This window comes from Williamsia muralis, assembly GCF_051487485.1.
Classification (GTDB): domain Bacteria; phylum Actinomycetota; class Actinomycetes; order Mycobacteriales; family Mycobacteriaceae; genus Williamsia; species Williamsia muralis_B.
This window is the reverse complement of the sequence record NZ_JAHVCV010000004.1, coordinates 1-56,579: the sequence shown is the minus strand read 5'-3', so window position 1 is coordinate 56,579 and position 56,579 is coordinate 1. Positions and strand designations below refer to the sequence as shown.

Here is a 56,579-nt window from a genome sequence, read left to right as displayed (position 1 = left end):
AGTGCCTCTCGGCAGGTACACCGCGGCACTGCTGATCTCGCTGCGACTCTCGGCCGCGGTGGTCCAGTACGTGAAGCGGTCGGCGCTGCCGGCGCCGGTGACCCAGCGGTCGTCTGGCAGACCGATGTTGGCGTGGACGGTGCCCGCTGTGGCGGTCGGCGCGGCGGCTGCGACGCCGGTTCCGATCGCGGCGGCCACGGTCGCGGCCAGGGCGGCAACGGTCAGACCGCTGACACCCATCCGTCGCAGTGCTTGTGTGTGAACACTTTTCATGACTTCTCCTACAAGAAAACGCTGATACCGAGCTACGCCTGGGTGATCCCGATCATCGGGAAGAAGAAGCAGCTGCGGTTTCCGTTCTGGACGGTGCCGAAGACTGCGGACAACACTGTGCCGTTGCCCGTCTCCACCGGTGCCAGGCGGGCACCCTTGACGCTGACGTTGTTCACCACAGCCGAGATGCGGTCGGCGATCGCGGTACGGATTGCGGCCGGGAAGGAGGCGGGGACGTTCTTCATCAGCAGGTCGACGATTGTTGTGCCCACCGGCGCCATGTCCGCGAAGCCGCCCTTGAGTGTGTTCACGTTGAACCAGGCGACCTGCATTCCGGTGGCTGCGCCGTCGGCAGTGATGCCGGCCGGGAAGAAGCCGAACAGCGTCTCACCGTCTTTGATCAGGTTGGCGTCGAGTCCTTCGGGAAGCTTCAGCCCGGGCAGGAAGTAGGGGCCCGGAATCGCTCCACCTACCGCGGGGACCAATCCGAGGGGATTAGATTCGGTCGGGGCTGTGCAGTTGAAGGCCGCCGACGGGTTGATGAAGCTCTGGATGCCGAGCTTGCGCAGACTCTCGTTGGCCTCGGCGAGAAGGCCGAACATGTCGGCGGAGTCAGCCGCCGGCGTGGCCGCAGGGCCGGCGACCTCGGTCGGCACCTGACCTGTTCCGCCCAAGAGCGCTTTCGCCGCGGCCAGGGCGGTCGGATCACCCGAGGTCTTCTTCAGCGTTCCGATCGCCGATGTGAGCTCGGCGTCGCTGGGGGTGTCCTTCGGAGCGGTGAGGGTCGTGTCGATCGGTGCCGCAGGCTCAGCCGAAGCCAGGGCAGGCATCAGCAGCGCTCCGGACGCTGCGATCGCAAGTGCGGCGACGCCTCGGCGAAGCATTGGTGAGCTGGGCATGGTTCCCCCTTGAAGAGAAGATGATGGGCCACCTGTTACCCGTGTGACAGATGTGGCCAATGGTGCGCTTGTTACACACAACCATGTGATTCAAGGAGAAGGCAAGCTGCGACGCTGACCTGTGATGCAACTGCTACCGTTCCGGTTTCCCTGCGGGTCAACGGATCTCGGCGGGACTGTTCGCAATGGTAAAAGAAACAGGCGCCGACCAGATGGTCGGCGCCTGTTGCTGTGCGGGGGAAGGCTAGATGTTCACCAAGCCCACGGTCGGGATGATGGTGCAGCTGACCACCTTGCCCTCGGTCTTGGTGGTGACATTGCCGTAGATGGCCGAGATGACCCGGCCCTTACCGGTTTTCGCGATCGTGGTGAAAGTTCCGGGGCCTTCGGCGACGTTGATCTTCTCGTTGCGCTGCAGGCTCTGCTGGCCGGTCTTGCCGGTGTCGATGTTGACCCAGGCCACAGTCAGCGGTGCTTCTTTGTTGTTCAGTGCAGGCCCGGTGCCGAGGCTGGTGTAGACGAAGCCGGCTTCGCCGCGGGCGGGACCGGGAGCGGGTGCCTGCTGCGGTCCTGCGGTCGCGAGCGCGGTGCCCACGGAGTTGCCTCCGGGAATGCACCCGTTACCCAGGGTCGGGTAGAGGAATTGCTGGATCACCGGTGCGCCGGGGCCGGTGGGAATGGCGGGACCGCCACCGCCGGTGCCCTCGAGGAAGCTGATGACACGATCCCAGATCTTCGCGAGGTCTGGCGGCAGTCCGGAGTCGGCTGCCAGGGTCTTGGCGTTTGCCATCAGATCGGCATTGACCTTGCCGTCGGGGCCCGGGGTCGCGGCCGAACCGATGATCGCCGGGACGAACGCGCCCAGCGACTGCAGTGTGGCCTCGCTGACCTTGGGTGTCGGCGCCGGCGCCGGTGCGGCAGAGGCCGTGGCCGGAAGTGCGAGCGCAGCGCTGGCGGCAATCGCGACGGCCGTGACGACCCGGCGGGCGGAAAGGTTGGGCAACGGCTTGCGTGAACGCTTGCTGCTGCGACCTGTCGGCTCACTGAATAGCACTGTGTGGTGTCCCATCTTGCGTTGATTGCCCGCGATCTGACGGCTGGTGTGTAAATCGCCGTGCTGACGGTAACCGTTCCGTGACCATCCCGCCAACAGGGGGACGCGCCGCGAGAATCGATTTCTGTCGCCAGGGGACCATAGCGTGTTACTGGAGTGACTCATGGGACTGGAGACACAATTGTTATGTGTCATTCGGGCCACGACCTCGCGTACTGGGCGAGAGGGCCGCGTCGAGTGCCTGGTTAGATCATTGATGACCAGCACCACCGCACCTCTGGAGGCTCGATGCGTCGACGACATCAATTCGTAGCAGCGCTGCTCGCTGCCGCGATCGCCGCAACCGCCTTGAGCGCCTGTGGCGACTCGGACACAAGCGACGAGGTGGTGTTGCTCACCCACGACTCGTTTGTGCTGCCGGACGAACTCCTGGCCACCTTCGAGGACCAGACCGGATTGACCCTGAAGGTGGTCAAGGAAGCCGATGCGGGTCAGCTGTCCTCCTCGGTCGCCCTCACGGCCGGATCGCCTCGCGGCGACGCCGTGTACGGCATCGACAACACCTTCGCGTCCCGGGTCATCGACGCCGGTGCCCTGGTGGAGTACACCAGCCCCGACAACGCGCTCGGCCCCGCCGACGACGCGTTGCCGCCCCCAAACCTGCTCACCGCCGTCGACCGGGGAGACGTCTGCGTGAACGTGGACAACACCTGGTTCGCCGACCGCAACCTGCCCGTACCCCGGAACCTGGCCGACCTCACCGACCCGCAGTATCGCGGGCTCACGGTCGCCATGGATCCCGCCACGTCATCACCGGGAATGGCGTTCCTGCTCGCGACCATCGCCGCCTACCCGGATGGGGCGGACGGCGGATGGCAGGGCTACTGGCAGCGACTGCGCGACAACGAGGTGGCCATCGCGCCCGGATGGACCGAGGCGTACAACCAGGAGTTCACCGCGGGTGAGGGCAAGGGCTCCAAGCCGATCGTCGTCTCCTACGCATCGTCCCCCGCATTCCTCCCCACCACCACCGCATTGCTCGACACGTGCTTCGAGCAGGTCGAGTACGCCGGCGTGCTGCGCGGCGCGTCGAACGAAGACGGCGCCAAGAAGGTCATCGACTACTTGATCAGTGAGCCCGTTCAAGCGGCGCTACCCGAGTCGATGTACGTCTACCCGGTCCGTGAAGGAACGCCCCTGCCGGCCGACTGGGCTCAGCACGCTCCCGAGCCCCAGTCCGCCGCAACCATGCCCGCCGACGAGATCGCAACGAACCGCGAAGCGTGGCAACAGGAGTGGCGCACCGTGATGGGCCGCTGATCGAGGTGCCGACGGCTCGGCCGGCACATTCGGCCCTTACCGGCCGAGTGGCGGTGACGGCTCTGGGCGCCGCCCCGCTGGTGTTCGTGGCGGTGATGTTCGGCTGGCCACTCGTGGCCTTGGCGGAGCGGGCGTTCGCCGACGGCTCCGCGTCGAACCTGTGGCAGCTCCTCGATGGCGCCAACGCCGCTCATCTGCTGTGGTTCACCGTCGCGCAGGCCGCGGCGTCCACTGCACTCACCCTGCTGGTCGGCCTTCCGCTCGCGTGGGTGCTGTCCACCTATGAACTCCGAGGTGCCCTGCTGCTGAGGGTGCTCGTCACCATCCCTTTTGTCCTGCCCACTGTTGTTGTCGGCGTGGCGTTCTCGGCTCTATTGGGTGATCGCGGCCCGCTCGCCGGTTTGGATCTCACCGCATCGGTCTGGGCGATCCTGTTGGCGCACATGTTCTTCAACGTCGCCGTGGTGGTGCGCACGGTCGGGTCGGTGTGGTCCGGAATCGATCCTCGCTCCGAGCAGGCCGCCCGGACGCTCGGAGCCGGACCCGTCAGGGTGTTCCGCACGATCACCTTGCCCGCGTTGGCCCCGGCCATCGCCTCTGCGGCATCGGTGGTGTTCCTGTTCTGCGCGACCAGCTTCGGGGTCATCCTGATACTCGGTGGCGGCAGGTTCAACACGCTGGAGACCGAGATCTACCGGCAAGCAATCGGTTTCTTCCAGCTACCTGCTGCGGTTGCGCTCTCGATGGTCCAGATCGTCGTGGTCGCCGTGGTGGTTGCGATCAGCGCGATCCTCGGTCGCCGGGCCCGCGCGACAGCTGCTCCGCGATACCGCAGGCGACCACGCGGCCGTGAGTGGCCGGTGATCGGCTCGATTCTCGGGGTGTCGGGGGTGATCTTGCTGGCCCCACCGGCAATCCTGGTGCTGCGCTCGGTGCGACCCACCGTGGGTGGAACCTGGAATCTGGACGGTTACCGGGCGCTGTCGGAGTCGGTGAACGGTCAGACGCCGCTGGACACCATGCGGTACTCGCTGCTCAGTGCGACGTGGGCCACGGTCATCGCGATGGTTCTCGGTCTTGCCGGCGCCGTTGCCATCTCCCGGGCGAGGGGGTGGTCGGGCAGTGCCGCCACGGTGATGACGATGCTCCCGCTGGGCGTCAGCGCAGTGACAGTCGGCCTCGGGTACCTCGTTGTCCTCACCACGATGCCGCGGGAGGTGAGCACCTCGCCGGCCATCGTGCCCGCGGTGCAGGCCCTGATCGCATGCCCACTGGTCATCCGGATTCTCGTGCCCGCAATGGGTCTGATCGACCAGCGGCTGCGCCAGGCGACGGCCACCCTGGGAGCCGGTCCATGGCGGGTGTGGTGGACCGTCGACTTCCCGGTCATCAGGCGAGCACTGTGCGCCGCAGCGGGTTTCGCTTTTGTCATCGCGCTCGGGGAGTTCGGGGCAACCAGTTTTGTCGCGCGTCCCGACACCACAACGGTGCCGGTACTGATCGGTTCGTCCCTTGCCCGGCCCGGGTCGGGCAACTTCGCGACCGCAATGGCGTGCTCGGTGATGATGCTGGTGGTGACCGCCGTGGTGGTCACCCTGATCGAGGTCGTCCGTCGCGAAGAACGGGGAGGCGAGTTCTGAGATGCTCCAATTGTCCTCTGTGACAGTCGGTTATCGGTCCGAAATCGTCCTCGACGACCTCAGCTTGTCGATCGGCACCGAGGGATCGGCGATCACGGCTCTGTTGGGTCCGTCGGGATGCGGCAAATCCACCCTCATCCGTGCCATCGCCGGCCTGGAACCACTGACCGGCGGCACGATCACATTCGACGGGGCAGACCTGGCGCCGATCGCGACACATCGGCGCGACTTCGGGGTGGTGTTCCAGGACGGCCAGCTGCTGCCCGGACGCAGCGTCGCAGACAACATCGGATACGGATTGCGTGCCCGGCGCTGGCGTAGAGATGCCACCGCCGCCCGAGTGGCCGAGATGCTGGACCTGGTTGATCTCTCCGGCTACGGGAACCGGCAGGTCGCCGAGTTGTCGGGTGGGCAGCAGCAGCGGGTGGCCCTGGCCCGCGCTCTTGCCCCTCGTCCTCGGCTGTTGTTGCTCGACGAACCCCTTTCGGCCCTCGACCGGCAACTTCGTGAACGGCTCGCCGTCGAGATCGCCGAGATCATCGACGCCACAGGCACTCCCACCATCGTGGTGACCCACGACCACACCGAGGCTGCATTGATGGCCGACCACATCGCCGTCATGGACCGGGGCCGGATCATCCAGCACGACGACCCGGCGTCGTTGTGGCGCGCACCGCGAAACGAACGGGTGGCTCGGTTCATCGGGTGCACAACCATCTGCCAAGGGACCGTTCGCGCCGGTGTGTTCGACAGCGAGCTCGGCGCGGTTGCGCTGGATGTTCCCGATGGAAACGTGCAAATAGGGCTACGGCCGGATGCTGTCACGGCCGTACCGCTTGCAGATGCCGGGCGGTCGGCGCCCGTCGGAACGGTGCGGCATGTGGCGTCGCTGCCGGAGGGGACACGGGTGCGGCTGTCGGTGGCGGGGATTGATGTCGACGCCGTGAGCAGCGCGGCGGTGTCGTTGGGTGATCGGATGGCAATTGCGCTCGACGCACACCGGCTTGCGGTCATCACCGAACACAGCGCGGAGGAGAGCGGTGCGTGAAGTCGTCGCCGGTGCAGTGATCGGGGATGGTCGGCTGCTGCTCGCCCAACGGACCTATCCCACGGAGGTCGCCGGGTTGTGGGAACTGCCGGGCGGAAAGGTCGAGGCGGGGGAGACCCGTGAACAAGCTCTCCGCCGCGAACTCGGCGAGGAACTCGGCATCGAGGTACGAGTCGGTCGGCAACTCGGGAACCCCGTACCGCTGCGCGCCGACCTCGTCCTGGTGGCGCTGGCCGCTGATCTGCTCAAGGGGTCGCCCCGGCCGGCGGAACACTCAGCCGTGCGGTGGGTCGAGACCCCGGAACTCGAGTCGATGGCGGCGCGGGGTGAACTCGTGCCTGCGGACGCTGCCTGGCTAGATGACCTGATCGAACTGCTGGCCGTCAGGCAGCGCGGGAACGGACCTTCTTGAGGGCCTTGGTGAGTTCCTTGTTGGACATGCCCTGATCAGCGAACTTCTGCATCTTGTGGATCACCACGGGGCAGCGAAGGCACCGGGTGGACGATCGACAGCACTTCTTCTTCGCCTTCATGCTGCAGACGTCTACCGCCTTCTTCTTGCCCACTGCTGACCTCTTCGCGTCGGTGCCTACCCGGGAAAAGTTAGGTTAGCACCACCTTAATTTTGGGGTCGATGTGTCCTGTGACGGCGCTCTCACCGGGGTACCGGATACCCTGTATTGGTCTGAGCACCTCGCTCGACCTTTTTGACATGCCCACTTCACGTCCGGAGAACTTCAGTGACTGCTGCCCCCAATTTCCGCAACGTCGCGATCGTTGCGCACGTCGACCACGGGAAAACCACCCTGGTTGATGCGATGCTGCGGCAATCGGGCGTTTTCGAGGAACGCGCCGAACTCGTCGATCGTGTGATGGATTCCGGCGACCTCGAGCGGGAAAAGGGCATCACGATCCTCGCCAAGAACACCGCGGTGCACCGTCGTCAGCCCGACGGCACCGAAGTGGTCATCAACGTCATCGACACCCCCGGCCACGCCGACTTCGGTGGTGAGGTCGAGCGCGGCCTGTCCATGGTCGACGGTGTTGTGCTCCTGGTCGACGCGTCCGAGGGTCCGCTACCGCAGACCCGGTTCGTGCTGCGCAAGGCCCTTGCCGCCTCGCTGCCCGTGATCCTGTTGGTCAACAAGACCGACCGACCCGACGCCCGCATCGCCGAGGTTGTCGAGGAAAGCCACGATCTGTTGCTCGACCTCGCTTCGGACGTCGATGACGAAGCTGCCGAGGCCGCCGAACTGGCCCTCGATCTGCCCGTCCTCTACGCCTCGGGCCGCGCCGGTATCGCCAGCACGAAGGCGCCCGAGAACGGCAACGTCCCCGAAGGCGAGAACCTCGACGCCCTCTTCGACGTTCTGCTCTCGTACGTTCCCGCCCCCAAGGGCGATCTCGATGCGCCTCTGCAGGCCCACGTCACCAACCTCGACGCGTCGGCCTTCCTCGGTCGCCTCGCGCTGGTCCGTCTGTACGCCGGCACCTTGAAGAAGGGCCAGACCGTCGCCTGGCTGCGTGAGGTCAACGGTGAGCCCGTCACCGAACGCGCCAAGATCACCGAGCTCCTGATCACCGTCGGTGTCGAGCGGACACCCGGCGAGGTCGCCGTCGCCGGCGACATCGTGGCTGTCGCCGGCATGCCGGACATCATGATCGGCGACACCCTCGCCGACATCGATCACCCGATCGCACTGCCACGGATCACAGTCGACGAGCCGGCGATCTCGGTGACCATCGGCACCAACACCTCGCCGCTCGTCGGTCGGGTCAAGGGCCACAAGCTCACCTCGCGCATGGTCAAAGACCGCCTCGACAGCGAACTGATCGGTAACGTCTCGCTGCGCGTCCTGGACATCGGCCGCCCCGATGCCTGGGAGGTCCAGGGTCGTGGCGAGCTCGCGCTGGCCATCCTCGTCGAGCAGATGCGCCGCGAAGGCTTCGAGCTGACCGTCGGCAAGCCGCAGGTGGTCACCAAGCAGGTTGACGGCAAGCTCCACGAGCCGTTCGAGCACCTGACCATCGACGTCCCCGAGGAGTACCTCGGTGCGGTCACTCAGCTGCTGGCCGCCCGCAAGGGTCGGATGGGCGACATGACCAACCACGGCAGTGGCTGGGTTCGGATGGAGTTCATCGTTCCCTCCCGCGGATTGATCGGTTTCCGGACCGACTTCCTGACCGAGACCCGCGGCACCGGTATCGCCAACGCGGTGTTCGACGGCTACGCGCCGTGGGCCGGCGAGATCCGCGCCCGCCACACCGGCTCGCTGGTCTCCGACCGCGCGGGAACGGTGACCCCGTTCGCGATGATCCAGCTCGCCGATCGCGGAACGTTCTTCGTCGAGCCGGGTGCCGACACGTACGAGGGCATGGTCGTGGGCATCAACCCGCGCATGGAGGACCTCGACATCAACGTCACCAAGGAGAAGAAGCTGACCAACATGCGTCAGTCCTCCGCCGACGTGATGGAGACCCTCGCCAAGCCCATCAAGCTCGAGCTCGAGGCCGCGATGGAGTTCTGTACCGACGACGAGTGCGTCGAGGTCACCCCGGAGGTCGTCCGGGTGCGCAAGGTCAACCTCGACTCGAACACCCGCGCACGCGAGCGGTCGAAGACCAAGGCCCGCAACCAGAGCGTCAGCTGACTCGCTGTGTGAGCTGACATCGGGCGAAGGATCGACGACGGGGAGTTGATGACGGGCGACGCTGCCGGACAATCGCGGTTGAACACCGAGGCGCTCCGCGCGCTGAGGTGCTTGGGGCTCGTCGCGGCGTGTCTCATGCTCGTCACGGCGTGCGTCGCCGACCCGCCGCCCCCTGTGCAGCAGACCAATTCGGTTCCGCCCGAGCCCACCGAGCCGTCGGGTCAGGTGCTGTACGTCGCCACCGACTCGATCGGTATCGGGTTCAACCCGCACCTGGCCGCGGACCAGTCGGCGGTGACCACGGCGGTCGCGGCGATGACGTTGCCCAGTTCATTCCGGCCGGTTGCCGACGGCCCACGGGTGGGATGGGTGATGGACCCGGCTCTGCTCACCAGCGCGGAGGTGACCGGCACCGCGCCGTTCACGATCACCTACCGCATCCACGAGGACGCGCAATGGTCCGACGGGCTGCCCATCACCGCAGAGGATTTCATCTACCTCTGGCAGCAGATGTCGCGGCAACCCAACGTCACCGCGCCGGCCGGATACCGGCTGATCACCGATGTCCGCAGTGGCGGCGGTGGCAAAGAGGTCACCGCGACCTTCGCGGCGCCGTACCCGGCATGGCGGGAGCTGTTCAACGACCTCCTGCCGTCGCATGTTCTCAAGGGCGCACCCGGTGGCTTCCAGTCGGGCATGGACAGCGGGTTCCCGGCGTCCGGAGGCCCCTTCACGATCAGCGGCATCGACCACAGCCGCGACGAGGTGCGGATGATCCGCAACGATCGGTTCTGGCTCAAGCCGGCAATCGTCGACCGGTTGACCCTCCGGCGCGCCGGCACCATCAGCCAGGTGGCGGACTCGATGCGCTCAGGCGACACGCGCGTCGCCGCGATCAGCGGCGGGCCGGCCCTGGGCGCCAACCTCGGCAGCATCGGCGGCGTGCAGACCGGGAAAGTGGCCCAGTCCCGCACACTCGGGATCACGGTGAACACCCGGACCGACTCGATGGCCGATCTGGATCTGCGGCGGGCGGTGCTCGGTTCCATCGACACCCAGCTCGTCACCTACGCCGGAGCGGACGACACCGAGGTGCTGCCGGCCATGAACTCGGTGTACGCACCGTCGGACCCGGGTTACTACCCGGTTCCGCGCACGGTGGCCACACCTCAGCAGATCGATGGGTGGATATCGGCCGCCGGATATCGCCGGGGACTGGCCGAACCGCCGCCGACCCCGTCGGACGAATCGATCCCGTCGGATGCGCCGGTCTCGACGACAACGGAGACCACGACCACTGCACCCGGTTCGTCTGACGTGTCGGGCACATCGACCCCGCAGACCCCATCCGGCGATCTGCCCCGCCTGCCCGTGGGCGTCCAGCAGGTGGAGCGGGACGGTGAACCCCTCATCGTGCGGGTCGCCTCGGTCAGCGGCGATCCACGGACCGGTGCTGCGGCCGCGAACATCGTGGACCAGCTGGGCCGCTCGGGAATTCGCGCCGAGACCGTCAGTCTGTCCACCGCCGACCTCTACAGCTCGGCTCTGACCGGCCGACAGGTCGACATCGTCGTGGGCTGGAGCCGCGCGGGCGAGTCGCCCGCCACCGCACTCGCATCGAACACCGAATGCCTCAGCACCGAGGCGACCACGGAGACACCGGCCTCGGGTGAACCCGGTCCGAGCCCGTCGACGACACCCTCTGCCGGCCCCACCGAGTCGGCGTCGAGCTCGTCGCAAGCACCCGAGGAGCGCACCGAACCGCGGTACACCAGCAACGTGTCCGGTCTGTGCGACCCGGCACTGCAGGCTCTGTCGGCGCGGGCCATCTCGGCCGACGACCCGACCGAAGATCTCCGCGGCGCCCAGCGGCTCCTCGACGACCAGTCGGTCTATCTGCCCGTCTATCAGGACGTCCTCACCACGGCGGTATCGCCGTTGGTGACCGGCGCACCTGTCACCGGGCCGGTTCAGACGGGTATCTTCGGTGGGTCCGCGGGCTGGCAGCAGCAGACCGGAAATTGAAAAGAGAACTCTCACCTTGAACCGTTTGCTGTTCGTGCACGCCCATCCCGACGACGAGACCATCACCACCGGCGGCACAATCGCGAAGTACCTGGCCGACGGAGCCGAGGTCACCGTCGTCACCTGCACGCTGGGTGAGGAGGGCGAGGTGATCGGTGAACAGTGGAGCGGTCTGGCCGCAGACGGCGGTGCCGATCAGCTCGGGGGCTACCGGATCAGCGAACTGACCCGAGCCCTGGCGGAGTTGAGCGCCCCTGCGACCGAATCCCTCGCGCCGGTGTTCCTCGGCGGTGCCGGCCGGTGGCGTGACTCGGGTATGGCCGGGGCGCCGTCGAACGATCACCCGCGGGCTTTCATCGGAGCCGGTACCGTGCCGGCCGAGGTCTTGGCCGAGCTGATCTGTCAGACGCGTCCGCAGGTGCTTGTCGGTTACGACCCGGTGGGCAGCTACGGGCATCCCGACCACATCCAGGTGCATGCGATCTGCGGCCGAGCCATCGAGCTCGCGGCGGCGTCGGAGACCCGGCCGTGGACGGTGAGCAAGCACTATTGGACGGTGACCGAGGAATCGGCGCTTTCCGACGGGCTGGCCTCTGCGCAGACCCGGGTGCCTTCGGGCTGGCGGATGCCGCTGGCAGGAGAGCTGCCCAGCCATCCCGATGCCGAGGTCACGACGGCCATCGACGTGCGAGAGGTGTACGACCACAAGGTCCGGGCACTTGCCGCACATGCCACTCAGGTCACGGTGTCAGCATCGGGTACCGAGTACGCGTTGTCCAACAACATCATTCAGCCCATCTTCGCCGAGGAACACTACATCTTGGTGTCCGGGGTCCAGGGGCCTTCGGGGCCGGGAGGCCGTGAGTCGGACCTGTTCGGGGGGCTGTGATGCGCAGGGCTCTGCTGGTTCTCCTCTGGCTGGACGGATTCCTCGTCGGGATCGCCTCGGTGGCGTTCCTACAGCTGACCATCGGCACCGTGCAGATTCCGATCAGCGCAGTGGTGGCGGCCGCTGCGAACTGTGTGCTGCTGTGGTGTTGCGCGACGCTCACCGAGGGCACGGCCCGATTCGGCGCTCTCATCGCGTTCGGCCTCGCCTTCTTCGTGGCCACCGCAAGTGGCCCCGGGGGTGATGCGCTGATGCCTCAGGACTGGCGAGCATTCGCGCTGCTGGGGCTGGGTGTGGGAGTTCCCGCCTTCGTGTCGTACGCCGGACTGTTGCCCAGGGCTGACACCGCCAAGACCACCGCGGCCGCGGGGGCCAGGGAATGATCGGGCAGCCGGGGAGCATTATCTGATGGTGACCCCAGACCAGCTGACCTCAGAGGCGCAGACGGACGGGCCGGTGTCTGCAGCGGTACAAAACGCGTTGAAGCAAGCTCGCGAAGGCGCCCTCAGCCCGGAGCAGGCCACCACGTTGCTCGCAGTGCGCGGCAATGAGCTCCAAGAGTTGTGTCGCATCGCAGCTGACCTACGTGACGTCGGGCTCGCAGAAGAAGGCCGCGACCGCCAGATCACGTACTCGCGCAAGGTTTTCATCCCGCTGACACGCCTGTGCCGCGATCGCTGCCACTACTGCACCTTCGTCACGGTGCCGGGCAAACTCAGCCGAGCGGGCCACGGCATGTTCCTCGAACTCGACCAGGTTGTCGATATCGCCCGGCAGGGCGCTGAATTGGGTTGCAAGGAAGCATTGTTCACCTTGGGGGACCGGCCTGAAGACAGGTGGCCCGAAGCGCAGCAGTGGCTCGACGAACACGGCTACAGCTCCACCCTCGACTATGTCCGTGCCGCTGCGATCCGGGTTCTGGAAGAGACCGGCCTGCTGCCCCACCTCAATCCCGGGGTGATGAGTGCCGAAGAGATGTCGCGGCTCAAACCGGTTGCCCCATCGATGGGCATGATGCTCGAGACCACGGCACGCCGTCTCTTCACGGACCGGGGTAACTGTCACTACGGCAGTCCGGACAAGGACCCAGAGATCCGTAAGCGAGTACTTGTCGACGCCGGACGGATGTCCATACCGTTCACCACGGGGATCCTCGTCGGAATCGGGGAGAGTTTCGCCGAGCGTGCCGACTCTTTGATCGAGATCGGCAAGATTCACAACATCTTCGGCAACATCCAAGAAGTCATCGTCCAGAACTTCCGGGCCAAGCCCGACACCGCGATGCGCGGAGTAGCCGACGCCGAGTTCGAGGAGTTCCTGGCGGCAGTCGCGGTGGCGCGCATCGTGCTCGGGCCGCGGATGCGAATCCAGGCCCCGCCGAATCTGGTCTCTCCTGCCGAGTGTGCAGCTCTCGTCTCGGCGGGCGTCGACGATTGGGGTGGTGTGTCGCCGTTGACGCCCGACCACGTCAATCCCGAACGGCCCTGGCCCAATCTGGAATCCCTGGCCGAGATCACCTCCGCCACGGGCTACACCCTCACCGAGCGCGTCACCGCGCAGCCGCGTTACGTCCTGCAAGGCGCGCCGTGGATCGATCCGGCTGTCGCGGACCACTTGCAGGCGGTGGCGGATCCAGCAACCGGCCTGGCCGCCGACATCCGTCCGAGCGGTCGGCCTTGGGGGCCGGTTCGCGAGGCGGGCCGAGCCCCGGCTCGGGGTATGCCGGACTTCGGCGCAGCGTTGGACCGCGCACATGCCGACCCGGCCGGCTGCAGTCCCGACGACTACCTGACCTTGGCGCACGCCGACGGCGAGGAGCTCGATGCTCTTGTCGCGCTGGCAGATTCGCTACGTCGACAGACCGTCGGCGATGACGTCACCTACGTGTCCAGCCGCATCATCAACACCGCGTCCGTGTGCGAACCCGGCTGCCGATACTGCGCGACCTCCACCCACTCGGCTCTGTCGGCCGAGGAGGTCGCCGACCGGGCCTGGGAAGCATCGATCGCCGGGGTGGATGAGGTCTCCATTCGAACCGACTCCAACGCCACCGCCGCAGAGTGCTGCGAGTACATCCGCGCCATCAAGGCCCGGGTGCCGTTCATGCACGTGAGCCTCCTGCTTCCCGCGACGATCGACGTCGCGGTCCGTGCGGGTGGGCCGGTGGCCCACACCCTCCTGGCCGAACTGCGTGACGCGGGCCTCGACCACATCGGTGGCGCAGCGGGACTCCGCATGGCGACAAACGCGCTCTCGGTGGCCCACGAGCTGGGGCTGCGTTCCACCGCGACCCTGGTGTACGGCCACGGGGACGGCCCGTCGGATTGGGTGCGTGAGTTGGGCCTGGTGCGCGAGATGTTCGACCGCACCGAGGGATTCACCGACTTCGTGCCGCTTCCGTTCTCGCATGCCGGAGCCCCTGCCCTGTCTGTGGCCGCCACGAAACCGACGATCCGCGACAGTCGGGCAGTGCACGCTCTGTCGCGTGTGATGTTGCATGGTCGGATTGCGACGATCGGAATCAGTCTGCGCGGTCTCGGGGTCGCGGATGCGCAGTTGATGTTGCAGAGTGGCGCAAGCGATCTGGGACGGACCGCAATCGAGGAAACCATCGCGCGATCAACCGGGTCGCATCATGGCCTCGCGTGGACACCCGCAGAGATGCGGTCCGTGGCTGGAGCAATCGGCCGACCCGCTCGTGAGCGAATCGTCGCCGGCGTCCGAAAAGAGAGTGCCGCATGAAGTTACCGTTGCCACCGGCAAAGCACCTGAGTGATCACGAGGTCGCCCGGTTGCTGTACACGGCCACCGGATTGATTGATCCCGCCCTCGGTGCGGTGGAGCACCTCGATCCCCTGGGGATCAAGCACAGAACGTTTCGGGGACCCGAACAGCAGGCTCTGTCCGCGTCCGAGGTGCCCGCCGAGGGAATCGCGAAATTAATTGCGGCGCTGGACGACTCGCTCGTCAAGGTCACCGATGCTTCCGGCTTCCCGGGGACGGCGAAATGGGAGAGCTGGACCGCTGATCAGCGCCGCGATTGGTGGGTCGGCCGCATGGGAACGGTGACCACGGCCCTGGTGGCCTATCCCGGGGTGTTCGGCGTGATCGCCAATCGGCTGCCGATCCAGGTGATCGCCGGATTCGTGCAGCAGGCGGTTGTGCTGTGCGCGGTCGCCCGGGCATACGGCATCGACGACCGTCATGCGCAGACCGACTTGCTCGCCCACGTGCTCTGCCGCCGGAAACTGGATTCGCGTGCTTTGCTGCACAATCGGTCCGCAGACGAAGGTCACGCCTCGGTGTGGGACAGGCTGGCCACATCACGTGCCATCGTCGGTGAATTGGCTCGTCGTCCGTCGCCGCGTCAACCGTGGCGGATGCTGGGTGCCCTACCGGTCATCGGCGCCGTGGCCGATTTCATCGGCGAGCACTCCGCCCTTCGTCGGGCCACGGACTCCGCGGTGGAGAAGATCCAGCACAACAGCTGACTGGGGGTCAGCGGGCGGGCTCGGCCAGCCCGGCTTCGACGAGTGCCTCGAATCCTCCGACCACGTCGGTGGCCCGGTGGAGGCCGAGTTCCTGCAGCGACGCGGCGGCCAGGCTCGACGTGTATCCCTGCGAGCACAGCACAATCCACTGGACGTCATGGTCGACCGCTTGGGTGATGCGGGCGTCGGAAGTGGGATCGAGTCGCCATTCGAGAACGTTGCGTTCGATGATGACGGCACCGTCCACTTCGCCCTCGGCGGCGCGTTGGGCTGCGGGCCGGATGTCGACGAGCACTCCACCGTGCTCGACGGCGATCGGCACGTCCGCCGCTTCCAGGCGCACCAGGCCCTCCCGCGCACGGGCCAGCACCTCATCGATCGTCAGACGTGTTGCCACAGAACTCATGCTGCCCCACCGTCGGTGAGAACGGTCTTGGTCCTGCGTAAAGACTGCGAGTCGGTGACTTCGTAGTAGGATATCGCGGTCAGCGGTGGCGAATACGCGTGCACGCTGAGCGTCGGCTCGCTGGTCACCTCGCGGGTGGGGCTGCGGACCACGTCGTGGACCCAGCCCAGCGGGAACGAGGCCTGGTCGCCTTCGTCGAGAGTGCGTGCCCGAAGAGTGGATCCGGTCCACCGGTATTCGGTCAGTGCGCCCGACAGCACGGTGAGCGCGCCCAGCGAACCGGCATGGTCGTGCAGGTCGGTTGATTCGTCGGGAGTCCAGCTGATCAGCCAGATGTCGACGTCGTCGTCGTAGTGCAGACGTGTTGCCCACCGGTTTTCCCGGTCCCAGTACTTGGGGAGCAGGTCGTCGTGGCGGCCGTCGAGGACGTCGCTCGCGCTCTGGTCGGTCAGCCGCAGCAGATCGGCCGGCCGCAACCGTGTCGGGAGGTGGTGGGTGGGCACTGCGGCGGTGGAGAGCGGGCGGTTCAGTGTGGAGGTCATGACAAGTGCTCCTGGGGAAAGGTCGAATGGTGCGTGGTCGCTGGGTCAGCGACAACACATTCGGTTCCACAGGGGCATCTGGCGCACGATCACGTCACCCAGGATGGATCGCGCCCGCCGGAGTGCACAGGGTTAGGACCGTTGTGATTTCAATCGAGGCCCAACTGATCGGGAGAAAGGGCACCTTGCCTCACCCGGTTTTGACTTGATATGTGCAACGCGGATACTAGGAGGCGACAAGCGGGCAGTCTGCCGTCCTTTTTGTGGTGGAGGGCGTGCCCGCTTTTGAGCGCGTGCAGCCCACGCGCGAGTAGCGAAGACGAGGAGGGTGGTCGGTGACCTATATCATCGCTGAGCCTTGCGTTGATGTGTTGGACAAGGCATGCGTCGAGGAATGCCCTGTCGACTGCATCTATGAGGGCGAACGGATGCTCTACATCCAGCCCGACGAATGTGTCGACTGTGGTGCCTGTGAGCCGGTGTGCCCGGTGGAGGCCATCTTCTACGAAGACGATGTGCCGGACGAGTGGGAACCGTATGTCAACGCCAACGTCGACTTCTTCGATGATCTCGGTTCGCCTGGCGGTGCCAGCAAGGTGGGCAAGGTCGCGCACGACTCGCCGTTTGTCAAAGCGCTGCCTCCGATGAACACCGAGGACTGACTGCCCGATGACAGTGGTGCGTGGCCGCGAACCGGTTTCCAGGCGGCTTCCGGATTTCCCCTGGGACACCCTCGCGGTCGCGAAGGCTCGGGCGACGGAGCATCGCGACGGCATCGTCGATCTCTCCGTGGGAACTCCGGTGGACCCGGTTGATCCGCTGATCCGGTCGGCACTGGCCGAGGCGTCGGGTTTCCCCGGTTACCCGGTGACCATCGGGACACTCGAGGTCCGCAGCGCCGCGGCGGCCGCTCTTGCGCGCAGGCACGCGGTACCCGGCCTCGACGAGACCATGATCCTGCCGGTGATCGGAACCAAAGAGGTCATCGCCGGTCTGCCGTCGACTCTGGGTATCGGACCGGGCGATCAAGTGGTGATTCCCGAAATCGCTTATCCCACCTACGAAGTCGGTGCCCTGCTCGCCGGTGCCGAGCCGGTTCGCGCTGATTCGCTCACGCAGCTCGGACCGAGTTCGCCTGCCCTCCTGTATCTGAACTCTCCGTCGAACCCCACCGGGAAGGTTCTCGGGCTCGAGCACCTCCGCAAGGTGGTCCAGTGGGCGCGCGAGCGCGGGACGATCGTGGTGTCGGACGAGTGCTACCTGGGCCTGGCGTGGGACGACGAACCGCTGTCGATCCTCGACCCACGGGTCACCGACGGTGATATGACCGGTCTGCTGGCAGTCCATTCGCTGTCCAAGACGTCGAACCTGGCGAGCTACCGCGCTGGTTTCCTTGCCGGCGACCCAGCGTTGATCGGGGAGCTGCTGGCCGTGCGCAAACACGCGGGGCTGATGGTCCCGTACGCGATGCAGGCGGCGATGGCCGCTGCGCTCGGCGACGACCATCACGTGGGCGCCCAGCGGGAGCGTTACCGCGCCCGCCGCGAGACTCTTTCGGCGGCCGTTCGCAGCGCTGGGCTGCGGATCGATGAATCGGCCGCAGGTCTGTATCTGTGGGCAACCCGGGACGAGCCGTGCCGAGACACCGTCGACTGGCTTGCCGAACGGGGCATCCTCGTGGCCCCAGGCGATTTCTACGGCCCGCGTGGTGTGCGCCATGTACGGTTCGCGCTGACCGCCACAGACGAACGGATTACCGCTGCGGCCACTCGCCTGGCGTCCTGACCTGCAGATACATCACCTGTAGCCAATCTGAGACCGTTCCGTTACCCCATTTCGGTGAGTTTGGGCGAAGCTGTGTTCAACCAGCTGGATCGTTCGTCGAAACAGCTACCGCTACAAGGGATTCGAATGGCCGGCGCCGTCCACTCGTGAACCGGGTGAGGGAGGCGTGATGAGCACAGAGCTGACCGGATCTTCCATCGCGTGGCGTGCCCCGATCTCCGACCTGCTGGGCGATCTCGCGGATGCGGGGTCCCTACGCTTCACCGAGGTGGTCGCCGAGAACATGACGCCCGGCGCGTTGCCGGACGGGGTGATCGATCTGCGCGCCCGAGGAGTGACGATCGTGGCGCACGGCGTCAGCCTCGGGCTTGCCGGGGCAGATGTACCCGACCCGGGGCGCTTGCGCCGACTGGCCGAACTCGCACGTGAACTCGAGTCGCCGGTGGTCAGCGAGCACATTGCGTTCGTGAGGGCCGCCGACTCGCCTGATCCGCTTCATGGCGACGTCCTGGAGGCTGGTCACCTGTTGCCGCCTCCCCGAACACGCGCGGCGTTGACAGTCTTGTGCGACAACATCTCTCGCGCCCAGGACGCAGTGGGTGTGCCGCTGGCACTAGAGAACATCGCGGCGCTGATCGCCTGGCCGGAGGATGAGTTCGACGAACCCGACTATCTCGCCGAGATCGTCCGGCGCACAGGGGCACAGCTGGTTCTGGATGTGGCCAACCTCTTCTCGAGCGCCGTCGCGCAGGGGACTGATCCGCTCCAACAGTTACTGCGATTCCCCTTGTCGCACATTGCCTACGTGCACACCGCAGGCGGGCGTTACCGCCAAGGGCGATATGTGGACACCCATGGCGATCCGATGGTGGATGATGTGACGACGTTGCTCACGCAGTTCGTGGCGGGATGCCACCGGGTTCGGGTTCGGGTTCCCGGGATCATGCTCGAACGGGATACGGACATCAGACCCGAGACGGTTTTGCCAGGCTTGCGCGCGATCGACGCCGCGATCGAGGAAGGCCGGGTCCGTGAAGTCGACCACTGCGCTTGACCGAGAACGCGCGGCGCTCGCCGCCCGTCAACGCGAGGTGGTGGGTGACCTCCTGGCAGGCCGGGTCCCCGCCGGCTTCGACCGCGTCGGATCGATGCTGACAAGCGACATCCTGGTCGGGAAACGCGCTTCGGCGGCGCTGCGTGCCGGCCCTCAACTCGAAGCCCTTCCGCGCTGGCGTTCGCGGTTCAACCAGTTCGGCAGAGAGAACACGCTTCGGGGGTGCGCGCATGACGACGTGGCCGCTTTCACGGCGTGGCTCGAGCGTCGCGAAGATCTCGACCCCGAGGCAGCGGATTGGCTCGCGGTCGAAAAGGTGTACGCAGGTGTCCGCCGGATAACTTGGGTGCGCTACCGCGGACGTCGGGAACTGGTGATCGGAATGGGTTCGGCGACCTGGCATCTGTCGGGGTCGCGTCCAGGAGTTGTCGACGAGGAGGGGTTGTCATGAACGCACTGTTCATAGCTCTGGCGGTGGGGATACCGGCACTACTGTTTGTCTTGCTGACCCGATCGGTGCGACCGGAGCGCCGCCGCAGGCGTCGGGGAGGCTGGTCCGGCGACGGCGGCGGGTGGATCGGCGGATCCGATGGGGGAGGTCACGGCGATGGCGGGTTCGGCGGTGGTTCGTGTGGAAGCAGTTGCGGCGGCGGCGGATCGTCGAGTGGTGGCGGTGGCTGCGGGAGCAGCGGTTAGAAAGGCGAGGCGATGACAATTCTGATCGTGATCGGCGCGTGTTTGGCCGGCGGGGCGCTGATCGCCCTCATCGCCGTGGTCGGTTCCCGCTCGTCCAGATCAGCCGATCGGTATCGGGCTCCTGGCCGGGGGCGTGGGTACAGCAACAGCTGCGGCTCGGGCCACCAGCACAACTGCAGCTCGAGCAGCTCGTGCAGCAGTTCAGGATCGTGCAGTTCGGGGAGTTCCTGTGGCTCAGGGTGTGGTGGTGGCGGAGGCGACTGACCGTCGACTCCGCCCCACCGCCACCTCGAGCGTCAGTTCGCGTGGAGTGCCGCGTTCAGTTCGATCCCGTCGCCCTTCCAAGGGGCAACCTCCACGGCGCCGGTGGTGCTGTTGCGACGGAACAAGATGTTGCTCTTGCCCGACAGCTCCCGCGCCTTGACCACGGTGCCGTCAGGTCCGGTGACCTTCGTGCCCGCAGTCACGTAGAGGCCCGCTTCGATCACGCAGTCGTCTCCGAGCGCGATACCGCACCCGGAGTTCGCCCCGAGCAGGCAACGCTTGCCGAGAGAGATGATCTCTTTGCCGCCGCCGGACAGGGTGCCCATCGTCGACGCGCCACCCCCGACGTCCGACCCGTCGCCGACGATGACCCCGGCCGAGATGCGACCTTCGATCATCGACTGCCCGAGTGTTCCGGCGTTGAAGTTCACAAAACCCTCATGCATCACCGTTGTGCCCTCGGCAAGGTGCGCGCCGAGCCGTACGCGGCCCGCGTCTGCGATCCGGACGCCGCTCGGCACAACGTAATCGACCATTCTGGGAAACTTGTCGATGCCGTAGACGGTGACCTGGCCACGAGCCCTGAGCTTGGCGCGGGTCAGCTCGAAGCCCTCGACGGCACACGGGCCGAAGTTGGTCCACACCACATTCGACAGCTTCCCGAAGACCCCGTCCATGTTCGCGCCGTGGGGCACGACGAGCCGATGTGAGAGGAGGTGCAGTCGCAGGTATGCGTCGTGGGCGTCGGAAGGTGCATCGGCCAGCACGATCGACGTGCGGACCGCCACGGTGCGCACACCGCGGGCGGTGTCGCTGCCCACGAGAGAGGCGAGGTCGGCGGGTACGTCGTCGCCTTCGAGGTGAGCTGTACCGGATTCGGTCACCTCGGTGAGTTCGGGCGAGGGATACCAGGTGTCGAGGACCGCCCCGTCATCGGTGATGGTGGCGATGCCGATGGCTGAGGCTCCAGATGCGTTGGTCACGGGTCAGGAGTTTACGCGGAGCGACTTCACGCAGGACAATCCAGAGCATGTCCGAAGCCGTCACCTACCGCGAACATCGCTCGTCGCTGGTGCCCGCGACGATCTGGTGGCGCAACGGCCCGGCAGGGCCCAGCGAGATACTGCCGGATGGGTGCATGGACCTGATCTGGACGGGAACAGATCTCATGATCGCCGGACCGGATACCGGCCCCGTCTGGGTGGAGGGATCGCGAGCAGCAGACATGACCGCTTTGCGATTCGAGCCGGGCATGGCCCCGGTCGTCTTCGATTGTGCCGCAGATGAACTGATCAACAGTAGGGTCGCGCTCGCCGATGTATGGCCGGCCCGGGCGGCACGCCTGCTCACCGAACAGGTGGCGACCGCCGCGGATCCGGCAGCAGTACTACAGAAGTGCGCCGCCGACAGCCTTGCCCAGAGGCCGCCACCGCGATGGCTCCGTCCGGCGACGGCACTGTTGGCGCAGGGTCAGCCGGTGAGCCGGGTCGCCGACGAGGTGAGCGTGAGCCCTCGTCAGCTCCAGCGATGGTCACGGCACCACTACGGATACGGCGCCAAGGCGCTCGCCCGGATCCTCCGGGTGGGCTCGGCACTGGAGGGTCTACGGGCCGGCGCCCCGCTCACACAGGTCGCCCACTCGACCGGATACGCCGACTACGCGCACATGTTCAGAGAGGTCCGAGCGATCACCGGGAAGCCTCCGGCCCATTTTGTGCGTGGTCAGGTCGAGGGGGCGTAGAAGTCGACGCCGTTCCCATCGGGATCGACGACGGTCGCGTAGCGCTGGCCCCAGAACGCGTCGAACGGTTCGAGCCGGCCGGTGTGTCCGGCTCCGGTCAGTTCCGCGTATCGAGAATCCACCTCGGCCGGGTCAGCGCATTCGAATGCCAAAGAGATCCGCCCACCCTTCGCGGGCGCCGACCATGCGGGGTCGAACTCGGCGATGTTGCGGGCAGTGTCGAGCAGGATCCGGAATCCCCCGAATGCAGTCGACTCGGTATGAGGGGCATCGACCCCGTCGTCTGCGAACTCGAGACCGCACGCTCGGTAGAACGCGACGGAGGCGGCCATGTCTTCGACCACGATGGACAGCGCGTTGAGGATCGGTTTCGGCGATTTCATGAGCGTCAACGTATCTGCGATGGCCGGGCATCGGTCATGAACGTTTCGGACAACGTGGACAACTCGTGCGGGGGAGCGGTGGGCGACTACGGTGAACCACGTGAGTATCCCGGCCCTTGACCTGCGCGCCGACCCGATCGACCTGACGGCGGCGCTCGTCGACATCCCCAGTGTGAGTCACGACGAGGCAGCGATCGCTGATGCTGTGGAGATAGCGATACGCGAGCAGACTTCCGGTTTCGAGGTGGTGCGCCACGGCAACCGGGTGCTCGCTCGCACCGATCGCGGTAAGCCCCGCCGAGTGGTGCTGGCCGGTCACCTCGACACCGTCCCCATCGCCGACAACGTCCCGAGTCGCCGTGAGAACACAGGCAGTGACGGCGACGTGCTCCACGGTTGCGGCACCGTCGACATGAAGTCCGGCGACGCAGTCTTCCTGCACCTCGCCGCCACGCTCGACGACCCGAACTGCGATCTGACCCTGATCTTCTACGACTGCGAAGAGATCGCTGCGAAATACAACGGCCTCGGTGTCATCGAGCGTGAGTTGCCACAGTGGCTCGCCGGTGACGTCGCCATCCTGGGTGAACCGACCGCCGGTCAGATCGAGGCGGGTTGCCAGGGCACCCTACGGGTGAGGTTGAGCACCGCAGGTGTGCGCGCCCATTCGGCTCGCTCCTGGCTGGGCGACAACGCGATCCACAAGCTGGGCTCGGTGCTCGAGACCCTGGCCGCCTACAAGGCGCGCCGAGTGGACATCGACGGGTGCGAATACCGGGAAGGGCTCTCGGCCGTGCGGATCGAGGGCGGTGTCGCGGGAAACGTCGTGCCCGACGTGGCGAGCGTCGACGTGAACTTCCGGTTCGCACCGGACCGGTCGGTGGAGCAGGCGACCGACCACGTCCGCCAGCTGTTCGCGGATGAAATCGCCTCGGGCGCAGTGACCTTCGAAGTGACGGACTCGGCGGCGGGAGCGCTGCCCGGGCTGGGGCACCCGGCGGCCGCGGCCCTTGTCGACGCAGCAGGTGGGCAGTTCCGGGCCAAGTACGGGTGGACCGATGTGTCCCGGTTCTCAGCGCTCGGGATCCCGGCGGTCAATTTCGGGCCGGGTGACCCGAATCTCGCGCACAAACGCGATGAACGGGTGCCCACCGCGCAGATCACCGAGGTGGCCGACGTTCTTCGGCGGTATCTCACCGCCTGACCGCCTGGTCGGGGGCCGACATCTGCTGACCGTTGCTAGCGTCGTGGCATGTCAACACCCGACCGAGACACCCGACTCAGCTATCGCGGGGCGGCCCGGATCCGCGAGGATCACGACAAGCCTGTTCAGACCACGGACCAGCGACTGCTGCGATCACCCGATTCGGCACGTGACCCGTGGAGGGTGCTGCGCATCCAGTCAGAGTTCGTCGAGGGTTTCGACACCCTCTCGACGGTCTCGTCCGCGGTGACCGTGTTCGGTTCGGCCCGCGTGCAACCAGGTTCCCCGTTCTACGAATTGGGCCGCGAGCTGGGTGCGGCGCTGGCCGACGCGGGGTATCCGGTGATCACCGGTGGCGGACCCGGCCTGATGGAAGCGGTCAATCGCGGCGCCTGCGAGAACGGTGGCTACTCCATCGGGCTCGGCATCGAGCTGCCGTTCGAGCAGAATCTGAACGAGTGGGTCGACCTCGGAATCAATTTCCGGTACTTCTTCGTCCGCAAGACGATGTTCGTGAAGTATGCGCAGGCCTTCATCTGTCTGCCCGGGGGCTTCGGAACGCTCGACGAACTCTTCGAGGCTCTCACGTTGGTGCAGACCCGCAAGGTGGTCCAGTTCCCGATCGTCTTGCTGGGCAAGGACTTCTGGGAACCTCTCCTGGACTGGGTTCGCACGACGATGGCCGGTGAGGGCCTGGTGTCCGAAGCGGACATCGAACTGTTGCAAGTGACCGATTCGGTGACCGAAGCAGTCGCGATCGTGAACGAATCGCGCCAGCGGCAGGGCAAATCATGAGTGCGATCTGTGTGTACTGCGCGTCCGGATCGGTGCCCGCCGAGTACCTGCAGCTGGCGGCCGAGCTCGGCACCGCCATCGGCAGCACCGGGAACACGCTGGTGTCCGGGGGTGGCAACGTGTCCATGATGGGTGCGGTGGCACAGGCGACCCGCGATGCCGGTGGCCACACCGTAGGGATCATCCCCAAAGCGCTGGTGCACCGCGAAGTCGCGGACACCGACGCCGATGAACTCGTTGTCACCGACACCATGCGCGAGCGCAAGCAGCAGATGGACGACCGGGCCGATGCGTTCATCACCCTGCCCGGAGGTATCGGGACACTCGAAGAACTCTTCGAGACCTGGACCGCCGGTTACCTCGGTATGCACGACAAGCCTGTGGTCCTGCTCGATCCCGGAGGACATTACGACCCGCTTGTTCGGTGGCTGCGCGATCTGACGGCAACCGGGTTCGTCTCCATGCATGCACTCGACCGGCTTGTCGTCACCAAGTCGGTCCGCGACGCTTTGGCAGCGTGCAATATTTATCTGTGAATATCGGTAACCTCATCGCGAACGTGCCGTGCGGAGCTCTACGGAGCTCGTTTGGGGGCACAACGGACAAGCATCGGAGCTCAGGTGGCAAGTGAATCCCGGACAAGTGTTGGACTTCTCGACGTTGCGAAGGGCGCGCTTGCGATGGTGCCGGACGTACCCGGCATCGTCAGGCACGCACCGGGGCTGATCCTTCGCAGGCCGTCGGCGGAGTCGACGATCGGGTCGGTGTTCAACTCGCTGGTGGCCAAACACCCCGAGCGGCCTTTCATCCGGTTCGAGGGCAATTCCATCACCTACGGTGAGGCCAATCGCCGGATCAACCGCTATGCCGATTTCTTCAGCAAGAACGGTGTGGGACAGGGCGACGTCGTAGGCGTACTCGCGAAGAACCATCCACAGACGCTCCTGGTGATGATCGCCGCGGTGAAGCTCGGCGCGGTGGCGGGGATGCTGAACTACAACCAGCGTGGGAAGGTGCTCACCCACAGCCTCGGGATCCTCGAGGCCACCGTTCTCGTGGTCGACCCGGAGGTTCGCGAGGCCCTCGAATCGATCGACGACGACCACGTGCTGCCTTCGGTCACAGTTGATTTCGATGAACTCAACGAGGCCACCGAAGGCCTGAGCGACGAGAACCCTGCGGTCACTGCCGGCCTTCCCGCAAAGACCAAGGCGTTCTACATCTTCACCTCCGGAACCACGGGGATGCCGAAGGCCAGCATCATGTCGCACTACCGCTGGATGGCCAGCATGGACGGCATCGGCGGCATGGGGGTGCGGCTTCGCCACAGCGACACCATGTATTCGGCGCTGCCGCTCTACCACAACAATGCACTGACAGTTGCGCTGTCGTCGGTGCTGGCGTCGGGCGCATGCCTCGCGATCGGTAAGTCGTTCTCGGCGTCCCGCTTCTGGGACGACGTGATCCAGAACCGGGCCACTGCGTTCTGCTACATCGGCGAACTCTGCCGGTACCTGATGGCCCAGCCAGAGAAGCCGACCGACCGCAGCCATGGCGTGAAGGTGATCGTCGGCAACGGCATGCGGGCCGAGATCTGGGAAAAGTTCACCCAGCGCTTCGGCATCGAGAGGGTTGTCGAGTTCTACGGCGCCTCCGAGCTCAACCTGGCGTTCATCAACGTGTTCAACCTGACCCGCACCGCGGGCTTCTGCCCGCTGCCGTACAAGGTCGTCGAGTACGACCACGAGACGGGCGACCCGAAACGCAATGGCGACGGCCGCCTGACGAAGGTCTCGAAAGGCGAAGCGGGACTGCTCATCTCAGAGATCTCGGACCGGGTGCCCTTCGATGGGTACACCGATGAAGAGGCGTCCAACAAGAAGATCATCTCCGACGCGTTCAAGGACGGTGACCGGTGGTTCAACTCCGGTGACCTCGTGCGCGATCTCGGTATGTCGCACATCGCCTTTGTCGACCGGCTCGGTGACACCTTCCGCTGGAAAGGCGAGAACGTCGCGACCACCGAGGTCGAAGGTGCTCTGGCGGGCGTCGACACCCTCGATCAGGCCGTGGTCTACGGCGTGGAGGTGCCGGGCAGTGACGGCAAGGCCGGAATGGCTTCGGTGACCGTCCGCGAGGGCGCGGACCTGGATCCGAAGGCGCTCGCGAAACACCTCTACGACGAGCTGCCCCCGTACGCGGTCCCGCTGTTCCTCCGGGTCGTGGATCAGCTCGAGCAGACATCGACGTTCAAGAACCGGAAGGTCGAGCTGCGCGATCAGGGTTACTCGGACGTCGGCGACGATGCACTCTATGTTTTGACCGGTAGCGAGGACGGGTACATCGAGTTCTACGATGAGTACCCCGATGACGTTGCCGGAGCCAAAGTCCCCCGCGGATAAGCCGATCCCGAGCGCGCAGACCGTGAGGCCTGATGCGTGGTCGGCGCACGCGCCGGTGTCGCCGACCCTCTGTGGCCGTGCGGTCGCCACGGATCGTGCGTTGGTCATGGCGATCGTCAATCGGACACCTGATTCGTTCTACGACCGCGGGTCCAGCTTCACCGACGTTGGCGCGAAGTCCCGAGTCGAGCAGGTCGTCGCCGAGGGCGCCGACATCGTCGACATCGGTGGGGTGAAGGCTGGTCCCGGTGCCGAGGTGGACGCCGCAGAGGAAATCGACCGGGTGTTGCCGATGGTCGAGTGGATCCGCAATCGGCACCCGGATCTCATCATCAGCGTCGACACCTGGCGGGCCGATGTGGCCCGCAAAGCGGTGGATGCCGGGGCGGATCTGATCAACGACACGTGGGCGGGGGCCGATCCAGACCTGGTCTCGGTGGCCGCCGAGATGTCGGCGGGCATCGTTTGTTCGCACACCGGGGGAGCGGTACCGCGTACCCGCCCCCACCGGGTCCGGTACCCGGACGTGGTGGCCGACGTGCTCGCCGAGGTGACGAAGGCTGCCGACCGCGCGGTTGCCGCAGGTGTGCGCCGTGATTCGATTGTCATCGATCCGACGCATGACTTCGGGAAGAACACCCATCACGGGTTGGCTTTGTTACGCCAGGTGAACGTTCTGGTTAATACCGGCTGGCCAGTGCTGATGGCACTGAGCAACAAGGATTTTGTAGGGGAGACTCTAGGGGTAGGCCTGGAAGATCGGCTGGAGGGGACACTGGCCGCGACAGCACTTGCCGCTTCATCGGGAGCACGAGTGTTTCGCGTTCACGAGGTTGCCGCCACACGAAGGGTGGTCGAGATGGTTGCCGCAATAGCCGGGACCAGACCACCTGCCCGAACAGTAAGGGGTTTGGCATGACCGCTGGAAAACACGTCACTGGAAAGTCCGACCGCGTCTGGACGCCCATCGCGTCCGCGCCCGAAGATTCGCCGCAGGCCGAGTGGGCCGCCGATCACAGCTGGGACCGACCAGACTGGTCTGTCGAGGAGTTGGTGGCCGCAAAACGCGGCCGCACGGTGTCGGTGGTTCTGCCGGCGCTGAACGAGGAAGACACCGTCGCGGATGTGATCGCCTCGATCCGTCCACTCGTCGGCACCCTGGTCGATGAACTCGTGGTGCTCGACTCGGGCTCGACCGACGCCACCGCCGAGCGAGCTCGCGCGGCCGGTGCTCAGGTGATCACCCGTGAAGAGGCGGTTCCCGAGGTGGAGCCGGTTCGCGGTAAAGGTGAAGTCCTGTGGCGTTCGCTGGCCGCCACCACAGGTGATCTCATCGCGTTTGTCGACTCCGACCTCATCGATCCCGATCCGATGTTCGTGCCGAAACTGCTCGGACCGCTGCTGATCAACGAGGACATCCAATTGGTGAAGGGTTTCTATCGACGCCCGCTCCGCACTGGTCAGGGTGAAGACGCCAACGGAGGCGGCCGCGTCACCGAACTGGTTGCCAGGCCGCTGCTCGCGTCCTTCAAGCCTGATCTCACCGCGGTATTACAACCTCTCGGAGGCGAATACGCCGGCACGCGGGAATTGCTGTGCGCCGTTCCATTCGCCCCCGGTTACGGTGTGGAGATCGGGTTGCTCGTCGACACCTACGACCGCTATGGGATGGCCGGCATCGGCCAGGTCAACCTGGGTGTGCGTACCCACCGCAACCGCCCTCTTGTGGAGCTCGGGGTGATGAGCCGCCAGATCGTCGGCACACTGATGGGTCGGTGCGGCATCGAAGACTCCGGTGTGGGGCTCACCCAGTTCAAAATTCAGCCCGACGGCACCTTCACGCCCAAGACCACCGACGTCTACCTCGCTGATCGGCCCGCGATGAACACCTTGCGGCCGATGGCCACCACGCGAGCGCGCCGCGCCTCGTAACGGTCGACCCAACCGTCACCACAGCACCAAAGACGATCCACCTGCAGAGCAGGTGGATCGTCTTTGCATATGCAGCGCCCCGGTCGGCTACCGTAACTAGAACATGTTCTAGCAAGGTGTCCTTTCACACTTCGGGGAGTCGGTCGATGTCAGGTTCGATGACGGGTAAGTCCGTTCTGGTCACAGGTGGCGGTAGTGGGATCGGCGCGGGAATCGCCGGTGCACTCGCCGAGCAGGGGGCCAAGGTGACGATTGTCGGTCGCAACGCCGAGCGCCTCGGCGAGACGGCCGACAAATTCAACGCAGCACTGGTGGACGGTTCGGTGCACGCTCACGCCGGCGACATCACCGACGAGGATCAGGTCGCGGACGCGGTGGCCGCGGCCACGGCTCTCACCGGGCGCCTGGACGGAATCGTCGCGTGCGCCGGCGGTAGTGAGACCATCGGCCCGATCACGCAGATGGACACCGCTGCGTGGAAACGCACCATCGACCTCAACCTGAACGGCACGATGTTCACCATCAAGCACGGCGGGCGCGAGCTCGTGCGGGCCGGCGGCGGGTCGATCGTGGCCATCTCGTCGATCGCGGCGAGCAACACGCACCGATGGTTCGGGGCGTACGGCGTCACCAAGTCGGGCGTCGATCACCTCGTTGCCCTGGCCGCAGACGAGTTGGGCGCCAGCAACGTTCGCGTCAACGGGATCCGACCGGGGCTGACCCGCACCGAGTTGGTGGGCATGATCGTGGACGACCCGACGCTGAGCGAGGACTACCGGGTGAGTACCCCGCTGCCTCGCGTCGGCGAGGTTGAGGACATCGCCGCGCTGGCGCGGTTCCTGCTCGGTGACGAATCGTCTTGGATCACCGGGCAGGTCATCAATGTGGACGGGGGCCAGATGCTGCGGCGTGGTCCCGACTTCAGTTCCATGCTCGAGCCGTTGTTCGGAGCCGATGGCTTGCGCGGAGTGGTCCACACGGAGAGTGACGGAGCAGTCGAGAACACAGAGGAGGCAAGGTCATGACCACCGCACATCAGGTGTTGGGCGCCGAGGTGCAGATGCCGGTACGGGTCCGTGATGCGAGTTGTTTTGTTGCCGGGTTCACCGCCTCGGCGTCAGCGGCGCAGGCCGCGATCGACGAGACAGGGCTGCAGGTGATGCAGGTGCGTCCGGGCCGGGCGATGTGCATGCTCGTATTCGTCGATTACGTGGACGGAGATCTCGGTCCCTACAACGAATTCGGGGTGTGCCTGCTCGTCGGTGATCGGGAACGCCGTGGCGCGTCGATCGTTTCGAATCTGAGGGATCTGGCTGCCGGGCGGGCACGTGCCCTCGTGCACCGACTTCCCGTCGACGGCGAGTTCACTCTTGCTGCGGGCCGGGGTATCTGGGGTTTCCCCAAGACACTGGCCGACTTCGATGTCGACCATCGCAGCGCGACGAAGCGGGGCGTGGTCAGCGAGGGCGGTCAGATGATCGCTGCGTTGACGGTGCGGCCGGGCATCAAGGTTCCCGATTCCAGCGCCACGACGGTCTTGCGTGCCTACTCACATCTCGACGGGGTGACCAGGGAGACCCCGTGGGTGTTGAACAACACCAAGAACACCCGCACCCGCCTCGGCGGCGCCGATCTGCAGCTGGGTTCGCATCCGATCGCCGATGAGCTGCGAAGCCTGAAGCTGGGACGTCGGGCGTTGATGACATCGTCGGTGGGCCACCTGGAGATGACGTTCGAGGACGCCGAGCGGGTGTCATAGTGGATGGGTGCTGACGTTACTGCTCTACCTGCTGATCATGATCGCCGTGATCGGTGTCGTGTTCGCCGTTGTCTGGGTGGTGTTCGGGCGGTCGGAAGACCTTCCGCCCCTTGAACCGGGCACCACACTGACGCGGCTGCCGCGCGCCGGGATCACCGGCGACGACATCCGGTCCCTACGGTTCGCACAGGTGACCCGCGGCTACAAAGCGGGCGAAGTGGACTGGGCCCTGGAGAAGCTTGCCAGGGAAATCGATGAACTCAGGTCGGCGCTTTACCGGCTCCAGGCGCGCGACGAGGTCGAAAGCCCAGCGCAAGAGGCAGAATAACCCGTCAGTAGTCCGTACTATAGAAGCCGACCAGCGTATAACCGCGCGGTGTCAACGGATATTGGCACCGACCGAATAAGATCAGACTTCGACGCCGACTGCGGCAGCGAATCTGAAGGGAGCAGAGATGGCGGCGATGAAGCCACGGACCGGGGACGGTCCCCTTGAAGCAACCAAGGAAGGGCGAGGAATCGTTGTACGCATCCCCATCGAGGGTGGCGGCCGACTGGTTGTCGAGCTGACCTCGGACGAGGCAGCGGCATTGGGTGAAGAACTGCGTGGGGTGACCGCCTGATCCGGTGACACGCAGCAACAACAAGGAGACGATCGACCATGCTTTCTGCAGTGGTCGATCTCTTGTGTTGTCCGGTGTGCCGGGCACCATTCGAGTGCGCCGACCGCACTCTCTGGTGCACCGGCGGCCATAGTTTTGACATCTCGAAGCAGGGATACGTCAGCCTGCTCGGGGGCGGGGGGAGCAGTTTTCGTTCGGATACCGCCGAGATGCTCGGTGCCCGAACAAGATTCTTGAACGCGGGTTTCTACGGCCCGATTCTCTCCGCGGTGCGCGATCAGTGCGCGCCTGGCGCAACGATTCTCGATGTGGGTGCAGGTACCGGGCATTACCTGGCGGCCGCGGTCGAAGCGTCGGGCGGGCGCGGCGTCGGCATCGACCTCTCGAAGATCGCGGCGCGGCAACTCGGTCGGCTGCCCGGGGACATCGGTGCCGTCGTCGCTGATGGCTGGCAACCCTTTCCGGTCGCCGATCGGACGATCGACGTTGCGTTGTCGGTGTTCTCGCCGCGCAACATACCGGAGTTCGCACGAGTGCTCAGGGCCGACGGCAAGCTGGTGGTGGTGTCCCCGACACCTCGCCACCTGCGCGAACTGGTGGACGCCGTGGGCATGATCGGTGTGGACAAGGACAAGTCCGAACGGATCGGCAACAGCATGGCGGGCACCTTCGTCCGCATCGAACGCACCCTGGTCGAGTACTCGGTTGCCCTGTCGCACTCGGAGATAGCCGATGTGGTCCTGATGGGTCCGTCCGCATTCCATCTGACAACAGGCAATGTCGCCACGAAGCTCTCCGGTCTTCCCGACCCACTGTCGGTGACGGTGTCGACGACCGTCCAGGTGTATCAGCCTGTGGCGCAGACAGTTTCGTAGATCGACAGCGTCTGCTCGGCGATCGAGTCCCACGAGAATTCGGCGATGGCGCGGTCGCGGCCTGCTGCGCCCATGGCGGCGGCCTGAACCGGGTCTGCGACCACCCGATTCACCGCTGCGGCGAGATCGTGTTCGAAGTCGCGGGTGTTGTCCTCGCTGTAATGCACCAGTAGGCCGGTGACCTCGTCTCGGACCACCTCTGGGATGCCACCTACGTCAGAGGCCACCACCGCGGTTCCGCATGCCATCGCTTCCAGGTTGACGATCCCCAGCGGCTCGTAGATCGACGGGCAGATGAATACGGTTGCAGCCGAGAGGATTTCCCGGACCTTCTCGGTGGGCAACATCTCGCGCACCCAGAACACCCCCGAGCGGGCGGCGGACAGGTGCTCCACGGCTTCGGCGATCTCGGCACCGATCTCAGGGGTGTCGGGTGCCCCGGCACACAGCACCAGTTGCAGATCGGGGTCCATGTGGTGGGCTGCGGCGATCAGGTGACGAACACCCTTCTGCCGGGTGATGCGACCGACGAACACCGCGATGGGGCGCGTCGGATCGACGCCGATGTCGGTCAGGACCGACGTCGAGTCGGCGGCGTCCACCGGATGCCACGTGTGGGTGTCGATGCCATTGCGGACCACATGCACCTTGTCCGGGTCGAGGCGCGGATACGCATCACAGACATCGATCCGCATGCCCGAACTGACCGCGATCACTGCATCTGCGTATTCGACGGCGTTCTTCTCCACCCAGCTCGACACGCGGTATCCACCACCGAGTTGCTCGGCTTTCCAGGGTCTGCGGGGTTCGAGTGAATGTGCGGTCAGCACATGGGGTATCCCGTGCAGCTGCGCGGCCAGGTGGCCGGCGAGCCCGGTGTACCAGGTATGTGAGTGAGCGACCGATGCACCTTCGGCGGCCACCGCCATCCGTAGATCCGACGACAGTGTGGTGATCGCCGCGTTGGCACCTTCGAGGCCGGGGTCGACTCCGTGGACCTGAGCGGTCTCACGCGGAGCGCCCATGCAGTGCACGTCGACCGTGGCGAGGTGGCGCAGATGGCGCACCAATTCGGTGACGTGGACTCCGGCGCCGCCGTACACTTCTGGTGGATATTCCCTGGTCATCATCGCCACGCGCATGGGTCTGACGCTAGTCGGACGAAGGCCGTAACGCCATCGGTGCACCTCAATCCCACCGTGTGATCAGAAGTTGTCTCGCGATAGCGCAAGCGATTTCGAAACTCTCGCCTGTTGTCTCTGGCCGCGACGTCAGTTGACGGATAGGTTTAAGGGGTGATTTCACAGCGCCACGTCCTCGGGATCGTCCTCGCCGGCGGCGAGGGGAAACGACTCTTTCCGTTGACGATGGACCGCGCCAAGCCAGCCGTGCCGTTCGGTGGCGGATACCGGCTCATCGACTTCGTCCTCAGCAACCTCGTCAACGCCGGGTATTCGCGGCTGTGTGTGCTCACGCAGTACAAGTCGCACTCGCTCGACCGCCACATCTCGCAGACCTGGCGGCCATCGGGGTTCAACGGCGAATACATCACGCCTGTCCCGGCGCAGCAACGGCTCGGACCCCGCTGGTACACCGGCAGCGCCGATGCGATCTTCCAGTCGTTGAACCTGGTCTACGACGAGGAGCCCGAGTACATCGTCGTGTTCGGCGCCGACCACGTCTACCGGATGGATCCCGAGCAGATGGTCGAGGCCCACATCGCTTCTGGTGCCGAGTGCACGGTGGCGGGCATCCGGGTTCCGCGCGCGGAGGCGGTGGCGTTCGGCTGTATCGATTCCGACGACAGCGGCAAGATCACCCAGTTCCTCGAGAAGCCCGCCGATCCGCCCGGCACCCCGGACGATCCGGACGCGACGTTCGCCTCGATGGGCAACTACGTCTTCACGGCCGATGCCTTGGTGAGGGCGATCAAGGCCGACGCCGACAACCCCGACTCCGACCACGACATGGGCGGCGACATCATCCCGGCCTTCGTCGACCGCGGCGAGGCGTTCGTCTACGACTTCAAGGACAACCAGGTGCCCGGGGCCACCGACCGCGACCGCGGATACTGGCGCGACGTCGGCACCCTCGACGCCTTCTACGACGCCCACATGGACCTGGTGTCGGTGCACCCGATCTTCAACCTCTACAACCGGCGCTGGCCCATCCACGGCTCTGCGGACTATCTGGTGGCGCCTGCGAAGTTCGTCCAGGGAGGCCTTGCGCAGGAGTCGATGGTGGGGGCGGGGAGCATCATCTCCGCAGCCACCGTTCGCAACTCTGTCCTGAGTTCCAACGTGATCGTCGAAGACGGCGCCACCGTCGAAGGCAGCGTGCTGATGCCAGGTGTGCGGATCGGTAAAGGGGCGGTCGTTCGAAAGGCCATCCTGGACAAGAACGTTGTGGTGTCAGACGGCGAGATCGTCGGCGTCGACGAGCAACGTGATCGCGAGCGGTTCGCTTTCAGCAACGGCGGCGTCGTGGCCATCGGCAAGGGCGTACGGGTCTAGCGACCGGGTGCAGCGCTGAGGGCTGCGTCGATCAGCGCCGGGATGGCGGGGTGTTCGGTGTTCTCGGGCAGCGCGTCGATGGGCCACCAATCCAGGTCCACCGACTCGTCGCTGCGGACGATGGCAGGCAGGGAGCCGTCGGCATTGTCGTCGGCAAACGCCGCGAATCGTAGGTCGAGGTGCCGGGTGGGTACACCCAGCGAGCAGGTGATCGGGTGCGTGTGGATCTGGACCAGCTCCGGTACGACGTCGAGGCCGGCGATCCCGGACTCCTCCCGCGCCTCGCGAGTGGCGACGTCGGCGATGGTCTCGTCCGTGTCCTCGCAGTGACCACCGAGCTGGATCCACTTGCCGACCCGAGGATGCAACGTGAGCAGCACGTGGGTGCGGGCCGCGTTGATCACGATGGTCGACGCAGTGATGTGCCCCGCCGCACTCTCGCGAAGGCACCCGCGCGGTGCGGCAGCCAGGAACGCGAGCACGGTGTGACGTAACGAATCCTGGTGCGGGTCAGGGGCCTGCCACCCGGTGAGCAGTTCGGTGGTCGACCGGTGCAGGCTCTGGGTGCTCACAGTTCCACCACCAGGTCGTCGACGTTCGCGGGTGACCTCGGTTCGAGCCGGTCGGCGGGGAATCCGATGGCAACCGTGCCCAGCGGTTCCCAGTCGGCAGGGAGCCCGAGCTCGGCTCTCACCACGTCCGGCGCGAAGATCGTCGAACCCACCCAGCAGCTCCCGACATCACGCACGGACAGGGCAACGAGCAGGCCCTGTACGGCGGCGCCGGCGGCCACGGTGAACATCGTGTGCTCCGCCGCTGTCCTCCGGGCGTCCGGATAGTCGTGCCGCCCATCGCCTGTCAGCACGGGAATGACGACTTCGGGCGCCCGATACAGCAATTGACCGCGCGCCACCCTCTTGCTGATCGACGATTCGGTCTTGCCGTCTTCGGCCAGGTCGTCATGCCACTGCCGTGCCATGGCGTCCAGCAACGCAACGCGACGGGTGCGGTCGCGCAGCCACAAGAAGCGCACCGGACGGCTGTGGTGCGGTGCAGGTGCGGTCAGGGCATCGGCGAAGGCTGCTCTCATCACATCGGCCGGTACCGGTTCGTCGGTGAAATCACGGACCGATCTGCGCGTCAGCAGCGCTTGCCGTCGACCCACATCGATGGCTTCGGCAGTACCCAACCAGAACAGGTCTTCATCGCCGGGGCGGAGGAGATCCCTTGCGGTGGTGCCGTTTTCGCGCGGGGTCAGACCACGCACCACGGCCACCGGGATCTCGCCCAGTTTGCCCTTGACGAGATCAGCAGCTGCGGCGAGTTCGTCGGCGACGGCGATGTCGGTGACGATCAGCGGATTGCCGTACTCATCGACAGAACCCTCGTACGGGTGGGTGACAGCGATACCTGCGGCTCCAATTGCCACGTCGGTCTGTCCGACCCGCCAGGCCCGTCCCATCGTGTCTGTGATCAACACGGCCACGTCGATGCCCAGTCGGTCGCGCAGCGACGCGCGCAGAGCCGCCGCGCTGGCGTCCGGATCGGTGGGGAGCAGTGCCAATTCGTCGCCGTCGACGTTGGAGCCGTCGACGCCCGACGCCGCCTGAACGATCCCCAGCTTGTTCTCGGTGATCAGCGTGCGACCTTTGCGGGCCACCACCCGCACCGCTTCGGAGTCCACGAGGGCGCGACGGGCGATGTCGCGGGCTTCAGGCTCGGTGGGGGCCGGCACCATCCGGCCCTCGACCTTCGAGATGATCTTGCTGGTCACCACCAAGATGTCGCCGGTACGCAACCACTCGGCAGCCGTTGCCAACGCACCGGCGAGGTCGTCACCCGCCCGGAATCGCGGCAGTCCGGTGATCGGCAGGATCTCTATCGTCCCGCCGGCAGCGTGGTCCTCATCCATGCGCCACACCCACGAGATCACATGCGTCGCGGACCATCTGGGCCGTCGTGTCCGGAGTGGTCATCAGCAGGGGAACGGACGTGACCGCCACCCCGGGGATGTCGGCGGTGTCGCCCTGTGCGATGAGCCACCCGTCGAGGATGCCGTTGCCGCTACGCGCCCCATAGTGTCGACCGACACCTTCCGGGCTCGTCTCGACGCCGATGACCGAGAGACATTCGTCGGCCATGCCGCGCAGGGGACTGGTCCCGATGATGGGGGAGATGCCGACGACCGGCGCGGAGGTTGTCCGCAACGCTCCCCGGATGCCGGGGACCGAGAGGATTGCGCCGACACTGACCACGGGGTTCGACGGTGCGAGCAAGACGATGTCAGCATCGGCGATGGCGTCGAGAACCCCGGGCGCGGCTTTGGCATCGTCCGAGCCGACCTGCGCGAACCCGTGGGTCGGGATCTGCGCACGGTGACGCACCCACCACTCCTGGAAGTGGATGGCGACCTTCTCGTCCTCTTCCTTGCTGACGACGACGTGGGTTTCGTGGCGGTCATCGGTGGCGGGCAACAGGCGAACGCCCGGATCCCACCGCCGGCACAACGCTGCGGTCACATCGCTGAGCCGGTAACCCGCGTCCAGCATCTGCGTGCGGATCAGATGGGTCGCCAGGTCGCGGTCACCCAGTCCGAACCAATCGGGGTCGGCGCCGTAAGCAGCGAGTTCCTCCTTGGCGTGCCACGTCTCCCCGCGTCTGCCCCAGCCGCGCTCGGTGTCGATGCCGTCACCGAGTGTGTACATGCAGGTGTCGAGGTCCGGACAGATCCGGACCCCGTGCATCCACGCGTCGTCTCCCACGTTGACGATTGCCGTCACCTCATGGTCGGCCGGGGCGCGACCGGACGCGAGAACCTCCGGGAACGGGGTATGTCCCAGGAGCTCACGTACACCTTGCAGAAACCGGGCGCCACCGACGCCTCCGACGAGAACCGTCACCTTCACAGGGAACCAGGGTAGGCGCTTGCCGAGAGTGCCAGCGAAGCGAGCCGAGTGCACGTAACGTTGCTCACGGCGACGTCGCGCAATTTGGGGGTTTTTGCGGCGATTCGATATCCTCGCCTGACTTTTCCTCGCTCTGTGCCGTGTCGAGACAACGAAATCGGGCAGAGGGGTGATAAAGCAATTTCCCCGCTGCGCTTGACCTGGACACCCAAACCCGTGTCTAATCACATCAGTGTCATTCCCTGTTTTGACAGCGAGAATTGTTGCGGGGCACGGGAATCGATCACTTGTTCGAATCCGATTGACCAACTGCACAATTCGAAGTGAGATGAGGAGGCGGGACGATGGCTCTGGAACACATGGCTACCAACAGCCTTGAACCGCAAGTCGATTCGCAATCGAATGCATCCGAAACCAACCAAACTGAACGTCCTCGCCTGAGCCTGGTCACGTCGGCATTCGATGATATGTTCGAAGCGGTCGAAGACCAGTGGCAGGACCGTGCGCTGTGCGCACAGACCGATCCAGAAGCCTTTTTTCCTGAAAAGGGTGGTTCGACCCGGGAAGCCAAGCGCATTTGCCAGGGTTGCGAAGTACGTCCGGAATGCCTGGAATACGCGCTGCACAAAGATGAACGCTTCGGAATCTGGGGCGGTCTGTCAGAGCGCGAACGTCGCCGTATCAAGCGCGGGATCGTCTAGGTCTTTCGCTTTTCTCTGCATACCCGTTCTGTAGCTCCGAGCGTCTGCCCTGAAGCGGCGACGGACTCGGCAAGAGCGGTCTCTCAGGTCGGTGGCGGGTCGATGGTGTCCTCGTCGACACCGAGGTGTGCTGCGACCTGCTGCACCAGGACCTCGTGCACGAGGTCCAGCAGATCTGCCCCTTTTTTCGCCCTGCTCTCCAGCGGGCGGCGGAACAACAATATGCGCGCTTTGGTGGCACGCCCCTGCGAATCCATGCCGGACGGGATGAGCCGGGCAAGAGGTATCGGGCCATCGGCCGTCACCTCCACCGGCCATTGAACGGTCTCGGGGTCGCGCGGAAGCATCCTCGGCACGTCGTCCACCGCGATGTCCAGGTCGGTCAGTCGGGCATGCCACCGCGCGTCGATCTCGGCGAAGGCCTCGAGCACCATCGCATCGAACGACTGTGACCGGCTCGTCCAGGCAGGGACGTGGGTCGGCAGCAACGTCGAACGCAGTCCGCGACCCCGCCGATCACGGACCCGGGGCACACCACGTGAGGTTCGCCGGCGCCGCGGTCGTGCCAGCGGAGGACGAATGGGAGCCATAGAGCGCAAGTCTAGGCAGTTGCGGACGGTGTGTCCTGCTACGACCCGCCAGTCGGTCGGGATAATCTTCCTCCGTGAGGCTCCCACGTCAGTGTTCCAGGCCCGGTTGCGCCAATCCGGCGGTGGCAACTCTGACTTTTGTGTATTCGGACTCGACCGCGGTGGTCGGTCCGCTGGCGACCTCGGCCGAACCTCATTCGTGGGATCTGTGTGACACGCACGCCACGCGGATCACCGTGCCGCGAGGGTGGGAGATGTTGCGCAGTGAGGGTGGGTTCGCACAGCCTCTGCGGGACGAGGACGACCTGACCGCACTTGCCGAGGCTGTCCGTGAGGCAGCCGGCGGTGGCGGACTGGTGCCCCGCTCGTCGCCCGTGCGTGCCGGCGACTCGATCGGATCCCATGAGCGCCCCGCGCCTCGCGGCAACGGTTCGCTCAGCGGACCCGATCCACTTCCTCGTCCTCGACCAGGTCGCCGCGGGCACCTTCGAGTACTGCCTGATCCTGTGGACTGAACGCCGCCGGCGAATTCGCCTGTAGCCGTCGGGATTTGCGGTTCGACCACGCCCGCTCGCCGTAGTGGCAACCGACCATGACGAGCGCGGCCAGGCCCCAGCCGAGGATGAGGTCGATCACGTAGTGCTCGGCCGAATACACCAGCGTAAACGCCATCACCAGTGCGTATCCGGTGTACATCGTGCGTCCGAAGACGCGGGTGCGGCCCCACATGAACATGGCCAGCAGTGCGGTGACACCGGCGTGCAGCGACGGGATCGCGGCCACCTGGTTCGATTTCTTCTGCCCGACCTCGAGCACCTCGCGGACGGGTCCGATGTGCAGGACATCCCAACCGCGACTGGAGATGCGCTCGACGTAAGGCTGTGCGCCATCGTGCCTCGGCTGCACCGGGCCCAGCAGGCCGCCGTCGGGGGCGTCTTCGACGGGCTGGGTGATGCAGAGCGGGAACGCCGATCCGTCGGCGACCTCTGCCGGGGTGCACTTGGCCGCCGCCCATGGCGGTGCGGCCGGTACCAGGATGTAGCCGATCAACCCGATGAAGAAAATCGTGATGAGCCGCAAGACGAATCGACGCCACTGCAGACGATCTTTGAGCCACAGGAAGCCGGCGACCGCGTAAGGAACGATGAAATAGGACATGTACACGAAGCTCGTGAACACCTCCCACCACTGCGCCTCGGCCATCTTGAGGTGTTCTTGCAGCCACACGGTCGGCACGACGTGGAACATCCACCGGTCCGCGTCCACCGCGAGGTGCCACTGGGTCGGCATCCCAAGGAAGGCTGCGATACCGCGAGTGGAGTCGTAGACCGCCAGCAGCACACCGAACGGCAGCCAGTCGCGCACCACCGACAGGATGTTGCGTCGTCCGATGGACGCCGCGGCGAGCCCGAGCCCGAGGGCCACGAGAACGTACGATCGGCCGAACGACATGGTCCTGGTGGCGAGCAGCACGATGATCGTGGCGGCCCAGATGGTGACCGTCACGCGGCGGACGAGGACCAGGTTCACTCTCTCGGAAACCAGACGCGCCGCCGCGAACTCGGCGAATCGAGTTCGGGCGTACCAAGATGTAACAGGGGCGTCAGTTTTTTGGGGGCTCTGCAGTTCGGTCATGATTGCGCGGCGACCCCGGTGTCGACCGAGCAGTTTTTCGCCAGTTCCAATGGATGCACATGCACCCGATGAGAAGGAGCCATTCCGTGGATCGTCCCGCACAGCTGTTCAGCCCCGAGTTGGTCAGCGCCGTCATCAAGGCCTACGACGTACGTGGTCTCGTCGGCGAACAGATCGACTCGGAGTTCGTCAGGAGCGTGGGAGCTTCGTTCGGCCGCCTCATGCGCACCGAGGGCCAGTTGGGATTGGTGGTGGGCCACGACATGCGGGAGTCGTCGCCGGAACTGGCTGCTGCCTTCGCGGACGGCGCGCTGGCCGAGGGACTGGACGTCACGATGATCGGCCTTGCGTCCACCGACCAGCTGTACTTCGCCTCGGGATTCCTGGACCGGCCCGGCGCCATGTTCACCGCGAGCCACAACCCGGCTCGGTATAACGGCATCAAACTGTGCCGCGCCGGTGCAAAACCTGTCGGTCAGGACACCGGACTGGCCACCATCTCGCGCGAGCTGGTGCACGGGGTGGACGGCACGGCGGCCCCCGAGAGCACCAGGGGAACCCTGACCGAGCGCGATGTGTTGGCGGACTATGCGGCGTATCTGCACAAGCTCGTCGATCTTTCCGGTCTGCGGCATCTGACGGTCGCCGTGGATGCGGGCAATGGCATGGGTGGTCACACAGTTCCGGTGGTCCTCGGCGGATCTGAGGCGTTCACCGTGCGTTCACTCTACTTCGAGCTGGACGGAACATTTCCCAACCACGAGGCCAACCCCCTCGATCCGAAGAACCTGGTGGACCTGCAGGCGTATGTCCGCGAGACCGGGGCCGACATCGGTCTGGCCTTCGATGGGGACGCCGACCGCTGCTTCGTGGTCGATGAGCTGGGTGAACCCGTGTCCCCGTCAGCGGTGACCGCGCTGGTGGCCGAACGTGAGCTCGCAAAGAATCCGGGCGCCATCGTGATTCACAATCTGATCACCTCACGCGCGGTTCCCGAGCTGGTCACAGAGCTGGGCGGGACGCCGGTGGTGACCCGTGTTGGGCATTCGTTCATCAAGCAGGAGATGGCCGACACCGGTGCGGTGTTCGGCGGCGAACACTCTGCGCACTACTACTTCAAGGACTTCTGGAACGCCGACTCCGGACTGCTCGCGGCGTTGCACGTCCTTGCCGCGCTTGGTGCCTCGGACCAGCCGCTGTCGGCGATGATGGCGCGTTACGAGCGCTACAAGAGCTCAGGTGAAATCAACTCAACGGTCGACGACCAGGTCGCACGCACGGCGGCCGTTCTCGCGGATTTCGGTGACGAGATCACCGAGACCACCCGGATGGACGGCGTCACCGTGGATCTCGCAGATGGGTCCTGGTTCAATCTGCGTGCCTCCAACACCGAGCCACTGCTGCGGCTCAACGTCGAGGCGCCGACCGCGGAGCGGGTGAACGAGCTGGTCGACCGCATCCTCGGGGTGGTGCGGGGCTGAGCAGACCGCGGTGAGGGGCGGCTCGGACGGCAATTCTTCCGCTCCCGAACGGGTGCGGACCATTAGTCTGGTCTCATGCTGACCGGAGCTCCAGACCTCGACGACGTCGCCGCACTGCTCGACGCAGACGTCGACGGTCTGCTGCCCGCTTCGGCGCTGGCCGGTGCGCAGTGTCGCGCAGTGTCAGCGGCTCTCAGCGAAGGATTTCTGGAGCCGCTGGGCCACCTACGGCCACGGGCCGTGGTGATCGTCTGTGGAGTCGGGCCGGCCGGACGAGCGGCGGCCTTGGTTCTGGCGCTGGCCGCGCCCCACATCGACGTTCCTCTGATCAAGTCCGAAACGGTGCCGTCGTGGGTGGGTCCTCTCGACGTGGTCGTGATCGCCGGTGACGATGCCGGTGATCCCAGGCTCGCCGACGCTGCGGCCCGTGCCGGACGCCGGCAGGCCGAGGTTGTTGTCGCCGGACCTGTGGAGGGGCCACTGCGCGACGCGCTGGCCGGGCGGGTGCTGGACATGTCGCCGCGGGTTCCGGTGCCTGCGCGTTTCCGCTTTACCCACTATGTATGCGCCTACCTGGCCGTTCTCGCCGGCCTGCAATCGGTCCGGGTGACCGGCCGCCACCCCGACCTCGAAGCGCTCGCCGACCAGCTCGACACCGAAGCCGCCGGGAACCACCCCGCCAACGAGCTGTTCCACAATGCCGCAAAGGAACTGGCGGCGCGGTTGGTCGGGCATCCCACGGTATGGGCGGCAGACACCCCGGCCGCGCTGGCGCTCGCCGTGCACGCGTCGAGGAGCGTCTTCGCCAGTGCCGGGATCGTCAGTACGGCAACGGATCTCGGCGACGTGCTGGCGGCGGCACCGGTGCTGGCCAAAGGGGGAGGAGCATTGTCGCCCGACTTCGATCCCATCTTCCACGACGCGCAGATCGACGGCCCGGTCGCCGGACAGCAGGTCCGGGTACAAGTATTGACCACTCCCGATCGCGAGTGGCAGATCCGTCGTCGCCTCGGAGTGCTGCCGGATGCCGATGTGGTGACCAGTGGCCCCGCGTCCCCACCGGTCGCCGGGCAGCCGGCGCCCGGCACACATGCCGACGGGCCGGCGCCAAGCGGACTGGAAGATGTTGTGCCACTGATGATCTTGGGATTGAGGGTTGACATGGCGGGTGCCTACCTGCGGCTGGTCGGGGATCGTTGATGCGCCTGCTCGATGGTGTCGTCCGTCCCTATGCCTGGGGATCGCGTACTGCGATAGCAGCCCTGCGCGAAATGCCCACACCCAGCGCGCATCCGGAGGCCGAGCTGTGGTTCGGAGCCCACCCGGCAGCGCCCGCGATCGTTCGTGATGACGCGCGGGAGAACACACTCTTGGAAGTCATCGACGCCGATCCGCGTGCAGAACTCGGCACTCTCTGTGCCGAACGGTACGACGGGCGTCTGCCGTTCCTGATGAAGATCCTTGCCGCCGAGGAACCCTTGTCACTGCAGGCCCACCCCAGTCTGCAACAAGCCAAGGAAGGGTTCGCGCGAGAGAACGAGCGTGGCATCGACGTGGGTGCACCGGACCGCAATTACCGCGACGAGAACCACAAGCCCGAACTCGTCGTGGCACTGAGCGAGTTCCACGCCCTGGCCGGCTTCCGTGACGTGCGCGAGACGGTCGACCTGCTGCGCGTGTTACAGGTTCCCGAGCTGGACAGTCACCTCGGAATGATTGCCGGTCAGCCGGACTCGCAGGGTCTTCGGGCGCTGTTCACCACCTGGATCACATCGCCCGAGTCGGCCTTGTCCACTCTCATCCCGGCCGTTCTGACCGGGGCCATCCGGTACCTCGAATCCGGTCAGGACCGCTTCGCCGCCGAGGCCCGCACGGTGCTGGAGATCGGCGAGAACTACCCGCTCGACCCTGGCGTTCTCGCTGTGCTCCTGCTCAATCGGGTCACGCTCGCGCCGGGGGAAGGCCTGTATCTGCCGGCCGGCAATCTCCATGCCTACCTCTGGGGCACCGCTGTGGAAGTGATGGCCAACTCCGACAACGTCCTTCGCGGTGGTCTCACCCCCAAACACGTCGATGTCCCCGAGTTGTTGCGTGTCCTCGACTTCACCCCGGTCGCTCCGGGCGACATCGCTCCCTCGATCCACACCCTGAATTCCGAACTGATCTATCAGACTCCGGCGGCGGAGTTCAGGCTGTCGAAGGTGGAACTCGACGGGACCGGTCTACGCAGGCCGTCGTCGATCCTCTTCGATGTTCCCGGTCCGCAGATTCTGCTGTGTACAACGGGTTCGATCGAACTGCGGGGTCCATCAGGTCATCTGGTGGTGCCCCAAGGTCGGGCGGCGTGGCTGGGTGACAACGATCCCGACGTCATCGTGCATGCGGCATCGGCCCACACCACGTTCTTTCGAGGGTTGGTCCCCGGACACTAACGGTCCGGTCCGACGGGGTCAGACCCTCGAAGGAACCGGCAGCGTACTGCCGATGAATGCCATCTCGTCGGGCGTCGCGACCATCGTCACCATTGCACTGCCGGTGGGTGTGGCAACCCAGATGTCTTGAGGAGCGGCTTCATTCTGTTCCAGCCGGACGTCGGCCGGTTCACCCGGTGAGCCGGGAGGAATCACGGTGATCACGGTCGGAGCATCGACGGGCGCCGGTGCCACGCCATGAAAAACCGCCACGGTGTACTTGCCCTGGGGGTTTCGCCCTCCTGCGAGTGCGAGGAGACCCGGATCCCCGACAGCGGTGACGAATTGTTGCCAGACGGCGCCGTGGTCGGTGTAGACGAGGACTCGAGCGCCGACTGCGATGGCGCGCAACAACACCTGCTGGGCCAGATGTAGGCCGCCGGCGATCGACACCCGATGTGCGGGACCACCGAGCAGGTCGACCGCCACGGCCCTGCCTGCGTGGTCCGCCCCGATGAGCTGACCACAACCCGTTGCCGACAGGGCCACTTCGGACAGGGATTCGAACGGCACCGTCCGCCTGCCGATCGGGGGGAGCTCGGCGGCCGCCCCCACCGGCAGACTTGCCGCGAGCGCTGTGCGCTGACGGCCGGGCAACTCGATCAACCCGGTGATCGCCGAATGATCAAGGGACGGGGAGTTGAACCGGACGAGCGTCCGCATGGCGACCTCGCCCGGCCCTGCCGGCGACAACCGCATCGTCACCGTCGTGGAGATCGACGGAACGGCCCACACCGTGCCGAGGACCTCGTCGAGGTGGTCGGGATCGACCGCATACGTACACATGCGCATCCGTTCGGAGGTCACCGCATCCCAGTCTTCGCGCACCTCGCCGGTGTCGGCGCCGTGAGCGAGGTGGCCGGTCGCGGCGGTGATCTGTGCCGCCGTGAGAATGCTGGCCGACAAACCCTGTCCCGCAAGCCGGTTGGCGACCCGTCGGGTCGCGATCATCGCGGTGCGCAGAGCGCCTTCCGAACCACCACCCCGACGTGCGACGGCATCAGGACAGTGCGACGGGTCCAACCGCAGCACAACAAGCACCGACCGATATGCCGTGGCAGGCAACGGGCCCAGCGTGCGCCGGTAGACCTGGGCCACCGGCCCAGTGCCGTGAGTGCGTATCCCGTGACTGATCACATCCACCGACTCCAGGCGGATGTCGAACTGGCGAACGCATTCGGCGAGGGCGGACAGGGGGATCGGCGGAAGGCCGCGACAACCGCTGGGGTCGAGAAAACTCAAGGTGGGTGGGGGAGTGTCGATGCGCACCACCGTGACCAGAGCCGTTCCGTCCCAACGTGCACCGATCGCATTCGATCCGGACACGGGTATGTCGAACGGTGCCTGATCCGGTTTCGAACCGTCCGACTCCGCCGCACCGATGAGCCTTCTGCGCCACAGGCCCAGTCGCAAACCGATCCGCTCCGCCAGCGACATACGGCCCGGCAGCGCGACAAGCGTCGCGGACAACGCGATTGCCGTCACGATTCCTGCCCACCAGAGCCCGCCCACGTCGTGAGACAGCACCAACGCCCCAGCGATCAGAACTTCGATCGCGACCACTACCTTCATGATCCCCCCAAGAATCATCAACACCGCACGTCATGTACGAGCCCCGCTCGCATCCCCCCGGTTGCGATACGTCTACTGCAGGTCTGGTCGAGCTCCGTACGTCTCCGCCGGCCCAATGGTGCTATACGCTACACGCCGGGGAGATGGGGGGGGGACGGCATGCCGGCTCAATTGACGACGAAGGCTCAGGTCAACGGATACCGCTTTTTACTGCGCAGACTCGAGCATGCGCTGATCCGTCGGGACGTGCGGATGTTGCACGACCCGATGCGGTCGCAGCTGCGGTCGCTCATGGTCGGATTGGTACTCGCGATACTGGTGCTTGCCGGGTTCGGGGTATACGGGTTGATCAAACCGCAAGGCTCCGTTGGTAAGTCGCAGATCATCATCAGCAAGAAGGCCGGCGCGATGTACGTGGTGGTGGACGGCCGTCTGCACCCTGTCCTCAATCTCGCGTCGGCACGTTTGATCACCGGCAGCGACGAGTCCCCGAAGTCGGTCGGTGAGAAGAAGTTGACGGGATACGCCCGCGGCCCGCTCCTCGGAATCCCCGGAGCGCCCGCGGCGCTGCCCGGCCCTGCCGACACGAAACATTCGAACTGGGTTGTCTGCGACACGACGTCGGCCGGTCAGGTCACCACCACCGTGCAAGGCGTCGCCCCCGTACTCGGCGAACAGATCCGTTCGGCCGGCGGAGCCGACGGGCCCGGGGACGAGGCCGTTCTCGTCTCCTCCGCGGGGCAGGTCCACCTGATCGGTGCCGGGCGCAGATCCCGCGTCGACACCGAGAGCGTGCCGGTTCGCCGAGCTCTCGATCTCGACCACGCCGAGGTGCGCGAGGTCAGCTCAGGCGTCCTCAATGCCTTCCCGGAAACCGATTCCATTGCGGTGCCCGACATTTCGAATCGGGGTGCCCCTTCGGCTCTCGGTCGGGACACCCCCGTCGGATCGGTGTTCAAGGTGACAGCGTTGTCGGGTGAGGCGACGTTTTATGTGGCGCTGGCGCAAGGAGTGCAACGGATCGGTGAGGTTGCTGCGGAGATCATCCGACAGGCCGACCGCTCGGGTGCCGACAGTGTGCCGACACTCAATCCCGGCGCTCTGACAGGGGTGGAGACGGTCAACATCCTCCCCACGGACGACTTTCCGACGGCACCGCCACGATTCGCGGACGCTACGGCCGACCCCGTCGTATGTGCGGCCTGGTCACGGTCGGTGGACGACCACGAGGCGTCGCTACGGACACTGCTCGGTTCCGTCCTGCCGCTGAGGCCACGCGACAAGCCGGTTCCGCTCAGCGGCGCCGACGGTCCCGGCCCAGGTCTCGACGCGGCGTTCGTCACCCCCGGACGCGGACACTACATCCAGGCGACTGGATCAGAACCCGACAGCACGCGAGCCGAATCTCTGTTCTACGTCAACGATTCGGGGGTTCGTTTCGGCGTCCCCGACGCTGCGACCGCCGATGTCATCGGACTCGGACGAAATCCGTTGCCGGCCCCTTGGTCGGTCATCTCACTGCTCGCTGTCGGGCCGACACTGAACCAATACGACGCATTGGTGTCCCACGATGGCATCGCGCCGGATCTGTCCGGTGCGCAGTTCGAACCACCCGGCAACTAGACGGATCGATTCGGGATGTCCCCGATGCGGGCCGGCGAACTCAGCGTCGCGGCGGCGTCAGCGCCCGCACGAGTTCTTCCCAGCGGTCGCCGATCTGACCGAGGGCCATGTGGTGGTTGTGGAGCATGTGGTGCACGGCAGGCGCCTCCAGTGGTGCCAGCACCGCCATACACATCAATTCGAGATTGCCGCGAAAGCCCATCTGTGTGAGCAGCATTCGGGTGTGGGTGACCACAACGGTCCTGGTGGGATGGCTGAACCGCTGCGGTCCGGTGTCCTCGGCTTCGAGCAGTAGATCAAGGTGCGCCGCTGCCATCGCCAGGCGGGCGCGGCCGAACGCGATCAACCGATCCAACGGGTCCACCTTCTCGCCCGGGTCCCCGGGGCCCAGTGGCGCCGGGCCGGTGAGGAAGGCTTGTTGCAGCTGGATCTCGGAGTGGTTGAGCAGCGCGAGCATCAGGCCGGACCGGTTACCGAATCGGCGGAAGACGGTGCCTTTGCCGACGCCCGCCTCGCGTGCGACCGCGTCCATGGTGACCGCCGACGCGCCGCACGATTCGATGAGGCGGGTCGCGGCTTCCATCAGCAGCTGACGGTTGCGAGCGGCATCGGCCCGTTCCGGCTCCTGGCCGTCGACCAGTGGAATTGCGGCAGGGTGGCGCTCGGCCAATGCGAGGGGAAGGGGCGGTTGAGGTGTGTCGGGGGCATCGATCAACGGCAGCTCGGCGCGGGTCGCGCTGGACTGCTCGGAGTTCGCCCCGGGTGCCGGGTGCCGTGCGGGCTTTGACACACCTTGACTGTAACGCGTGCTGCGACGACGGAATTATTCGGACCATAGTCCGGTTGAGTGGATCGTAGGTCTAATCAATCGTGGAGGAAGAGCAGTGGCAAACGAGAACAAAACGGAGTCGACGAAGATCGTGGTGCTGGTCGGGAGCCTGCGACGCGAGTCTGTGAATCGTGAGCTGGCACGCGTGGCCGCGGAGAATGCGCCGGGCGACGTCGCAGTGGACGTGTACTCGGGCCTGGAACTGTTGCCGTTCTACAACGAGGACCTCGACACCGAACCGGTTGATGCCGAGGTTGCCAGGGTGCGCCAGACCGTGGGAGAGGCGGACGCTGTACTGATCGTCACCCCCGAGTACAACGGCACCATTCCGGCGGTTCTCAAGAACGCCATCGACTGGCTGTCACGCCCGTACGGCACCGGCGCCCTCACCGATAAGCCGGTCGGGGTGCTGGGCGCAGCGCTCGCGCAGTTCGGTGGGAAGTGGTCACACGACGACACCAGCCGGTCGGTGGGTATCGCCGGAGGCCGGGTGGTCGAGGACGTCGAACTGCACCTCACCATCGGCAAGCTGGACGGCAAGCCGGTGGCCGAAGTGCCCGAGGTGGTCGATCAGCTGCGGCACGCTGTCACGGTGCTGGTCGATGCCGTCGACGCCACCGTCGCGGCCTGAGGGCGGGGTTCGCACAGCCGACAACACCTCTGACGGACCGCCGTGGCGAGATCGATCGACTCGCCGCGGCGGTCCGTCCGTGTTTGGTGTGACATGTGACGAACGACACGCCGAGACACGCCAGATGCGGATTTTTTCGGAGCTCCCGACCTGGGACTTTCATGAATGTGATTCGCAACGTGTTGTGTCGCTCCCGAATGTCAGACACTAGGTGTAGTGTTTGGAACACTGAACGGCACGACGGGGTTGACTCTTATGAACAGCACTGACAGGCCGGCCAGATCGAGATACGAAAGACACGATTTGCTGCTCGAGACACATTTTCGGCAGCGATAACCGGTCCGCACACAGGGAGTTCTGGGATATGACTACTTCGGCCACCGCAACGATCACCGTCTACACCAAGCCTGCTTGCGTGCAGTGCAACGCCACCTACAAGGCGCTCGACAAGAACGGTCTCGACTACGAGGTCGTCGACATCACCGAGGATTCCGAGGCCCGCGACTACGTGATGGCCCTCGGTTATCTGCAGGCGCCCGTGGTGGTCGCCGGCGATAGCCACTGGTCGGGATTCCGTCCGGATCGCATCAAGGCGCTCGTCGCAGCCGCAGCCTGATCCACGTCGTCTCATCCTTTCTTAGCTCTACCGTCAGCACCATCGCGGAGGTCGGGACATTGGGGAAGAATCCCGTACATTCCGCGGAGGCCGGATCCGATGGCCCCCCGCTGATCGTGTACTTCTCGAGCGTCTCGGAGAACACACACCGATTCGTCGAGAAGCTCGGTCTGCGGGCGGTCAGGATCCCCCTGTTCGACCCCGAGGGCACGTTTGTCGTCGATGAGCCCTACGTCTTGATCTGCCCGACCTATGGGGGTGGGAAGGCGTCAGGAGAGCCCGGCGGATTCGTTCCCAAGCAGGTCATCAAGTTCCTCAACAACAAACACAACCGTTCGCTGATCACCGCGGTCATCGCGGCAGGGAATACCAATTTCGGTGAAGAGTTCTGCCTCGCAGGCAACATCATCTCGAACAAATGCCAGGTGCCGTACCTGTACCGGTTCGAGCTGATGGGCGACGCCGAAGACGTAGAGCGAGTCCGCACCGGCCTCCATCAATTCACACTCGATCAACTCGCACAGGAGCCAGCACAGTGTCGCCAACCGCAACCGCAGTAGAGACCTCGGCAAGCAAGTCAGGCGCACATGCCGACCCGTCGGGGCGTAGCCCGGGTGAGATGGACTACCACTCGCTCAACGCGATGCTGAACCTGTACGACGCAGACGGCAAGATCCAGTTCGAGAAGGACCGCGAAGCGGCCAACCAGTACTTCCTGCAGCACGTCAACCAGAACACTGTTTTCTTCCACAACCTGGAAGAGAAGCTCAAGTACCTCGTCGAGGAAAACTATTACGAGCCAGAGGTTTTGGCGAAGTACGACCGCGAGTTCGTCAAGGGGCTCTTCGATCACGCCTACAGCAAGAAGTTCCGGTTCCCGACCTTCTTGGGCGCGTTCAAGTACTACACCTCGTACACACTGAAGACGTTCGACGGTAAGCGTTACCTCGAGCGGTTCGAGGATCGAGTGTCGATGGTGGCGTTGACCCTCGCCGACGGTGACACCGCGCTGGCCCGTCACCTTGTGGACGAGATCATCGAAGGCCGCTTCCAGCCGGCAACCCCCACCTTCCTCAACTCGGGCAAGAAGCAGCGCGGCGAGCCGGTGTCGTGCTTCCTGCTCCGCATCGAAGACAACATGGAATCGATCGGGCGCTCGATCAACTCCGCGCTGCAGCTCTCCAAGCGCGGCGGGGGAGTGGCCTTGCTGCTGACCAACATCCGCGAGCACGGTGCCCCGATCAAGAAGATCGAGAACCAAAGCTCCGGTGTCATCCCGATCATGAAGTTGCTCGAGGACTCGTTCAGTTACGCCAATCAGCTCGGTGCCCGGCAGGGTGCGGGCGCGGTGTACCTGCATGCGCACCATCCCGACATCTACCGCTTCCTCGACACCAAACGCGAGAACGCGGACGAGAAGATCCGCATCAAGACGCTGTCGCTGGGCGTGGTGATCCCTGACATCACCTTCGAGCTGGCCAAGCGCAACGACGACATGTACCTGTTCAGCCCGTACGACGTGGAGCGCATCTACGGTGTGCCGTTTGCTGACATCAACGTCAGCGAGAAGTACCACGAGATGGTCGAAGACCGTCGTATTCGCAAGACCAAGATCAAGGCACGTGAGTTCTTCCAGACGCTGGCCGAGCTGCAGTTCGAATCGGGTTACCCGTACATCATGTTCGAGGACACGGTGAACCGCGCCAACCCGATCGACGGCAAGATCACCCACTCCAACCTGTGCTCGGAGATCCTGCAGGTCTCCACGGCCTCGGAGTTCAACGACGACCTGTCCTACGCCAACATCGGTAAGGACATCTCGTGCAACCTGGGCTCGCTGAACATCGCCAAGACGATGGATTCGCCCGACATCGCGCACACCATCGAGACCGCGATCCGCGGGCTCACGGCCGTGTCGGATCAGACCGCGATCACGTCGGTGCCCTCGATCCAGAAGGGCAACAACGAATCACACGCCATCGGCCTCGGGCAGATGAACCTGCACGGGTACCTGGCGCGGGAGCGGGTCTACTACGGATCGCCCGAGGGCATCGATTTCACGAACATCTACTTCTACACCGTGCTCTTCTACGCGCTGCGCGCATCGAATCGCATCGCGAAGGAGCGCGGTAAGGCGTTCGGTGGATTCGAGCGGTCGAAGTACGCGAGCGGCGAGTTCTTCGACAAGTACACCGACCGCACCTGGGCGCCGGAGACCGACAAGGTCCGAGAGATGTTCGGGCAGGCCGGGATTGCGATCCCCACGCAGGACGATTGGCGTGAGCTGAAGGCGTCCGTGCAGGAGCACGGCATCTACAACCAGAACCTGCAGGCCGTTCCGCCGACGGGTTCGATCAGCTACATCAACCATTCGACCAGCTCGATCCACCCGGTCGCCGCCAAGGTGGAGATCCGCAAAGAGGGCAAGATCGGGCGCGTCTACTACCCGGCCCCCTATATGGACAACGACAACCTGGACTACTACCAGGACGCGTACGAGATCGGCTACGAGAAGATCATCGACACGTACGCCGCAGCCACCCAGCACGTGGACCAGGGGCTGAGTCTCACGTTGTTCTTCAAGGACACTGCAACCACTCGCGACGTGAACAAGGCGCAGATCTACGCATGGCGCAAGGGAATCAAGACGCTGTACTACATCCGGTTGCGTCAGATGGCTCTCGAGGGGACGGAGGTTGAGAACTGCGTCTCGTGCATGTTGTGACTTCGCTTCCCGTGGAGTGAAGTCCGGCCAAGTTAGTCGAAAAGAATAAAAAGGTCTGGCCCCGCGGCAACGGGACCAGACCTCAAACCGGCCCGAAGGCGCGGGTGACTTCATCAGTCAACATCAGCGTAGCGGAAAAGTTGGGGCGTTTTGCTCCATTCTCTCTTCGGGCCCTGAACTCTTAGGAGATCTGGCTATGAAAAAAATCACTGATGTATTCGGAATCAACCGAAGTGTCCCGTTCATCGATGTCGCGGTCGATGCCGACAATCGGATCTTTGTTGATCCACACGCGATTCGCGTTCTACCGCAACCGGATTCGCACGCAATCGCGGCGCTAGACTGCCTAGATACCTTCTTCGGCAGCGTCGCCAGTTGCGCGATGTCAACAACTGCATCCGACCGTCGTCGTGGTGTAGCGCTCCTGCAGCGCTTCACTGAACCCTGGGAGACCCGCCTCGGCATGTCCGCGGACGGCTTCCGTGGCCACGGCGGTTCGCACGAGGTCGGGACATGGATCTGGGATGCTCTGACGACCGATCTCGCTGCACTCCTCACTGTGGGCGTGCTCGCGCAGCTCGAAGATCTGCCTCTGTTTGTGGAAGGCGTGGATCGAGATATAACGTCCGACATAACGACCCGAATCATTTTCGCTGCCCTGGCTGCATTCACCCAGGAAGTGCTCGCTGACTACCCCGAGTTCAGCACAGGTGGGCACACGTTGGTCACCGTGGAACGCCAGATCTGGGATCCTGCACTACGCGAGTGGAATATGGTGCAGATGGAGTTGCCACAGGTCGACGGGGACCCGCTCCTTCTGGTTCCGTCTAACTGGGCGCGACACAATTTGCTGATGTCTGCCAAGCGGTTTTATGAGACGACGGTGCTGTCGTTTGCTCAAGACGAGCAGGCTGTAGTTACTAGCCGAGGTAAGGTGTCACGGACACGGAAAGACCTTCTGAAGCGCCAGCCGGCTCTCAAGCGTGGTCGTGTCACGAACCTGAACGTGACACGCCGTGCGGTGGCGAATTCGCAGGATCTCATCGAGATGTTCAAGCTCTTTGTCGCACGTAAGCTGGCTGACGAGAAGCTACGGGATCAGGCTGGCTAGTGGACCGCTGACGTCGGGCACTTCGAGTCCGACTGCTCGGTGTGCAGGCGGGCGTCGCGCATTAGCGCCTTCTACGCTTCACCTGTCTGAAATGGCGGCGAGACACTGTCTCGCCGCCATTTCCTATGTCTGTCAACTGGATTCGACGCTCGGAGGTCTACGAATTTTTGGGGCAATCGAGACATCTGAACTACATGGGTGTAGTTTTGGGGCACGGAATGTGGGTCGCAGGGCTTCGAGCCCTGGGTCGCAGGGCGGGCTCTTGACCGCAAGTAAATCGATCCGAGCCCGAGGCAATAGGATCAAACGCAAGCGAGTAACACCTTCAGAGTGGGGAAAACGAATGACGTCCACCCAGAGCCACCGCCCGGCCGACGGAGCACCGATCAAACTGGTCAGCCGGGTCTCGGCGATCAACTGGAACCGGGTTCCCGACGAGAAAGATGCCGAGGTGTGGGACCGCCTCACCGGCAACTTCTGGCTACCGGAAAAGGTGCCGGTGTCCAACGACATCCCGTCGTGGGGCACCCTCACCGAGGTCGAGAAGCAGCTCACCATGCGGGTTTTCACCGGTCTGACGCTCCTCGACACCATCCAGGGCACCGTCGGCGCCGTCAGCCTGATCCCGGACGCCACCACCCCTCACGAAGAGGCGGTGCTCACCAACATCGCGTTCATGGAGTCGGTGCACGCCAAGAGCTACAGCTCCATCTTCTCCACCCTGTGCTCCACCAAGGACATCGACGAGGCGTTTCGCTGGTCCGAAGAGAACCAGTACGTGCAGACCAAGGCGCGCATCGTCATGGACTACTACCGCGGCGATGACCCCCTCAAGCGCAAGGTGGCCTCCACGCTGCTCGAGTCGTTCCTGTTCTACAGCGGCTTCTATCTGCCGATGTACTGGTCGTCGCGAGCCAAGCTCACCAACACCGCTGACCTGATCCGGCTGATCATCCGTGACGAAGCGGTGCATGGTTACTACATCGGCTACAAGTACCAGCGGGCGCTGGAAACCCAGACGCCAGAGCGCCGTCAAGAGATGAAGGACTACACCTTCGAGTTGCTCTTCGAGCTGTACGACAACGAAACCGGTTACACCGAAGAGCTTTACGACGATGTCGGCTTGAGCGAAGACGTCAAGAAGTTCCTGCGGTACAACGCCAACAAGGCGCTCATGAACCTGGGCTATGAGGCGATGTTCCCTCGGGACGAGACAGACGTGAACCCGGCGATCCTGTCGGCCCTGTCACCGAACGCCGACGAGAACCACGACTTCTTCTCCGGCTCGGGCAGCTCGTACGTCATCGGCAAGGCCGTCAACACCGAAGACGAAGACTGGGAGTTCTGACCCACCCCCGAATTCGCTCCACCTACGACAAAACGCTCCGGTTGCAACCGGAGCGTTTCGTCGTAGGTGGAGCGAATTTCCTCAGCTGACCTCGTTGAGTTTCCCGGTGGCGACATCGAACACGAACCCGCGCAACGACGTCGTCTTGGTGATGAACGGGGACCTCTCGATCCGCGCCACTGACTGCCGCACGTCTTCGTCCAGGTCGCCGAACGACTCGGCAGACCATGCCGGCTTCACCCCGACCTCGTCCTGGATGGCTCGTTTGAAGTCGTCGTCGGTGAAGGTCAGCATGCCGCAGTCGGTGTGGTGGATCAGGATGATCTCGGTGGTACCGAGCAGTCGCTGGCTGATGGCGAGTGACCGGATCTCATCGTCCGTGATCACACCGCCGGCATTGCGGATGACATGTGCCTCACCGGGATTGAGGCCGAGAATGCCATAGACATCGAGCCCGGGCGTCCATGCATGCGACGACGGCGACGTGCTTGCTGGGTGGAAGGGGCAGGGGACCGGAGAAGTCGGCCGCGTACGCGCGATTGTTGTCCAGGTATTCATCGGTGACGGTCATGCACTCATGCTCATGGGTGCATGTGCGCGCCGACAGAGTTGCAGCCACGATGATTCCAACGCAGTCCGCCGCCATGATCAGGCCGAATGCCTTCGGCGAACCTGGTGAACGGGGGGCCTTACACCAGTGAGTTGCCGACGTTGAAGAGCACTATGTTCGCCGCAGACAATCCTCCCGAGCCGAACCAGACGTCGTCCTCCACGATGCGCACGCGACCCCAGCTCGGTGCACCCATGTCGCGCCACCGATCGCTCTCGAGGACCGAGGTGCCATGCTCCAGCCCGGCAGGCCCGTCGAATCCGACGTAGATGACATCGCCGTCGGCTATCTCGAAGTTCTTGTCGTCTATCGGCGTCGGCTCCGGCTCACGCTGACCGGGCGGACGTTGCACACCCATGTCGGTCAGGACGCTCGCAGCGAATCCGCCGGTGCCCTCCACGGTCTCGGAGTCCTTGCCGAACCGCACAAGGGAGGCCTGATTGTATCGCGCGCCGAGTCGGTCGCCGGTCGTCTTGGCAGCGTCGTCGTAGGCCTGCAGTCGTTGCTCGCCCGCGTCACCGCGGCCCACCGCCTCGGCGACCGCCGAGAACCGCTCGCGCCAGTCCTGCGCCGGATCGATCTCGACGGTTCGGGCCGAGCCCATAGCACCGTCGAGTGGGGATTCGCCGACCGTCAGCAGGAGGTCAGGATTGCTCGCGGCCGCCCGTGCGACGTCTGGCCGGCTCTTTTCACCGACGGCGGGGAGATCCTGTACCGCTGTGCCCATGTACGAGGGGAGTGAGCCGCCGACGGTGGTGGATGCGACCACTTTGCCCTGTACACCGAGCGCGCACAGAGCGTCGAGAAGGCTTGGGTCCGCGACCAGGATGCGACCGGGGTCGGGGGCTCCGGAGTCGACCGGCGCAGGTGTCTGACATGTCTGGTTCTTGTCGCGATCGGGGTCCGCGAGATCCACCGAGGCGATGCGTGTCGTCGTCTTCACGATCGACCCCTCGCCCTCGGGGACGGACGAGTCGAGGCATCCACTCACACCTGCGCTGACCAGGGCGGCAAGCGCAAGCGTCGCCAGAGCGCGACGGCGACGGATCACTTCGCTCACAGGTTCTCTTCCACTCTTCGGTTGCTGCCCGATGACGGCTGAATCCCGAACAAACTAGCACTGCTCGACCGGGTGGAGACCGATGTCGAAAGCCGCGTTTGCCCACCCCCGGATCGACTACGACAGTTCGTAGGACCCGATCGGCTGCGGGCCGTATGAGGGTCTAGGATCAACATCAGCGCACATTCATGGCCGTCGCTCTAACGTCCTCCGCGGAACACACTTCCGCACCTGACGCAGGCGAGAGGCCACGCAGGCAGGAGGATCAGTGACCGCGGTAGACCAGCCCACCACTCAGGTGGCTCCGGTTCGGCCTTATCCCGAGCGCACGGGTGCCAAGGGTTCGTTCATCTACAAGATGTTGACGACGACCGATCACAAGATGCTGGGCATCATGTATTTGGTT

Annotated in this window: 57 protein-coding genes and 1 pseudogene (1 of these 58 running past the window's edge); 40 read left to right on the top strand and 18 right to left on the bottom strand. The window is 65.1% G+C overall.

Annotated features, from left to right (window positions below):
* The 3 genes from KXR83_RS11675 to KXR83_RS11665 form a co-directional block, all read right to left on the bottom strand.
* Positions 1 to 273 carry the start of a lipase family protein gene (locus tag KXR83_RS11675; protein ID WP_437425003.1) on the bottom strand. 900 nt of this gene lie to the left of the window's left edge, so the window shows 273 of its 1,173 coding nt (coding positions 1-273); it begins with the start codon at positions 271 to 273; its stop codon lies off the left edge, out of view.
* A 32-nt stretch (positions 274 to 305) separates the two neighbouring features.
* A complete protein-coding gene (locus KXR83_RS11670; protein ID WP_437425002.1) occupies positions 306 to 1,172 on the bottom strand; it encodes a hypothetical protein in 867 nt (288 codons plus the stop codon).
* A gap of 244 nt (positions 1,173 to 1,416) precedes the next feature.
* Entirely contained in the window at positions 1,417 to 2,226 is an 810-nt protein-coding gene (locus tag KXR83_RS11665; protein ID WP_437425356.1) for an Rv1157c family protein, read from the bottom strand.
* A gap of 288 nt (positions 2,227 to 2,514) precedes the next feature.
* Between KXR83_RS11665 and KXR83_RS11660 the strand changes: the two genes are divergently transcribed.
* The 4 genes from KXR83_RS11660 to KXR83_RS11645 all read left to right on the top strand — a co-directional run bounded on the left by KXR83_RS11660 (position 2,515) and on the right by KXR83_RS11645 (position 6,646).
* A complete protein-coding gene (locus tag KXR83_RS11660) occupies positions 2,515 to 3,546 on the top strand; it encodes a thiamine ABC transporter substrate-binding protein (protein ID WP_437425001.1) in 1,032 nt (343 codons plus the stop codon).
* Positions 3,547 to 3,641: 95 nt separating this feature from the next.
* Positions 3,642 to 5,186, top strand: a complete 1,545-nt coding sequence (locus KXR83_RS11655) for an ABC transporter permease (protein ID WP_437425355.1) — start codon at positions 3,642 to 3,644, stop codon at positions 5,184 to 5,186.
* Position 5,187: 1 nt separating this feature from the next.
* Positions 5,188 to 6,234 carry an ABC transporter ATP-binding protein gene (locus tag KXR83_RS11650; protein ID WP_437425000.1) on the top strand — a complete coding sequence of 349 codons (1,047 nt, stop codon included), beginning with the start codon at positions 5,188 to 5,190 and terminating at the stop codon, positions 6,232 to 6,234.
* Entirely contained in the window at positions 6,227 to 6,646 is a 420-nt protein-coding gene (locus tag KXR83_RS11645) for a (deoxy)nucleoside triphosphate pyrophosphohydrolase (protein ID WP_437424999.1), read from the top strand. Before KXR83_RS11650 ends, KXR83_RS11645 begins: the two co-directional genes overlap by 8 nt.
* Here the strand turns inward: KXR83_RS11645 and KXR83_RS11640 are convergent.
* A complete protein-coding gene (locus KXR83_RS11640) occupies positions 6,618 to 6,800 on the bottom strand; it encodes a hypothetical protein (protein WP_437424998.1) in 183 nt (60 codons plus the stop codon). The two genes, KXR83_RS11645 and KXR83_RS11640, sit on opposite strands and share 29 nt — an antisense overlap.
* 174 nt (positions 6,801 to 6,974) lie before the next feature.
* Between KXR83_RS11640 and typA the strand changes: the two genes are divergently transcribed.
* From typA to KXR83_RS11610, 6 genes are read left to right on the top strand one after another with little or no spacing between them, the layout of a single operon-like run.
* Entirely contained in the window at positions 6,975 to 8,885 is a 1,911-nt protein-coding gene (gene typA, locus KXR83_RS11635) for a translational GTPase TypA (RefSeq protein ID WP_023963277.1), read from the top strand.
* Positions 8,886 to 8,933: 48 nt separating this feature from the next.
* Positions 8,934 to 10,910 carry an ABC transporter family substrate-binding protein gene (locus KXR83_RS11630; protein WP_437424997.1) on the top strand — a complete coding sequence of 659 codons (1,977 nt, stop codon included), beginning with the start codon at positions 8,934 to 8,936 and terminating at the stop codon, positions 10,908 to 10,910.
* A gap of 16 nt (positions 10,911 to 10,926) precedes the next feature.
* Positions 10,927 to 11,799: an N-acetyl-1-D-myo-inositol-2-amino-2-deoxy-alpha-D-glucopyranoside deacetylase gene (gene mshB, locus KXR83_RS11625; RefSeq protein ID WP_437424996.1), complete on the top strand. Its 873-nt coding sequence runs from the start codon at positions 10,927 to 10,929 to the stop codon at positions 11,797 to 11,799.
* Positions 11,799 to 12,182, top strand: coding sequence for a facilitated glucose transporter (locus tag KXR83_RS11620; RefSeq protein ID WP_437424995.1), 384 nt, complete (start codon positions 11,799 to 11,801; stop codon positions 12,180 to 12,182). Before mshB ends, KXR83_RS11620 begins: the two co-directional genes overlap by 1 nt.
* A gap of 25 nt (positions 12,183 to 12,207) precedes the next feature.
* On the top strand, positions 12,208 to 14,541 hold the full coding sequence (gene cofG, locus KXR83_RS11615) for a 7,8-didemethyl-8-hydroxy-5-deazariboflavin synthase CofG (RefSeq protein WP_437424994.1): 2,334 nt from the start codon (positions 12,208 to 12,210) through the stop codon (positions 14,539 to 14,541).
* Positions 14,538 to 15,290, top strand: coding sequence for a hypothetical protein (locus tag KXR83_RS11610; RefSeq protein WP_437424993.1), 753 nt, complete (start codon positions 14,538 to 14,540; stop codon positions 15,288 to 15,290). The genes cofG and KXR83_RS11610 overlap by 4 nt, the downstream gene beginning before the upstream one ends.
* Positions 15,291 to 15,297: 7 nt before the next feature.
* On the opposite strand, the gene KXR83_RS11605 is transcribed toward KXR83_RS11610, so the two are convergent.
* Complete coding sequence (locus KXR83_RS11605) at positions 15,298 to 15,696, bottom strand: rhodanese-like domain-containing protein (RefSeq protein WP_437424992.1); 399 nt, start codon at positions 15,694 to 15,696, stop codon at positions 15,298 to 15,300.
* On the bottom strand, positions 15,693 to 16,238 hold the full coding sequence (locus KXR83_RS11600) for a cysteine dioxygenase (protein ID WP_437424991.1): 546 nt from the start codon (positions 16,236 to 16,238) through the stop codon (positions 15,693 to 15,695). Before KXR83_RS11600 ends, KXR83_RS11605 begins: the two co-directional genes overlap by 4 nt.
* Before the next feature lie 335 nt (positions 16,239 to 16,573).
* Here KXR83_RS11600 and fdxA point away from each other — a divergent pair, with 335 nt between their 5' ends.
* From fdxA to KXR83_RS11575, 5 genes are all read left to right on the top strand, one after another.
* Positions 16,574 to 16,900, top strand: a complete 327-nt coding sequence (gene fdxA / locus KXR83_RS11595; RefSeq protein ID WP_247209739.1) for a ferredoxin — start codon at positions 16,574 to 16,576, stop codon at positions 16,898 to 16,900.
* Between the two features lie 7 nt (positions 16,901 to 16,907).
* Positions 16,908 to 18,023, top strand: a complete 1,116-nt coding sequence (dapC, locus tag KXR83_RS11590; RefSeq protein WP_437424990.1) for a succinyldiaminopimelate transaminase — start codon at positions 16,908 to 16,910, stop codon at positions 18,021 to 18,023.
* A gap of 169 nt (positions 18,024 to 18,192) precedes the next feature.
* Positions 18,193 to 19,077 carry a DUF692 domain-containing protein gene (locus tag KXR83_RS11585; RefSeq protein ID WP_437424989.1) on the top strand — a complete coding sequence of 295 codons (885 nt, stop codon included), beginning with the start codon at positions 18,193 to 18,195 and terminating at the stop codon, positions 19,075 to 19,077.
* A complete protein-coding gene (locus tag KXR83_RS11580; protein ID WP_437424988.1) occupies positions 19,055 to 19,528 on the top strand; it encodes a hypothetical protein in 474 nt (157 codons plus the stop codon). The genes KXR83_RS11585 and KXR83_RS11580 overlap by 23 nt, the downstream gene beginning before the upstream one ends.
* Complete coding sequence (locus KXR83_RS11575) at positions 19,525 to 19,773, top strand: hypothetical protein (protein WP_437424987.1); 249 nt, start codon at positions 19,525 to 19,527, stop codon at positions 19,771 to 19,773. Before KXR83_RS11580 ends, KXR83_RS11575 begins: the two co-directional genes overlap by 4 nt.
* Positions 19,774 to 20,069: 296 nt before the next feature.
* Here KXR83_RS11575 and dapD read toward each other — a convergent pair whose 3' ends face one another.
* Positions 20,070 to 21,020 carry a 2,3,4,5-tetrahydropyridine-2,6-dicarboxylate N-succinyltransferase gene (dapD, locus tag KXR83_RS11570; protein ID WP_437424986.1) on the bottom strand — a complete coding sequence of 317 codons (951 nt, stop codon included), beginning with the start codon at positions 21,018 to 21,020 and terminating at the stop codon, positions 20,070 to 20,072.
* A gap of 47 nt (positions 21,021 to 21,067) precedes the next feature.
* Between dapD and KXR83_RS11565 the strand changes: the two genes are divergently transcribed.
* Positions 21,068 to 21,778: a helix-turn-helix domain-containing protein gene (locus tag KXR83_RS11565; protein ID WP_437424985.1), complete on the top strand. Its 711-nt coding sequence runs from the start codon at positions 21,068 to 21,070 to the stop codon at positions 21,776 to 21,778.
* Here KXR83_RS11565 and KXR83_RS11560 read toward each other — a convergent pair.
* Positions 21,760 to 22,161: a VOC family protein gene (locus tag KXR83_RS11560; RefSeq protein WP_437424984.1), complete on the bottom strand. Its 402-nt coding sequence runs from the start codon at positions 22,159 to 22,161 to the stop codon at positions 21,760 to 21,762. The two genes, KXR83_RS11565 and KXR83_RS11560, sit on opposite strands and share 19 nt — an antisense overlap.
* A gap of 100 nt (positions 22,162 to 22,261) precedes the next feature.
* On the opposite strand from KXR83_RS11560, the gene dapE reads away from it, so the two are divergent.
* The 11 genes from dapE (at position 22,262) to KXR83_RS11505 (ending at position 31,751) form a co-directional block, all read left to right on the top strand.
* Positions 22,262 to 23,365 (top strand): succinyl-diaminopimelate desuccinylase, encoded by a 1,104-nt coding sequence (gene dapE, locus KXR83_RS11555; RefSeq protein ID WP_437424983.1) that lies wholly within the window; start codon positions 22,262 to 22,264, stop codon positions 23,363 to 23,365.
* A gap of 48 nt (positions 23,366 to 23,413) precedes the next feature.
* Positions 23,414 to 24,160, top strand: a complete 747-nt coding sequence (locus KXR83_RS11550) for a TIGR00730 family Rossman fold protein (RefSeq protein ID WP_437424982.1) — start codon at positions 23,414 to 23,416, stop codon at positions 24,158 to 24,160.
* Positions 24,157 to 24,696 carry a TIGR00730 family Rossman fold protein gene (locus KXR83_RS11545; RefSeq protein ID WP_437424981.1) on the top strand — a complete coding sequence of 180 codons (540 nt, stop codon included), beginning with the start codon at positions 24,157 to 24,159 and terminating at the stop codon, positions 24,694 to 24,696. Before KXR83_RS11550 ends, KXR83_RS11545 begins: the two co-directional genes overlap by 4 nt.
* Positions 24,697 to 24,840: 144 nt before the next feature.
* Positions 24,841 to 26,562, top strand: coding sequence for a long-chain-acyl-CoA synthetase (locus tag KXR83_RS11540; RefSeq protein WP_437425354.1), 1,722 nt, complete (start codon positions 24,841 to 24,843; stop codon positions 26,560 to 26,562).
* Positions 26,563 to 26,668: 106 nt separating this feature from the next.
* Complete coding sequence (gene folP, locus KXR83_RS11535; RefSeq protein ID WP_437425353.1) at positions 26,669 to 27,481, top strand: dihydropteroate synthase; 813 nt, start codon at positions 26,669 to 26,671, stop codon at positions 27,479 to 27,481.
* On the top strand, positions 27,478 to 28,494 hold the full coding sequence (locus KXR83_RS11530) for a glucosyl-3-phosphoglycerate synthase (RefSeq protein ID WP_023963298.1): 1,017 nt from the start codon (positions 27,478 to 27,480) through the stop codon (positions 28,492 to 28,494). The genes folP and KXR83_RS11530 overlap by 4 nt, the downstream gene beginning before the upstream one ends.
* Before the next feature lie 146 nt (positions 28,495 to 28,640).
* Positions 28,641 to 29,519 carry an SDR family oxidoreductase gene (locus KXR83_RS11525; protein ID WP_437424980.1) on the top strand — a complete coding sequence of 293 codons (879 nt, stop codon included), beginning with the start codon at positions 28,641 to 28,643 and terminating at the stop codon, positions 29,517 to 29,519.
* Positions 29,516 to 30,253, top strand: coding sequence for an acetoacetate decarboxylase family protein (locus tag KXR83_RS11520; RefSeq protein ID WP_099384137.1), 738 nt, complete (start codon positions 29,516 to 29,518; stop codon positions 30,251 to 30,253). The genes KXR83_RS11525 and KXR83_RS11520 overlap by 4 nt, the downstream gene beginning before the upstream one ends.
* Before the next feature lie 7 nt (positions 30,254 to 30,260).
* Positions 30,261 to 30,581 carry a DivIVA domain-containing protein gene (locus tag KXR83_RS11515; RefSeq protein WP_023963301.1) on the top strand — a complete coding sequence of 107 codons (321 nt, stop codon included), beginning with the start codon at positions 30,261 to 30,263 and terminating at the stop codon, positions 30,579 to 30,581.
* Positions 30,582 to 30,708: 127 nt separating this feature from the next.
* Positions 30,709 to 30,876, top strand: a complete 168-nt coding sequence (locus KXR83_RS11510) for a DUF3117 domain-containing protein (protein ID WP_023963302.1) — start codon at positions 30,709 to 30,711, stop codon at positions 30,874 to 30,876.
* A gap of 38 nt (positions 30,877 to 30,914) precedes the next feature.
* Complete coding sequence (locus KXR83_RS11505) at positions 30,915 to 31,751, top strand: putative RNA methyltransferase (RefSeq protein WP_437424979.1); 837 nt, start codon at positions 30,915 to 30,917, stop codon at positions 31,749 to 31,751.
* On the opposite strand, the gene glgA is transcribed toward KXR83_RS11505, so the two are convergent.
* The gene (gene glgA / locus KXR83_RS11500) at positions 31,724 to 32,893 is read right to left on the bottom strand and encodes a glycogen synthase (RefSeq protein WP_437424978.1); all 1,170 of its coding nucleotides are present in this window, start codon (positions 32,891 to 32,893) and stop codon (positions 31,724 to 31,726) included. The two genes, KXR83_RS11505 and glgA, sit on opposite strands and share 28 nt — an antisense overlap.
* Before the next feature lie 153 nt (positions 32,894 to 33,046).
* On the opposite strand from glgA, the gene glgC reads away from it, so the two are divergent.
* A complete protein-coding gene (gene glgC, locus KXR83_RS11495) occupies positions 33,047 to 34,264 on the top strand; it encodes a glucose-1-phosphate adenylyltransferase (RefSeq protein ID WP_023963305.1) in 1,218 nt (405 codons plus the stop codon).
* Here the strand turns inward: glgC and KXR83_RS11490 are convergent.
* The 3 genes from KXR83_RS11490 to cofD are packed head-to-tail and all read right to left on the bottom strand — an operon-like array spanning position 34,261 to position 37,170.
* Complete coding sequence (locus KXR83_RS11490) at positions 34,261 to 34,836, bottom strand: NUDIX hydrolase (RefSeq protein WP_437424977.1); 576 nt, start codon at positions 34,834 to 34,836, stop codon at positions 34,261 to 34,263. The genes glgC and KXR83_RS11490 overlap by 4 nt on opposite strands.
* Positions 34,833 to 36,176, bottom strand: a complete 1,344-nt coding sequence (locus tag KXR83_RS11485) for a coenzyme F420-0:L-glutamate ligase (RefSeq protein ID WP_437424976.1) — start codon at positions 36,174 to 36,176, stop codon at positions 34,833 to 34,835. The genes KXR83_RS11490 and KXR83_RS11485 overlap by 4 nt, the downstream gene beginning before the upstream one ends.
* A complete protein-coding gene (gene cofD / locus KXR83_RS11480; protein WP_437424975.1) occupies positions 36,169 to 37,170 on the bottom strand; it encodes a 2-phospho-L-lactate transferase in 1,002 nt (333 codons plus the stop codon). The genes KXR83_RS11485 and cofD overlap by 8 nt, the downstream gene beginning before the upstream one ends.
* A gap of 467 nt (positions 37,171 to 37,637) precedes the next feature.
* Here cofD and KXR83_RS11475 point away from each other — a divergent pair, with 467 nt between their 5' ends.
* On the top strand, positions 37,638 to 37,871 hold the full coding sequence (locus KXR83_RS11475; protein ID WP_031333673.1) for a WhiB family transcriptional regulator: 234 nt from the start codon (positions 37,638 to 37,640) through the stop codon (positions 37,869 to 37,871).
* 83 nt (positions 37,872 to 37,954) lie between these two features.
* Here KXR83_RS11475 and KXR83_RS11470 read toward each other — a convergent pair whose 3' ends face one another.
* Positions 37,955 to 38,461: a metallopeptidase family protein gene (locus KXR83_RS11470; RefSeq protein WP_437424974.1), complete on the bottom strand. Its 507-nt coding sequence runs from the start codon at positions 38,459 to 38,461 to the stop codon at positions 37,955 to 37,957.
* Between the two features lie 74 nt (positions 38,462 to 38,535).
* Here KXR83_RS11470 and KXR83_RS11465 point away from each other — a divergent pair, with 74 nt between their 5' ends.
* A complete protein-coding gene (locus tag KXR83_RS11465) occupies positions 38,536 to 38,976 on the top strand; it encodes a DUF3499 domain-containing protein (protein WP_437424973.1) in 441 nt (146 codons plus the stop codon).
* Here the strand turns inward: KXR83_RS11465 and KXR83_RS11460 are convergent.
* Positions 38,897 to 39,967 (bottom strand): phosphatase PAP2 family protein, encoded by a 1,071-nt coding sequence (locus tag KXR83_RS11460; protein WP_437424972.1) that lies wholly within the window; start codon positions 39,965 to 39,967, stop codon positions 38,897 to 38,899. The two genes, KXR83_RS11465 and KXR83_RS11460, sit on opposite strands and share 80 nt — an antisense overlap.
* 215 nt (positions 39,968 to 40,182) lie before the next feature.
* Between KXR83_RS11460 and KXR83_RS11455 the strand changes: the two genes are divergently transcribed.
* From KXR83_RS11455 to manA, 3 genes are all read left to right on the top strand, one after another.
* Positions 40,183 to 41,577, top strand: a complete 1,395-nt coding sequence (locus KXR83_RS11455; RefSeq protein WP_243404238.1) for a phosphomannomutase/phosphoglucomutase — start codon at positions 40,183 to 40,185, stop codon at positions 41,575 to 41,577.
* Between the two features lie 75 nt (positions 41,578 to 41,652).
* Positions 41,653 to 42,777 carry a hypothetical protein gene (locus KXR83_RS11450; protein ID WP_437424971.1) on the top strand — a complete coding sequence of 375 codons (1,125 nt, stop codon included), beginning with the start codon at positions 41,653 to 41,655 and terminating at the stop codon, positions 42,775 to 42,777.
* Positions 42,777 to 44,009 (top strand): mannose-6-phosphate isomerase, class I, encoded by a 1,233-nt coding sequence (gene manA, locus KXR83_RS11445; RefSeq protein ID WP_437424970.1) that lies wholly within the window; start codon positions 42,777 to 42,779, stop codon positions 44,007 to 44,009. The genes KXR83_RS11450 and manA overlap by 1 nt, the downstream gene beginning before the upstream one ends.
* A gap of 18 nt (positions 44,010 to 44,027) precedes the next feature.
* Here the strand turns inward: manA and eccE are convergent, their stop codons facing one another.
* A complete protein-coding gene (gene eccE / locus KXR83_RS11440; protein WP_437424969.1) occupies positions 44,028 to 45,620 on the bottom strand; it encodes a type VII secretion protein EccE in 1,593 nt (530 codons plus the stop codon).
* Positions 45,621 to 45,779: 159 nt separating this feature from the next.
* Between eccE and eccB the strand changes: the two genes are divergently transcribed.
* Positions 45,780 to 47,243 carry a type VII secretion protein EccB gene (gene eccB / locus KXR83_RS11435; RefSeq protein ID WP_437424968.1) on the top strand — a complete coding sequence of 488 codons (1,464 nt, stop codon included), beginning with the start codon at positions 45,780 to 45,782 and terminating at the stop codon, positions 47,241 to 47,243.
* Positions 47,244 to 47,283: 40 nt separating this feature from the next.
* Here eccB and KXR83_RS11430 read toward each other — a convergent pair whose 3' ends face one another.
* The gene (locus KXR83_RS11430; protein WP_437424967.1) at positions 47,284 to 48,033 is read right to left on the bottom strand and encodes a TetR/AcrR family transcriptional regulator; all 750 of its coding nucleotides are present in this window, start codon (positions 48,031 to 48,033) and stop codon (positions 47,284 to 47,286) included.
* Between the two features lie 94 nt (positions 48,034 to 48,127).
* Here KXR83_RS11430 and KXR83_RS11425 point away from each other — a divergent pair, with 94 nt between their 5' ends.
* From KXR83_RS11425 to nrdF, 6 genes are all read left to right on the top strand, one after another.
* Entirely contained in the window at positions 48,128 to 48,703 is a 576-nt protein-coding gene (locus KXR83_RS11425; RefSeq protein ID WP_437424966.1) for an NADPH-dependent FMN reductase, read from the top strand.
* Between the two features lie 364 nt (positions 48,704 to 49,067).
* On the top strand, positions 49,068 to 49,319 hold the full coding sequence (locus tag KXR83_RS11420) for a redoxin NrdH (protein ID WP_030163979.1): 252 nt from the start codon (positions 49,068 to 49,070) through the stop codon (positions 49,317 to 49,319).
* A 59-nt stretch (positions 49,320 to 49,378) separates the two neighbouring features.
* Positions 49,379 to 49,879: a class Ib ribonucleoside-diphosphate reductase assembly flavoprotein NrdI gene (gene nrdI / locus KXR83_RS11415; protein WP_437424965.1), complete on the top strand. Its 501-nt coding sequence runs from the start codon at positions 49,379 to 49,381 to the stop codon at positions 49,877 to 49,879.
* Positions 49,855 to 52,044 (top strand): class 1b ribonucleoside-diphosphate reductase subunit alpha, encoded by a 2,190-nt coding sequence (gene nrdE / locus KXR83_RS11410; protein WP_437424964.1) that lies wholly within the window; start codon positions 49,855 to 49,857, stop codon positions 52,042 to 52,044. Before nrdI ends, nrdE begins: the two co-directional genes overlap by 25 nt.
* Before the next feature lie 196 nt (positions 52,045 to 52,240).
* Positions 52,241 to 53,155, top strand: coding sequence for a hypothetical protein (locus KXR83_RS11405; RefSeq protein WP_437424963.1), 915 nt, complete (start codon positions 52,241 to 52,243; stop codon positions 53,153 to 53,155).
* A gap of 343 nt (positions 53,156 to 53,498) precedes the next feature.
* Entirely contained in the window at positions 53,499 to 54,503 is a 1,005-nt protein-coding gene (gene nrdF / locus KXR83_RS11400) for a class 1b ribonucleoside-diphosphate reductase subunit beta (RefSeq protein WP_437424962.1), read from the top strand.
* Between the two features lie 81 nt (positions 54,504 to 54,584).
* Here nrdF and KXR83_RS11395 read toward each other — a convergent pair.
* Both KXR83_RS11395 and KXR83_RS11390 read right to left on the bottom strand, forming a co-directional pair.
* Positions 54,585 to 55,074: pseudogene (locus KXR83_RS11395) on the bottom strand (beta-class carbonic anhydrase).
* Between the two features lie 118 nt (positions 55,075 to 55,192).
* Positions 55,193 to 56,173 carry an ABC transporter substrate-binding protein gene (locus KXR83_RS11390; protein WP_437424961.1) on the bottom strand — a complete coding sequence of 327 codons (981 nt, stop codon included), beginning with the start codon at positions 56,171 to 56,173 and terminating at the stop codon, positions 55,193 to 55,195.
* Positions 56,174 to 56,579: the final 406 nt, after the last annotated feature.

Bases quoted from the DNA above. Each gene is read 5' to 3' on its own strand.
- KXR83_RS11670 (WP_437425002.1), bottom strand. From the start codon at position 1,172: ATGCCCAGCTCACCAATGCTTCGCCGAGGCGTCGCCGCACTTGCGATC.
- KXR83_RS11660 (WP_437425001.1), top strand. From the start codon at position 2,515: ATGCGTCGACGACATCAATTCGTAGCAGCGCTGCTCGCTGCCGCGATC.
- KXR83_RS11655 (WP_437425355.1), top strand. From the start codon at position 3,642: ATGTTCGGCTGGCCACTCGTGGCCTTGGCGGAGCGGGCGTTCGCCGAC.
- KXR83_RS11650 (WP_437425000.1), top strand. From the start codon at position 5,188: ATGCTCCAATTGTCCTCTGTGACAGTCGGTTATCGGTCCGAAATCGTC.
- KXR83_RS11630 (WP_437424997.1), top strand. From the start codon at position 8,934: ATGACGGGCGACGCTGCCGGACAATCGCGGTTGAACACCGAGGCGCTC.
- KXR83_RS11620 (WP_437424995.1), top strand. From the start codon at position 11,799: ATGCGCAGGGCTCTGCTGGTTCTCCTCTGGCTGGACGGATTCCTCGTC.
- cofG (WP_437424994.1), top strand. From the start codon at position 12,208: ATGGTGACCCCAGACCAGCTGACCTCAGAGGCGCAGACGGACGGGCCG.
- KXR83_RS11610 (WP_437424993.1), top strand. From the start codon at position 14,538: ATGAAGTTACCGTTGCCACCGGCAAAGCACCTGAGTGATCACGAGGTC.
- KXR83_RS11605 (WP_437424992.1), bottom strand. From the start codon at position 15,696: ATGAGTTCTGTGGCAACACGTCTGACGATCGATGAGGTGCTGGCCCGT.
- KXR83_RS11600 (WP_437424991.1), bottom strand. From the start codon at position 16,238: ATGACCTCCACACTGAACCGCCCGCTCTCCACCGCCGCAGTGCCCACC.
- dapC (WP_437424990.1), top strand. From the start codon at position 16,908: ATGACAGTGGTGCGTGGCCGCGAACCGGTTTCCAGGCGGCTTCCGGAT.
- KXR83_RS11585 (WP_437424989.1), top strand. From the start codon at position 18,193: ATGAGCACAGAGCTGACCGGATCTTCCATCGCGTGGCGTGCCCCGATC.
- KXR83_RS11575 (WP_437424987.1), top strand. From the start codon at position 19,525: ATGAACGCACTGTTCATAGCTCTGGCGGTGGGGATACCGGCACTACTG.
- KXR83_RS11565 (WP_437424985.1), top strand. From the start codon at position 21,068: ATGTCCGAAGCCGTCACCTACCGCGAACATCGCTCGTCGCTGGTGCCC.
- KXR83_RS11560 (WP_437424984.1), bottom strand. From the start codon at position 22,161: ATGAAATCGCCGAAACCGATCCTCAACGCGCTGTCCATCGTGGTCGAA.
- KXR83_RS11550 (WP_437424982.1), top strand. From the start codon at position 23,414: ATGTCAACACCCGACCGAGACACCCGACTCAGCTATCGCGGGGCGGCC.
- KXR83_RS11545 (WP_437424981.1), top strand. From the start codon at position 24,157: ATGAGTGCGATCTGTGTGTACTGCGCGTCCGGATCGGTGCCCGCCGAG.
- KXR83_RS11540 (WP_437425354.1), top strand. From the start codon at position 24,841: ATGGTGCCGGACGTACCCGGCATCGTCAGGCACGCACCGGGGCTGATC.
- folP (WP_437425353.1), top strand. From the start codon at position 26,669: ATGGCGATCGTCAATCGGACACCTGATTCGTTCTACGACCGCGGGTCC.
- KXR83_RS11530 (WP_023963298.1), top strand. From the start codon at position 27,478: ATGACCGCTGGAAAACACGTCACTGGAAAGTCCGACCGCGTCTGGACG.
- KXR83_RS11525 (WP_437424980.1), top strand. From the start codon at position 28,641: ATGTCAGGTTCGATGACGGGTAAGTCCGTTCTGGTCACAGGTGGCGGT.
- KXR83_RS11520 (WP_099384137.1), top strand. From the start codon at position 29,516: ATGACCACCGCACATCAGGTGTTGGGCGCCGAGGTGCAGATGCCGGTA.
- KXR83_RS11510 (WP_023963302.1), top strand. From the start codon at position 30,709: ATGGCGGCGATGAAGCCACGGACCGGGGACGGTCCCCTTGAAGCAACC.
- KXR83_RS11505 (WP_437424979.1), top strand. From the start codon at position 30,915: ATGCTTTCTGCAGTGGTCGATCTCTTGTGTTGTCCGGTGTGCCGGGCA.
- glgA (WP_437424978.1), bottom strand. From the start codon at position 32,893: ATGCGCGTGGCGATGATGACCAGGGAATATCCACCAGAAGTGTACGGC.
- KXR83_RS11485 (WP_437424976.1), bottom strand. From the start codon at position 36,176: ATGGATGAGGACCACGCTGCCGGCGGGACGATAGAGATCCTGCCGATC.
- KXR83_RS11475 (WP_031333673.1), top strand. From the start codon at position 37,638: ATGTTCGAAGCGGTCGAAGACCAGTGGCAGGACCGTGCGCTGTGCGCA.
- KXR83_RS11470 (WP_437424974.1), bottom strand. From the start codon at position 38,461: ATGGCTCCCATTCGTCCTCCGCTGGCACGACCGCGGCGCCGGCGAACC.
- KXR83_RS11450 (WP_437424971.1), top strand. From the start codon at position 41,653: ATGCTGACCGGAGCTCCAGACCTCGACGACGTCGCCGCACTGCTCGAC.
- manA (WP_437424970.1), top strand. From the start codon at position 42,777: ATGCGCCTGCTCGATGGTGTCGTCCGTCCCTATGCCTGGGGATCGCGT.
- eccE (WP_437424969.1), bottom strand. From the start codon at position 45,620: ATGAAGGTAGTGGTCGCGATCGAAGTTCTGATCGCTGGGGCGTTGGTG.
- eccB (WP_437424968.1), top strand. From the start codon at position 45,780: ATGCCGGCTCAATTGACGACGAAGGCTCAGGTCAACGGATACCGCTTT.
- KXR83_RS11420 (WP_030163979.1), top strand. From the start codon at position 49,068: ATGACTACTTCGGCCACCGCAACGATCACCGTCTACACCAAGCCTGCT.
- KXR83_RS11405 (WP_437424963.1), top strand. From the start codon at position 52,241: ATGAAAAAAATCACTGATGTATTCGGAATCAACCGAAGTGTCCCGTTC.
- nrdF (WP_437424962.1), top strand. From the start codon at position 53,499: ATGACGTCCACCCAGAGCCACCGCCCGGCCGACGGAGCACCGATCAAA.